The sequence below is a fragment of the Rugamonas rubra genome (genome assembly GCF_900114705.1).
Lineage (GTDB): Bacteria > Pseudomonadota > Gammaproteobacteria > Burkholderiales > Burkholderiaceae_D > Rugamonas > Rugamonas rubra.
The window spans coordinates 340874-395306 of the sequence record NZ_FOTW01000005.1 but is presented as its reverse complement, the minus strand read 5'-3'; the positions used below and the strand labels follow the sequence as shown (position 1 = coordinate 395306).

Genomic DNA, 54433 nt, shown 5'->3' with positions numbered 1-54433 from the left:
TGGCCGGGCGCAGGCCGCCGGACAGGGTGCGCATCAGCGCCGTGGCGACGATGGCGAACAGCGGCGCGGCGGTGGCCACCAGCGCCACCAGCAGGAACACGGCGGCGACCGGCCACTGCCAGGCGCCGAGCTGGCGCGGCGCGACCTCGGTCGGCTTGCCGGTCTGGGTTTCGAAGACCTGCTGGCCGAGCAGGCGGCGCTGCAGCCAGAACACCAGCATGGCCAGCAGCACCAGCACCACCGACAGGGTGGCGGCACCGGGCAGGTCGATCGGCCAGTCGGAGAAGCGCCGCTCGATGCCGGTCACCAGCACGAAGAAGCCGGCGTTGGCGGCCAGCGCGGCCGGCGTGCCGTATTCCTCGATGACCATGGCGAACACCAGCAGCAGGCTGGCGGCGATGCCCGGCGTGGCCAGCGGCAGGGTGATGCGCAGGAAGGCGCGCCACGGCGAGGCGCCGCAGACGCGGCCGACGTCGGCCAGCCGCGAGCCGCTGCTGGCGACGCCGCGCGAGACGGCGAAGTAGACCACCGGGAAGACGTTGAGGGTCATCACGAAGACCACGCCGCCGAACGAGAACAGGAAGGACGACAGGCGCGGGCCGGCGAGCTGCTCGAGGTAGCCGTTCGGCTGCAGCAGGGTGATCCAGCCGAGCGCGGCGATGTAGGGCGGGATCATGAAGGGCACCAGGAACAGTAGGTCCCACAGCGCCTTGAAGGGCAGCTTGAACAGGCCGCGCAGCATGCCCAGCGGGATGCCGACGGCGGCGCTGGCCAGCACCACGCAGGCGCCCAGGCGCAGCGTGTTGCCGGTCAGGGCGAACAGCGCCGGGTCGCCGAACACGCCGGCCAGGTGCGACAGCGGCGCCGCCAGCGAGCCGTTGGCCAGCTGCGGGAACAGCGCCTGCAGCAGGATGAAGGCGAGCGGCAGCGCCACCAGCAGCAGCAGGGCCGCCGTGGTGGCGCCGAACAACAGCGGCGTGCCCAGCGCGGCCAGGCGGGGAAGGGCGGCGCGCACGCTCTACTTGCGGCCGAACAGGGTGGCGAAGCGGTGCAGCGCGGTGGCGCGCGCGGCCAGGCTCTGGCCGGCGTCGAGCTCGGGCAGCAGCTTGATGTCCTTCAGCGCCTGGCGCTTGGCGGCGACGTCCTGGCGCGCCGGGATCAGGTAGGCCTCGGCCACCAGGGCCTGGCCGCGCGGCGAGAGGACGAAGTCGACGAACTTGCGGGCGTCGTCGGCGGCCTTGGACGATTTCAAAATCATCATCGGGCGCGGCGCCACCACGGTGCCGCTTTTCGGGAAGATCACCTCGATGCTCTCGCCGGCCGCCTGGTTGCCCAGCGCGACGTAGTCGACGGCGCCGAACACCACCGCCTTGGCGCCCTGCAGCACCGGGTTCATCGCCTGGGCGTTGGGGCCGGCGATGACCATGCCGTTGGCCTTGAGGGCGCCGAACAACTGCCAGGTCTGCTCGCTCTGGCGGCCCTGCAGGCCCGACAGCAGGTCGAGCGAGGCGCCCGACTGGGCCGGGTCGGGCATGGTGATCTTGTCCTTGTAGGCGGGCTGGGTCAGGTCGCTCCAGTCGCGCGGGCGCGGCGTGCCGCTCTTGCTGTTCCAGACGATCGACAGCACCGACAGGCCCTGCGCCACGTAGGCCGGCTGCTTGAAGCGGGCCGGCACCTGGGCGGCGTTGGGGCTGCTGTAGGCGAGCAGCCAGCCGCGCCGGTCAAGGTCGGCGGCGCTGTCCCAGGAGGCCGAGATGACGACGTCGGCGCGCGGGTTGCCGGCCTCGGCCTGCAGGCGCGCCATGACCTTGCCGGTGTCGGCCTGGAAGACGTCGACGCCGACCCCGCTGGCGCGCTTGAACTCGGCGGCCAGCGTGTCGATCAGCTTGCCGGGGCCGGCGCTGTAGATGGTCAGCGCCGAGGCGGCCGGGGCGGCCAGGGCCAGGGCCAGCGCGGCGGCCAGCGCCAGGCGGGATGGAGGGACGGGTTTCATGTGTTTCCTTTTCACGTGTTCTATGGTTGGGCGGGCAGGGGCCGCCAGCAAGCGGATTCAACAGTCGGGGTCAGTGCCGACAATCGGACAAATGTTGCCTGCCCGACCGGCGTTCCACTTGAGCTCGTGTCCGAATGTCGGCACTGACCCCGGGGTCGGGGGGCGGGGTGCTCAGGCGGCGTGCGGCAGCCAGCGCAGGCGCTGCCAGTCGAAGCCGAGCTCGATCGCCTGGCCCGGCCGCAGCGGCTGGTCGGTGAGCAGCGTCAGGCCGGCGGGGGCGCCGGCGGCGCGCACGGCGGTGTGGTAGCGGCCGTTGCGGTAGCGCTGGCCCAGCACCTCGCCGGGCAGGCCGCCGCCGCCGGCGTGCAGCGTCAGCGCGCTTTGCGGGATCAGCAGGCGCTGCGCCGTCTGGTCGCAGCGCGGCGCCAGCCCCCGGCCGTGCCAGGCGTGGGGGACGGCGTCGCCGGGCAGCAGGGTGCCGAGCTGGAGGAACTCGGCGATGCCGCTGTCGGCCGGCTCGCCCAGCAGCTCGGCCGGGGCGGCCAGCTGGCGTATCCGCCCGCCGCGCATGACGGCGACCCGGTCGGCCAGGGCGAAGGCCTCCTCCTGGTCGTGGGTGACGTAGACGGCGGTGGTGCCCATGGCGCGCAGCAGGGCGCCGATGTCGTGGCACAGGCTGTCGCGCAGGTCGCGGTCGAGGTTCGACAGCGGCTCGTCGAACAGCAGCACCTGCGGCCGCGCGGCGATGGCGCGCGCCAGGGCGACGCGCTGCTGCTGGCCGCCGGACAGGCTGGACGGGTTGCGTTGCTCGTAGCCCTGCAGGCCGACCACGGCCAGCGCCTCGGCCACCCGCGGCGCGCACTGCTTGCGCGGCAGGCCGCGCATCTCCAGCGCGAAGGCGACGTTGCCGCCCACCGTCATGTGCGGCCACAGCGCGTAGTCCTGGAACACCATGCCCAGGCCGCGCGCCTCGGGCGGCAGGAAGCGGCCGTCGCCGGCGACGCGGCGCGCGCCGAAGTCGATGCTGCCGTGGCCGGCGGCCAGCGGCAGCAGGCCGGCGAGCAGCTTGAGCAGGGTGGTCTTGCCGCAGCCGGAGGGGCCGAGCAGGGCCAGCACCTGGCCGGCCTCGAGGTGGAAGTCGATGCCGTCCAACACCAGCTGGTCGGCGTAGCGGTGGCGCAGGGCGGACACGGTGACGGCCGTGCCGGCCGCCGCCGGGCTGGAGTGCTCTGCCATGGCCTTAGAAGCTGTGGCGCAGGCCGGCCATGGTGCCGAACTGGTTCTGGCCGGCGGCGATGTCGACGCCGAAGCCGTTGACGCCCAGGTTGGAGCCGCCGCGGTTGCTGGCGTAGGAGTTGATCAGGTACAGGTCGGTGCGCTTGGACAGCGAGTACTTGACCATGGTGATCACCGACAGCGGGTCCTTGTCCGAGTGCTTGACGTCGGTGCGGTAGAGCGAGGCGCTCAGCTGCAGCGGCGCGCTGACCTGGTAGGCCAGGCCGATCCAGCCCAGGTCGGTGCGCACGCTTGCGGCGCCGACGCCGACGTTGTCCTGTTTGCGCCGCAGGTAGCCGCCCAGCACTTCGGCCGCGCCGACCTTGTAGCGGGCGCCGAAGGTCAGGTGCTCGTCGGTGTTGTTCTCCAGCGCGGCGGTCTGGCCGTGCTTGCGGTCGTAGACCAGGGCGGCGCGCCAGGCGGCGCCGTGGTACTGCAGGCCGGCGCCGAGCTGGCGGCCGGCCTTGCCGTGGCCGGCCAGCTCGCCGCCCTTGCTGCTGTCGTAGCCGGTGCTGTAGTAGACCGACAGGTCGACGGCGTCGAACTTGCCGCTGTACTTGACGGCGTTGTCGATGCGGTCGGAGAAGGCGGCGTCGTGCACCTTGGACGACCAGGTGGCGTTGTCCATGGTGTTGTACTTGCTCATCCAGTCGAGCATCAGGCTGTTCTGCCGGCCCAGCGTCAGCGCGCCCCAGCCGCCCTGCAGGCCGACGTAGGCCTGGCGGCCGAACAGGCGGCCGCCCTGCAGCGCGGCGCCGGTGTCGACGCCGATGCCCGATTCGAGGGCGAAGACGGTCTTCAGGCCGCCGCCCAGGTCCTCCGTGCCGCGCAAGCCCAGGCGCGAGCCGGACAGGTTGCCCGAGCTGAGCCGGGTCAGGTTGGCCTTCGAGCCGGCGATGCTGGCGGAGTGGTTGATGGCTTCGACGCCGCTGTCGATGATGCCGTAGACGGCGACGTTCGACTGGGCGCCGGCGTGGCCGGCGAGGGCCAGCGCGACGGCGGCGGCGGCGGTGCTAACAACGACTCTTGACTGCATTCAATTCCCCTAGATGAAAAAAATCGCCCCGGCTGGCCAGGGCGATCAAACGAGTTGGTCCGGCGACGGGGCGCGCCGCCACAGCGGCGGCGCGCCCAAAACAGCTGGCAGGATAAGGGCGGCATATGTCGCCTTGATGACAGGACGGCGCGATTCGCCACCGCCTTCTGGCGCGAACGGCGCCGTCCTGGCATAATGGGTCTCTCAGCGGGAGTAGCTCAGTTGGTAGAGCGCAACCTTGCCAAGGTTGAGGTCGAGAGTTCGAGCCTCTTCTCCCGCTCCAAGAAATGGCTGATGTTGTAATGGCGTAGTAGAAATAGATGCTCCGATGCGGGAGTAGCTCAGTTGGTAGAGCGCAACCTTGCCAAGGTTGAGGTCGAGAGTTCGAGCCTCTTCTCCCGCTCCAAATTCCAAAGAACCCCGTCGGCCCCGACGCGCAACAGCGCGTGCGGTGTCGGCGGTTTTTTTTCGTCCGGCTTTTCATGTTTGGCGGGAAACTGTTGACAGTTCTTGCAATGTTTCAGGCGCGCGCGGCGGGGAGCGTTGTATATCGCCGCCAAAAGGGGATTGATTCAGGCCAAAACTGGCGTTCCCATAGGCAAAATCGTTATACTGGAAAGGCAATGGAATTATTTCCCGAACAGGGTTTTTCCTATGAGCCGCGCGACGCGCGCGGCCGCCAACCGGTCAATAGTCGTGCCCCAGACGGAGATGAAGCATATGAAATCAGTTCAACAGGAAGTGGACGAACGCAGCAACCTGACCAACTCCAACAAATTCGAGCTGCTGCTGTTCCGCCTCGGCGGCGACGCCAACGGCGAACATTCGGAACTGTTCGGCATCAACGTCTTCAAGATCCGCGAGATCGTCGCCATGCCCGAGGTGACGGCGGTGGCCGGCTCCTCGCCGCACATGCTCGGCGTGGTCAACCTGCGCGGCCAGATCATCACCGTGCTGGACCTGCCGGCCATCGTCGGGGTGATCCCCAAGACGGGCCTGAACATCATGCTGGTGACCGAGTTCGCCCGCACCACCCAGGCCTTCGCCGTCGAGTCGGTCGACGAGATCGTGCGGCTCGACTGGAGCCAGGTGCTGACGGCCGAGGGCACGGCGGGCGGCAAGGTGACCAGCATCGCCCGCCTCGACGGCGACGTCAACAACACCCGCCTGGCCCAGGTGCTCGACGTCGAGACCATCCTGCGCGAGATGGTGCCCAACGAGGGCAAGGACGTCGACCCGGAGACCATCGGCCCGCAGCTGCTGCTCAAGCCGGGCGCGGTGATCCTGGCGGCCGACGACTCGGTGGTGGCGCGCAGCCTGATCGAGAAGGGCCTGACGGCGATGGGCGCCCACTTCATCATGACCAAGTCGGGCAAGGAGGCCTGGGACCGGCTGCAGCACATCGCCGACGGCGCCAAGGCCGAGGGCGTGCCGGTCGAGAACAAGGTGGCGCTGGTGCTGACCGACCTGGAGATGCCGGAGATGGACGGCTTCACGCTGACCCGCCTGATCAAGCAGGACGCCCGCTTCAGCAAGATCCCGGTGGTGATCCACTCCTCGCTGTCGGGCAAGACCAACGAGGACCATGTCAAGGGCGTCGGCGCCGACGCCTACGTCGCCAAGTTCGTCGCCGAGGACCTGGCGGCGACCATCCGCCAGGTGCTCGCCAAGTAGGCCGGCGCGCAGGCGGGCCGGCCGCCCGCGAGGGGGCCGGGGAACGGCGCCGCGAGCGATCGCGGCGCCGTTGTCACGTGCGTGGCGTGCGCGGCGTGGACGCCGGCGCGCACGTGTGGAAACGGCAAAGTTGCCTGCGCGGCCAGCCCGGGGCGGTTTTTGGGTTATGATGGAACGGTCGTACCGCGAACGAAATTCCGTCCCGGCCGGGGCGGAACAACTTTTCTGTAGGAGATGACCGTGGCAGCGAAGAAAATTCTGTTGTTGACCGGCGATTTCGCCGAGGACTACGAGACCATGGTGCCGTTCCAGGCGCTGACGATGGTCGGCCACACGGTGCACGCCGTGTGCCCCGGCAAGAAGGCCGGCGACACCGTCAAGACCGCCATCCACGACTTCGAGGGCGACCAGACCTACACCGAAAAACCGGGCCACCTGTTCGCCCTGAACGCCGCCTTCGACGAGGTCGGCGTGGGCGACTACGACGCCCTGGTGGTGGCCGGCGGCCGCGCCCCCGAGTACCTGCGGCTGAACCCGCGCGTCATCGAGCTGGTGCAACAGTTCGCCGCCGCCAACAAGCCGATCGCCGCCGTCTGCCACGGCGCCCAGTTGCTGGCCGCCGCCGACGTGATCCGCGGCAAGCGGATCGCCGCCTATCCGGCCTGCGCGCCCGAGGTGCGGATGGCCGGCGCCGAGTACGCCGAGATCCCGGTCGACCAGGCGGTGACCGACGGCATCTTCGTCACCGCGCCGGCCTGGCCGGCCCACCCGCAGTGGCTGGCCCAGTTCCTGCAACGATTGGGGACCGAAATCAAGCTGTGACGGCGTGGGCCGCCGGCCGCGCCCCCTTTGCATGGGGCGCGGCCGCCGCCGCGCTAGGCCGCGCCGAGGTTGCGGGCGTGGAAGCGCAGGTGCTCCTCGATGAAGCTGGCGACGAAGTAGTAGCCGTGGTCGTAGCCGGCGTGGCGGCGCAGTTGCAGCGGCTGGCCGGCGCTGCGGCAGGCCGCCTCGAACACCTCGGGGTAGAGCTGCTCGGCGAGGAACTTGTCGGCCAGGCCCTGGTCGACCAGGATGCCGGCCGGGAAGGGCGCTTTCATGCCGGCCATCAGCAGGCTGGCGTCGTAGCGGCCCCAGGCGGCCTGGTCGGCGCCGAGGTAACCGGTGAAGGCCTTTTGTCCCCACGGGCACAGCGAGGGCGCGGCGATCGGCGCGAGGGCCGACAGCGAGCGGAACAGCGTCGGGTTGCGCAGCGCCAGCACCAGCGCGCCGTGGCCGCCCATCGAGTGGCCGCAGATGCCGACCCGGGCCGGGTCCAGCGCCAGCTCGGCCACCAGCAGCTCGCGCAGCTCGAGGATGTAGCTGTACATGCGGTAGTGGCGGGCCCACGGCGCCTCGCTGGCGTCGAGGTAGAAGCCGGCGGCCAGGCCGAAGTCCCAGGCGGCGTCCTCGCCGGCGACGGCGGCGCCGCGCGGGCTGGTGTCGGGCGCGACCAGCATCAGGCCCAGTTCGGCGGCGACGCGCTGGGCGCCGGCCTTGGCGGCGAAGGTCTCCTCGTTGCAGGTCAGGCCGGCCAGGTAGAACAGGCCGGGCCGCGACAGGCCGGGCCACGCTTGGCCGGGCCGCGACAGGCCGGGCCGCGCTTGGCCGGGCTGGGCGTCGGCGGCGGCCGGCGGCAGGAAGACGGAGAAGCGCATCGGCAGGCCGATGGCCGCCGAGGCGTGGCGGTAGAAGCGCTGCACGCCGCCGAAGCAGGCGTGTTCGCTGAGCAGTTCAAGCATGTTGGTCCCTTGGTCGATGGCGGCGCGGCGGGGCGCCGGCCTGGCCGAATTGTACTGCGCGGCGGGCGCGGCCGTCTGGCGTGCGACGCGATGTCGCCGTTTGCAATAAACTGGCAGCCTTGTTGTCCTTTTTTGTGTGCTCTTTTGTCGTGCCCCCACCGGTCCCGGGGCAGTCCCCCGCGAACCACCCTTGCAGCATTCCCGGCCCGCCCCGCGCCGCCCGGGAAACGCGGCCGGCGCGCCCCCAGCGGCCCCGGCCACCACTGAACGTTGCGCCGGCGCCCCCGCCGGCAACCCACTACGGGAGATACTCTATGCCAGAAACCCTGGTCATTCCGGCCGAACTCGCCTGGCCCTTCGCCATCGCCCTGTCCTGGTTGTCGGGCGAACTGATCCACCGCTGGAGCGGCCTGCCGCGCATCAGCGTCTACGGCTTGGTCGGCTTCCTGCTGGCGCAAGCCTTTCCCGCGGCGCTCGCCAGCGACGGCTCGAGCGCGGTGACGATGCTGGCCAACCTGGCCTTCGGCCTGATCCTGTTCGAGTTCGGCTACCGCATCAACCTGCACTGGCTGCGGGTCAACCCGTGGATCGCCGCCAGCGGCCTGGCCGAGTCGGCCGCCACCTTCGGCCTGGTGTACTGGATCTCGCAGTCGACCGGCATGCCGTCGATGACCTCGCTGCTGCTGGCCTCGCTGGCGATGTCGACCTCGCCGGCCGGCGTGCTGCGCGTGATCAACGAGAAGAACAGCGCCGGCCAGGTCACCGAGCGGCTGCTGCACCTGGTCGCCATCAACTGCGTGCTGGCGGTGTTCGTGTTCAAGGTGATCGTCGGCTTCTGGGTGTTCCAGACCTCGGGCAGCCTGTCGCAGGCCGTCTCGCTCAGCCTGATCGAGCTGCTCGCCTCGGCCGCGCTGGGCGCGCTGTTCGGCATGCTGGTGCCGGCCGCGCTGCGCCGGCTGGGCAAGCTGTCGCAGGACGGCACGGTGGCCTTCGCGCTGGGCGTGGTGCTGCTGGTGGCGCTGGCCCACGCCAGCGACTTGTCGCCGGTGCTGGCGACGCTGACCTTCGGCCTGACGGCGCGCCACCGCCGCGTCGCCTTCAGCCGCACCGAGCGCAACTTCGGCGGCCTGGGCGAGCTGCTGACGGTGCTGTTGTTCGTCTTCGCCGTCTCGACGCTGGAGTGGGACCGGGTGGTCGCCGGCGCCACGCTCGGCGCCGTGCTGCTGCTGGCGCGCTTCGTCGTCAAGACGGCCGCCGTGGCGCTGTTCGCCCACGTCTCCGGCATCTCCTGGCGCAAGGGCGCGCTGACCGGCATCGCGCTGTCGCCGATGTCGGTGTTCGTCGTGCTGATGCTCGAGCAGACCAAGTACATGGGCATCGTGCTGGTCGACGAGCTGGCCGCGCTGGCGGCGATGACGCTGTTCATGGAAGTGCTGGGACCGATCATCACGCAACGCGCGCTGGTCTGGGCCAAGGAAACCCCGTCCAACAAGGAGAGCTGAGATGCCATTGGAACCCTTCACCACGTCCACCCCGCTGACCATGGGCGTCGAGCTCGAGCTGCAACTGGTCAGCCTGTCCGACTACGACCTGACCGCCTCCAGCCCCGACCTGCTGCACCTGCTCAGGCGCAAACCCTTCCCCGGCAACGTCACGCCGGAGATCACCGAGAGCATGATCGAGATCAACAGCGACGTGCACACCAAGCACGCCGAGCTGCTGGCCCAGCTGCAGCTGACGCGCGACACCCTGGTGCAGGCCGGCGAGACGCTCAACATCGGCATCTGCGGCGGCGGCACCCATCCGTTCCAGAAGTGGTCGGAGCGGCGCATTTTTTCCAAGCCGCGCTTCAAGGAGGTCTCCGAGCTGTACGGCTACCTGGCCAAGCAGTTCACCATCTTCGGCCAGCACGTGCACATCGGCTGCGCCTCCGGCGACGACGCGCTGTTCCTGCTGCATTCGCTGAGCCGCTACGTGCCGCACTTCATCGCGCTGTCGTCGTCGTCGCCCTTCGTGCAGGGCAACGACACGCTGTTCAACTCGGCCCGGCTGAACTCCGTGTTCGCCTTCCCGATGAGCGGACGGGCGCCCTTCCTGTTGAACTGGAGCGCCTTCGAGCACGAGTACTTCTCGAAGATGGAGCACACCGGTGTGATCAAGAGCATGAAAGACTTTTATTGGGACATCCGGCCCAAGCCGGAGTTCGGCACCATCGAGTTGCGCGTCTGCGACACGCCGCTGACCGTCGAGCGGGCCGCCGGGCTGGCCTGCTACCTGCAGGCGCTGTGCCGCTATCTGCTCGAGCGGCGCGAGGAGGCGCCGGTGGAGGACGATTATTTGGTCTACAACTACAACCGCTTCCAGGCCTGCCGCTTCGGCCTGGACGGCACGCTGGTGCATCCGAAGACCTACGAGAGCCTGTCGCTGCGCGAGGATATCCTGACCACGCTGCGCAAGATGGAGCCGCACGGCGCCGCGCTGGGCGGCGGCGCCGGCCTGGAGCATCTGGTGCGGGTGGTCCACGAGGGTAGCGACGCGCACTATCTGCGCGAGCAGTTCGCCGACAGCGGCAGCGTCGAGGGCATGGTGGACGCGGCGATCCAGCGTTTTCGCGGCAGTTGAGCGGGCCAGCCGGCGCCGCTGTGCGCCGACCCGCTTCCGTCGGCTGCGGTGGGCGCGGCGCGCCCTAGTCTTCCATGCAGGCGTCGATCATCTGGTCGTCGTGGCGCCGATGCTTGGGCTGGCGCCGGTTGAACAGCTGCGCGGTTTGGTGGTTGGCCTGCTCGACCAGCAGCAGCGCGCTTTTCAAGGTGTCGCTCATGCATCGCGCGGCGGCCGTCATCGCCTCCATCGGCGAATTGGGCTTGGCCGCCAGACGGCGCCGCTGCTCGTTACGCAGTTCGGTGGCCGTCCGCCAGTGCTGGTCGGCGGGGCGCTGCACCCATAAATCGCGCCAGGCGTTGCGACCTTTGCCGCCGATCTCCAAAGCCATTTGGTGGGGCGACACGCTGTAGCCCCGATAGATCAGCTCGTCGTCGCGCACGCTGGCGTATTCCCAGGCATCCTGGTAGAACATGCGCACTTGGCTGCCGTGCGGCAAGAACAGGCATTTCCATTGATAGCCGCGCGGCGGTTCGCTGGCCTTTTTCTGCGTGTCCATCCACAGTTTGAGCGCGTGCACCACCGCCTCGGTCGGCGACAGCGTGCTGCCACACTGGCGCAAAAAATTGCCCAGCTCCGCGAGTGCGGCGTTGGGGATGGCCGCACAGACCTCTCGCTCTTCCATGCTCTTTCTCCTGTCGGATTTGTCTCTTTTTGTCTCTTCCTGTCTGTTAGACCGGGCGGTTCCCGATGAGTTCAAAAGAGACGAAAAGAGACAGGAAGAGTAGGGCGAAAGAGTACGAAGGAGCGAGAGGTCCGGGAGGGGCACCGGTAGCATCTATTCGGCGCTGGTGGCGAACATTGTCGGTACAAGCACATCGCTGTTGTTAAAAAAGTCATTTCAATGTACAATTCTGCAACTTTCACGACGCAACTATATGTTGTCGCTCCTCGGCGCCCTGGCGCCGGCCCCACGCCTCCCACTGGACTATCCATGCACACTATCGCCAAGCCGCTCGCCCTCGTTGCCACTTTCGCCCTGAGCATGGGCATGTCCAGCGCCCACGCCGCGCCCTACACGGCCAGCAGCATCGCCAACAATGTGCGCGACATGGGCGGCGTTGTCGCCCTGACCAGCGGCGACGACAAGAGTGTGGCGGTGACGCTGCCGTTCGCCTTCAATTTCTACGGCACCGATTACCGCACGGCCTACATCAGCACCAACGGCTTCCTCTCCTTCACCATATCCGACGCGGCTTGTTGCAACGGCCAGAGCTTCCCCGGTGCGCGCATTGGCGCCGCCGTCGCGCCGGCCTGGACCGATTGGGTCGCTGCCGTCAGCAGCAAGACCACGGGCGCGGTCGGCACACAGGAATACGTGGTGAGCTGGACCGGCGCCGAATTCGGCAACGGTGCCAACCCGGCGAATTTCCAGGCCATCTTGCACGAAGGCAGCAACAACATCGAGTTCCAGTACGGAAAAACCTTCGCCAGCGGACACGTGCTGGGCAGCGGCATCCAGAGCGCCAACGGCGCCGGCGCCGTCGGCCTGAACCTGAGCACCAGCAACTTCAGCGGTCGCGGCGTGCTGATTTCGGCCGTGCCGGAAGCGGACACCTACGCGATGCTGCTGGCCGGTCTCGGCCTGATCGGCGTGGTCGGTCGCCGCCGCCGCGCAGCCGTCTAAGCGGCCATCGGCCAGCCGGCCTGCGCCGCGCGGCGCAGGTCGGAGCGCACCACCATGCGGTGAAAGGGCGCGATCAAGCGGATGTAGTTGCGACCCAGCAGGTTGTGGCAATGCACGACGGTTGATACCACCACCTGCGGCGCGCCGTCAACTTCCCTGCATAACACCGAGAGGCGGAAGTCGAGGTGTTTGTCGTTCTCGCCGAGGATGATTTCATGCGCGCGCCTTTCGTAGATCTTGAAAAAGGCGATGCGGGCGTCGTCGGCATTGACCAACTCGCTGGTGGTTTTGAGACCGAACAAGCTGACTACAACGTCGCGCAGGCGCATCAGCCGGTTGACCCATGGCGCCTGCTGCGAAAACATGAGGCGGGCCAGTTGTTCCGGATCGTCGCTGGTGCCGGCCGGCAGGCGCAGCGTGTAGGCGTCGGCGAGGAAGGGCTGCCGGTAGATGGTGCTCACGCGCGAATCGGCGGGCAGGGCGACCGGAATAATCGGCCATTCAGTGTCTGGCATATCAAACTCCTCAATGCGATGCCGTGAGGGTACAGCAAATCGCCACACCGCGTGCGGCAACGGGGCCTGAGTGTGTGAAACCGGCTGGCGTCGGATTTGCGCGGAAGTTACGCTAGAATTCCACACCATGACCATGACCACCACCACCACCACCACCACCACCACCGCCGCCACCACTCCAGCCGCAGCCGCAGCCGCAGCCATCGTCGTCGGCCTGGCCGGCGCCGACGATCTGGCCTGGGCCAACGCCCGCTACGCCGACATCGATTTCCTGCCCTCCAAGGCGGCGGACCTGATCGCCATCGCCCGAGTTGACGGCGTGGCGGCGGGACTCGGCCGCGTGGTTGCCGTCGCCGACGGCGAGGGCGAGCTGGGTGGCATGTACGTGCTGGACGGCTTCAAGGGGCTCGGTCTGGCGCGGCGTATCATCGCCTTCTTGCGGGACAATAGCGGCTGCCACACGCTGTATTGCCTGCCCTTCGCCGAACTGGCCGCGCTGTACCAGTCGATGGGCTTCGCGCCCGTCGCCAACGACACCGCCGTGCCCGCAGCGGTGGCGGCCAAGCACCGTTGGTGCAACAGCCATTACGGCAAGCCGGTGCTGTTGCTGCGCCGTGGCAAGCCGACGCATCCCCATCATTCCCATCATTCCCATCCCCCCCATTTGCCGCAGCCAGGCTAGCGCCCGCCGAGCGGGCCGGCTCAGAAGCGCGTCTCGCGCGCCACGCGCAGGAAGTTGTCGAGGATGGGCGTGCAGTCGAGCAGCTCGACGCCGCCGGCGCGGTGGAACTCCGGATGCCACTGCAGGCCCATGACGAAGGGCGCCTTGCGGTAGCGGATCGCCTCGATCACCTGGTCGGGCACCGACAGGGCCTCGACCTGCATGTCGCGCCCCAGCGTCTTGACGGCCTGGTGGTGGATCGAGTTGACCAGGCCGCGCGGCCGGTCGCGGAACAGCCGCTCGAGCGAGGAGCCGGGCGGGAAGGCGACGGCGTGGCGGTTGCGGTCGTACTCGTCGTTGACGTGGCGCAGCGCCTCGGGCAGGTCGGAGGCGATGTCCTGGAACAGCGTGCCGCCGAAGGCGACGTTGATCAGCTGGCAGCCGCGGCAGATGCCCAGCACCGGCTTGCCCGCCTCGACGAACTCGTGCAGCAGCTCGAGCTCGTACATGTCGCGCGCCCGGTCGCCGCCCCACTCGGGCCGGGTCGGCGCTTCGGCGTAGCTCTGCGGCGAGACGTCGGCGCCGCCCTGCAGCACCAGGCCGTCGAGGTGGCGGGCGTAGTCGCGCAGGCGGATGTTGCTGGGGTGCAGCAGGCCCTCGGTGTTGACGGTGGGCACCATGAAGACCAGCACGTCGCGCGACATCACCCACTGCGCGACCGACTCCTCGAGGTATTGCAGGTTGCGGCTGCGCAGGCCGGTGGCGCCCGGTTCGGGGTGGAAGATGCGCGCCGAGATGCCGATGTGCAGCGGACGCTGGATGATGTGGCGGGTGGCGGCGGCGGCCAGGCGGCGGTAGCGCGCCAGCAGCACCCGGCGCCACAGGCTGAACACGGTGTCGCCCGGGTCGAGGTAGCGCGGCTTGGCCTCGTCGCGGTCCGACTTGCGCCGCTGCGGCGGCGCGTCGGCAGGGGGGGCGCCGGGCGCGGGCGCGCCGAGGGGAGGATCGTTGTCGCCGCCGCCGTTGTCGCCGCCGTTGTCGTCTTTGGCCATGCCCGCGCTCCCGTTGCTGTACAGGTTGACAGTGTGCCACAGCGCGCGCGCGGCGGTCGCGCGCCTAGTCCGCGCGGCTAGCCGGTGCGGCCGAAGTAGCGCGCGTGCAGCCGCTCCAGCTCGACCTCGGCGGCCGGCTGCGACAGCACCAGGCGGCCGCCGGCCAGCAGGTGGACGTGGTCGGCCAGCGCCACCGCGCGCGCCGTGTTCTGCTCGACCAGCAGGATGGCGCGGCCGTCGGCCTTCAGCCCGGCGAGCAGCTCGAACAGCTCGTCGACCAGGCGCGGCGCCAGGCCCAGCGAGGGCTCGTCGACGATCAGCAGGCGCGGCTCGGCCATCAGGCCGCGCGCCAGCGCCAGCATCTGCGCCTCGCCGCCGGACAGCGCGCCGGCGGCCTGGCGGCGGCGCTCGCGCAGGCGCGGGAAGCGGGCGTAGGCGCGCTCGAGCGCCTGCGCCAGCCCGGCGCGGCGCGCCGGCGGGTAGGCGCCCATGGCCAGGTTGTCCTCCACGCTCATGTCGCGGAACAGCATGCGGCCCTCCGGCACCATGGCCAGGCTGAGGCCGGCGCGGCGCCAGGTCGGCGTGCCGGCCAGGTCGGCGCCGTCCAGCCGCACGCCGCCGGCGGCCAGCGGCAGCAGGCCCATGACGGCGCGCAGCAGGGTGGTCTTGCCGGCGCCGTTGGGGCCGATGATGGCGGTCACCTGGCCGGCGCGCGCCGCCAGCGTGACGTCCCACAGCACGTTGACGGCGCCGTAGCCGGCCCGCACGCCGTCGAGTTCAAGCATCGCGCCACCCCGCGCCCGGATCCGGGTCCACGTCCGCCGCCGCCGCGTCCGCCGCCGCCGCGCGGGCCGCCGCCGCGCGCGCGCCCGCCGCCATCGCCGCGTCCGCGTCGGCGCCCGTTCCCGTGTAGCTGCGCACCACCGCCGGGTCGCGGAACACGTCCGCCGGCGCGCCGTCGGCGATCAGCCGGCCGAAGTCGAGCACGGCGACGCGCGGGCACAGCGCGTGGATGGTTTCGATGTCGTGCTCGATGAGCAGCACGGCGCTGCCGAAGCGCGCCGGCAGCTCGGCCAGCATGGCCATGAAGCGGCGCTTGCCGTGGCTCTCCAGCCCGGCCAGCACCTCGTCGAGCAGCAGCAGGCGCGGCGCCGTGGCCAGCGCCTTGGCCAGCTCGAGCGCCTTGAGCTCGCTCAGCGCCAGGCCGCCGGCGGCGTCGTGGCCGGCCTTGCCGGCCAGGCCGGTGAAGTCGAGGATCTCGGCCAGGCGGGCCGGGTCGACCCGGCCGGCGCCGAAGCGCTGCGCCACCAGCAGGTTCTCGGCCACCGTCAGGCGCGCCAGCGGCTGCGGGATCTGGAAGGTGCGGCCGACGCCGAGCCTGGCGCGGCGGTGCGGCGCCAGGCCGGCCAGGTCGCGCCCGTCGAACAGCACGCGGCCGGCGCCGGGCCGCACCAGGCCGGAGACGGCGTTGAACAGCGTGGTCTTGCCGGCGCCGTTGGGGCCGACCAGGCCGAGCACCTGGCCGGCGCCCAGCGCCAGGTCGACGCCGTCGAGCGCGGCCAGGCCGCCGAAGCGCACCGACAGGTTTTTCAGCTCAAGCATGCTCGTCCCCCGCCGGCCGGCGCCGCCGGCGCCACCAGCCGGCCAGCGGCGGCAGCAGGCCGGCCGGGCTGCGCAGGATGGTGGCCACCAGCAGCGCGCCCAGCACCAGCTGGTGGCCGCTCGGCAGCAGCGCCTTGAACAGCAGCTGGTCGAGCAGGTAGACGGCCAGCGCGCCGAGCACCGGCCCGGCCACGCCGCGGTAGCCGCCCAGGATGGCGGCCACCACCGGCAGCGTCACCCAGGCGGCGGCGAAGGCGTAGTCCGGCTCGAGGAAGCCGATGTAGTGGGCGTTGAAGGCGCCGGCCAGGCCGCACATGGCGCCCGACAGCAGCAGCATCAGGCCCTTGAGCAGGGTGGTGTCGACGCCGAGCACGCCGGTGGCGTCCTCGCCGTCGTGCATGGCGCGCAGCGCCAGGCCGTAGTGGCTGGCGCGCAGGCGCGCGTAGCCGAGCGCGAACAGCAGCACGATGCTGGCGATCAGCAGGTAGGCGGCCAGCTTGCCGCCGGCCGCCTGGCCGAGCAGCGCCGGCAGCGGCGCGATGTTGGCCAGGCCGCCGGCGCCGCCGGTCAGGCCGCGCCACTCGGTGGCGAGGATGCGCAGGATCTGCGCGCAGGCCAGCACGGCCAGCGCGAAGTAGGGCCCGCGCAGGCGCAGCAGCGGCAGCATCAGCGCCGCCGCCAGCAGGGCGGCGCCGGCGCCGATGGCCAGGCCGGCCGCCACCGGCACGCCCAGCCTGGCCGTCGCCAGCGCCGAGGCGTAGGCGCCGACGCCGAAGAAGGCCGAGTGGCCGAAGCTGACCATGCCGCCCAGGTTGCCCAGCAGGGCCCAGGACTGCGCCACGGCGGCCACCACCAGGGCCGCCACCAACAAGCTCATCACGTAGTGGTCGGCGCCCAGCAGCAGCGGCACGGCGCCGTACACGGCGGCCAGGCCGGCGGCCCAGGCCAGGGCGGGGCGGGCGCGCCTCATCCGCGCCGCCGCGTCGCGCCGAGCAGGCCGTTGGGCAGCAACAGCAGCACCAGCAGGAACAGCGCCATGCCGGCCAGCTCCTGCAGCGCCGAGCTGGCCAGGGTGACGGTGAGCGCCTCGGCCACGCCGAGCAGCATGGCGCCGAGCAGCACGCCGGGGATCGAGCCGACCCCGGCCAGCACGGTGATGACGAAGGCCTTGACGGTGAGCGCGCCGCCCAGCGCCGGCTGGACCACGCCGTAGCTGTACAGGGCGACGCCGGCCACGGCGGCCAGCGCGCCGGCGACCAGGAAGGCGGCCAGCTCGGCGCGGCCGGGGTCGACCCCCATCAGCGCGGCGGCGTCGCGGTCGGCGGCGACGGCGCGCAGCGCCCGGCCGTACCAGCTGCGCGCCAGCCAGCACCACAGGGCGCCCAGCAGCAGCAGGCTGGCGGCGCCGAACAGCAGCTCGCCGCGCATGCTGTAGAGCGGGCCGAGCACCACCGCCTCCTGCAGCCAGCTCGAGCCGGTCGAGCGGGCGTCGGCGTGCCACAGCAGCAGCATCAGGTTGGTCAGCACCACGCCGAGGCCGAAGGTGGCGATCAGCGAGTTGATCTCGCGGTCGGCGCCGATGCGGCTGACCACGGCGTGCACGCCGGCCGCCGCCGGGCACACCACCAGCAGCGCCAGCGGGATGGACAGCGGCGGCGCCAGCCCCAGCGCCGTCTCGGCCGTGTGGGCGACGTAGGCGGCCAGCAGCACCAGCTCGCCGTGCGCCAGGTTGATCACCCGCGTGGTGCCGAACACCAGCGCCAGGCCCAGCGCGAGCAGGGCGTAGCTGCCGCCCTGCAGCAGGCCGGAGTACAGCGCCTGGGCCAGCAGCTCGCTCACGCCGGCCGCCCGCCGGCCGCCGCCACGGCCGCCACGGCCGCCACTGTCGCCACTGTCGCCACGGCTACCACGGCAGCGCCGGATAGGCCGCCTTGCCGGTGGCGTGCTGCGGCGGCCAGACGATGACGATCCTCTTGCCCTGGTGCTGGCCCATGCGGTGGACGAAGTTGGGGTTGTCGCCGTTGGCGCCGAAGCGCACCCGGCCGATCAAGGTGTCGCGCTCGGTGCGGCGCAGCTCCTCGGCCACGCCGCCCTGCTTGACGCTGCCCTTGTCGGCGGCGCGGGCGATCGCCTCGAACAGCAGGCTCGCCTGGACGTAGCCGAACTGGCCCAGGTAGTCCGGCTCCTTCTTGTAGAGCCGGCGGTAGGTGTCGGCGAAGGCGCGCCCGTCGGCCGTCTCGAAGCTGGCCGGGTAGGGCAGCAGGGCGGTGCCGAACACGTTGGGCATCAGCTCGGGGAACTCGGCCGCCATCTTCGGCGTGGCCAGCGACCACACCCCGACCAGCGCCTTGAGCTGCGGCTTGAGCACGCGCGCCGCGCGCAGGATGCCGACGTAGTCGTTCTCGTAGCCGACCATCAGCAGCACCTCGGACTTGTCCTGCAGGCGCACCTTGTTGACGATCGGCTTGAAGTCGCCGATGGCCGGGTCGAAGGGGTGGCCGACGGCCTTCACGCCGCGCCCCTCGAGCGCCTTTTGCACGTTGCCGGCCAGGTCGGAGGTGGCGTCCTTGGTCGAGTAGAGGATGGAGACGGAGCGGGCGCCGACCTCGGCCAGCAGGCCCAGCACGGCCTTCTCGTAGCCGGCCGTGTTGTTGATGCGGAAGAAGTTGCGCCGGCCGCTGGCGACCAGGCTGTCGTCGACGCCGCCGGAGGTGATGTAGACCAGCTTGAGCTTGTCGGCGGCGTCGGCCGCCGGCGCGATGTTGTTCGAGCCGTAGCCGCCGGTGATCGCCACCGCGCCCTGGCTGGCCAGCTTCTCGACGGCGGCGATGGCCTTGGCCGGCGAGGACTCGTCGTCGATGGTGCTCAGCCTGACCTTGTGGCGGCCGTTGGCCTGGTTGAACACCTCGGCCGCCACCGCCACGCCCTCCTGCATGCCGGCGCCGACGCGCGCCAGCGCGCCCGTCAGCGGCAGCTCGACGCCGACCAGGAACTCCTCGCCGCGGGCCGGCGCGCCGGCGCTCCAGGCGGCCGCCGCCAGCGCGGCCAGGGCGATCCGTTTGATGGGGGTGTGCATGTTGTTCTCCTCGGGGGCGGGCCGTGGCGGCCCTGGTTCTGGTTGTGTTTGGTCCGCTGGCGGCTTATTGGCCGGCCGGGCGCAGCTCGCGCGCCAGCTCGCGCAGCCGGCCCTTGAGCACCTTGCCGCTGGCCGCCGCCGGCAGCGCCGCCATGACGACGATGCGCGCCGGCCGCTTGTAGGGCGCCAGCCCGGCCGCCAGGTGGGCGTGCAGCGCGTCTTCGCTTATTGTATGGCGCGGATCGATTTCGACAAAGGCCACCACCTCCTCGTCGCCGTCGGCGCCGTCGCGCCCGACCACCGCCGACTGGCCCACCGCCGGGTGGGCGTTGAGCACCGTCTCGACCTCCAGCGGGTAGACGCTGAAGCCGCGGCGGATGATCAGCTCCTTGCTGCGGCCGGCGATGAACAGGGCGCCGTCGGCGCCGCGCCGGGCCAGGTCGCCGGTGGCCAGCCAGCCGCCGGGGCGCAGCGCCGCCGCCGTCTGGGCCGGCTCGCGGTAGTAGCCGAGCATGACGTTGGGGCCGCGCACCCACAGCTCGCCGACCGCGCCGGGCGCCGCCTCGGCGCCGTCGGCGCCGACCAGGCGCGTCTGCACGCCGGGGATCGCCATGCCGACCGAGGTGTCGACGCGCGGTTGCCGCAGGTCGGTCTGGCTGATGGTCGGCGCGCTCTCGGTCATGCCGTAGCCGTTGTGCAGCGGCAGGCCGAACAGGCGTTCGACGTCGGCCTTCAGGCCCGGCGTCAGCGGCGAGCCGCCGGCGTAGATGAAGCGCAGCCGCGCCGGCAGCGCCGCCGTGGCGGCGGCCGGCGCCGCCAGCAGGCGGGCGTACATCGCCGGCACGCCCTGGACGATGGTCAGGCCGTCGTCGCGCACGGCGGCCAGCAGCGCCTCCGGGCTGAAGCGGGCGGCCAGCTGCAGGCAGGCGCCGGCGTACAGCGTGCCCAGCATCACCGAGGCCAGGCCGTAGACGTGCGAGATCGGCAGCACGCCGTAGGCGCGGTCCTGCGGGCGCAGGCCGCGCAGCGTGCTCGAGACGGCGGCGATGAACAGCAGGCTGCGGTGGCTCAGCATCACCCCCTTGGGCTGTCCGGTGGTGCCGGTGGTGTAGACCAGCGCGGCGGCCTGGGCGGCGCCGTCGGCGTGCACCGGCGCCGGGGCGCAGGCCTCGTCGAGCGGGCCGACCAGGCAGCGCGCCAGCGCGTCGAAGGCGCCGCCGCCAAGGCTTGCGCCACCGTCCGGCGCGGCGCCGGCGTGGCCGCTTGGTGCGTCGTCGCCGCCATTGCCGCCGGCACCGTTAGTGTCGAGGCCGCGCGCCGGCGCGGCGCCGTGGCGCGCCGCGTGGCCGGCCGCCTCGGCCGAAGCGGCCGTGTAGAGCACGCGGCGGGCGCCGCTGTGGGCGCGGATCTGGTCCAGTTCGGGCGCCGACAGGCGGCTGTTGACCAGCACGATCCAGGCGTCGACGGCGGCGGCGGCGAAGCACAGCACCACCTGTTCGAGGCAGTTCTCGCCGACCACCATCAGCCGGTCGCCCGGCCGCAGGCCCAGCGCGCGCAGCCGCGCGGCGGCGCCGTCGACGGCCGCCGCCAGGGCGGCGTAGCCCAGTTGGCGCGCGCCGTCGCGCAGCGCCGGCGCGTCCGGCGTGCGCGCCGCCCAGTGGGCCGGAATGGCGCTCAGGCGCGCCGGCAGGGCGGCCAGCAGGGCCGCCGTGTCCTCGATGTCGTTGATGGGTTCCATGCGCCATTGTAACGGCGCGGGCCGCCCCGGCGCCAATCGGCGCGGCCGTGGCCGGCCCGGACGGCGGCGCGGCGCCGCCCCCGGGGGCTCAGGCCTTGGTGTCGATCAGCGTGCCGAGCCGCTCGTCGGCCGCCTGCACCACTTTGGCCGACAGCGCCGCCTGCGCCTTGTAGACCAGCGAGTTGCCCAGTTCCTTGGCCAGGTCGGTGCCGCTGGGCCGCTCGCCGGCCTGGGCCTGCTGCAGCGCCTGGGTCTGCGCCGCGCCGGACAGAGCCTGGCCCTGCACCGACAGGGTCACGCCGGCGCCGGCCGGGCCGGCCTCCTGGAAGCTGGCCCGCTGCGGCGCGAAGCCGGCGGTGTTGGCGTTGGCGACGTTGTGCGCCGCCACGTCCAGCGCGCGCTGGTTGGCGGTCAGGCCGGAGACCCCGGCGGAGAGGGCGCTGATTCCCATGATGTTTCCCTTCGGCAATAAGCGCCAGTGTACACCGATTCGGCCGTCCGCGCGCGTGTTCCGCCACATTGTCTTGCCACATTCCTGCCACGTTTCTGCCACATTTTTCGGCAGCGCCGCGCCGCCTTGCTACAATCGTCCCATGTGTGGACGCTTCGACCAAAACGACATCTCCAGGGGCACCCTGGCCGCCTTCGGCTGGGCCGACGCGGCCTGGCACGGCGCCGCCGCGCCCACCCGCAACGCCGCGCCCGGCAGCCGCCGCGCCGTGCTGCACCGCCACGGCGGCGCGCCCCGGCTCGACGAGCTGTACTGGGGCTACCGGCCCGACTGGGCGGCCGGCCGGGTGCCGCTGGCCTACCAGGCGCGGCTCGAGAAGGTGCACGGCGGCTACTGGTGCCGCCTGCTCGAGCACGGCCGTGCGCTGGTGCCCGTCAACGGCTGGTACGAGTGGACCGGCGCCAAGGGCGCGCGCCAGCCCTGGCACATCCACCGCCGCGACGGCCAGCCCTTCCTGCTGCTGGCGCTGGCCAGCTTCGAGGCCGTCCAACACCACCCGGCCGAGGCCGGCTTCGTGCTGCTGACCGCCGAGGCGGGCGCCGGCCTGGTCGACCTGCACGACCGCCGCCCGCTGGTGCTGGCCGCCGCAGACGCCGCCGCCTGGCTCGACCCGGCCCTGTCGGGGCGGCAGGCGGCGCGGCTGGCCGCCGTGCTGGCGCTCGGCGCCGAGCACTTCGCCTGGCATCCGGTCAGTGCCGATTTGCAACACGAGGTCGCGCCGCCGCCCGTCCAGCTCGGCCTGCCCCTGTAGCTGCCGGCCCGGCCGCCGCCACAAGCGGGGCGCGGCCTTGTCCAAGCGGGGCGCTCGTAGTAAGGTGCTATTCCATGGGCCGGCGCCGCGCGCGGCCCGGGCGCCGGGCCGGCCCCCACGACAACTAGGACAGAGCATGAATCAGACGGTCATTCCGATTGTGGTTCAAGGCAAGGGGCAGGGCGCCGCCCGCCAGCGCAAGCGCGAGCGCCCACGCGGCCGCCGCGCCGAGCCGGCGGCGCTGGCCGAGATCCACGCCCTGCTGGCCGGCCTGGCGCTGCGGCCCGAGCTGTTGATCGAGCACCTGCACGCCATCCAGGACCGCTACGGCGCCCTGTCGGCCTCCCACCTGGCCGCGCTGGCCCAGCTGATGCGCCTGCCGCAGGCACAAGTCTACGAGGTGGCCAGCTTCTACCACCATTTCGACATCGTCAAGGAGGGCCAGGCCGCGCCGCCGGCGCTCACCGTGCGCGTTTGCGACGGCCTGTCCTGCGAAATGGCCGGCGCCGGCGCACTGCTGGCGCGCCTGCCGGTCCTGCTCGGCGCCGAGGTGCGCGTGCTGGCCGCGCCCTGCGTCGGCCGCTGCGAGCAGGCCCCGGCCGCGCTGGTCGGACAGCTGGCGCAGGGCCGCGCCAGCGCGGCGTCGCTGGCCGCCGCCGTCGCCGACGCCTTCGCCGCCGCCGCCGAGATAGCGGCCGCCAGCGCGCCCGCGTCCGTAGCAGCGCCTACGCCTACGCCGGCACCTGCACCGGCCGCCGCCGCTCCGCCGGCCGTTCCCGCCGGCGCCGCCATGCGCGCCGCCGTCAGTGCCGTGCCGCCGGCCGGCTACATCGACTACCCGGCCTACCAGGCGCAGGGCGGCTACGCGCTGCTGCGCGACTGCGTCGACGGCGTGCGCACGTCCGACCAGCTGCTCGCCACCATGGAGGACTCCGGTCTGCGCGGCCTGGGCGGCGCCGGCTTCCCGGCCGGCCGCAAATGGCGCATCGTGCGCGCCGAGGCCGGGCCGCGCCTGCTGGCGGTCAACCTCGACGAGGGCGAGCCCGGCACCTTCAAGGACCGCCACTACCTCGAGCGCGACCCGCACCGCTTCCTCGAGGGCATGTTGGTGGCCGCCTGGGCGGTCGGCGCCGCCACCGTCTACATCTACCTGCGCGACGAATACCACGCCTGCCGCGCCATGCTGGCGATGGAGCTGGCCCGCCTGCGCGCGGAGCCGCCGGCCGGCCCGCTGCCCGAGATCGTGTTGCGGCGCGGCGCCGGCGCCTACATCTGCGGCGAGGAGTCGGCCATGCTCGAATCGATCGAGGGCAGGCGCGGCATGCCGCGCCTGCGCCCGCCCTACGTCGCCCAGCGCGGCCTGTTCGGCCGGCCCACGCTGGTGCACAACTTCGAAACCCTGTACTGGGTGCGCGCCATCGTCGAGCGCGGCCCCGCCTGGTTCGCCGGCCAGGGCCGCAACGGCCGCCACGGCCTGCGCTCGTTCAGCGTGTCGGGCCGGGTGCGCCTGCCTGGCGTCAAGCTGGCGCCGGCCGGCATCAGCGTGCAGCAGCTGATCGACGAGCACTGCGGCGGCATGGCCGACGGCCACGCGCTGTACGCCTACCTGCCGGGCGGCGCCTCGGGCGGCATCCTGCCGGCGGCGCTGAACCAGCTGCCGCTCGACTTCGACACGCTGCAACCGTACGGCTGCTTCATCGGTTCGGCGGCGGTGGTGGTGCTGTCGCAGCACGACTCGGCGCTGGCGGCGGCGCGCAACGCCATGCGCTTCTTCCAGCACGAGTCCTGCGGCCAGTGCACGCCGTGCCGGGTCGGCACGGCCAAGGCGGCCGCGCTGATCGAACAGCCCGAGTGGGACACGGCGCTGCTGGCCGAGCTGGGCCAACTGATGCGCGACGCCTCCATCTGCGGCCTGGGCCAGGCCGCGCCCAATCCGGTCGACTGCGTAGTGCGCTACTTCGCGCAGGAGCTGGCGCCATGAGCCCGCGCGCGAGCCGCCCGGCCGGCGCGCCGCTGAGCTTCGAGCTGAACGGCCGCCAGGTCGCCGCCGACGCCGGCGAGACCCTGCTCGAGGTGGCCGACCGCGAGGGCGTGGCGATCCCGCGCCTGTGCCACCGCGACGGCATGGCGGACGTCGGCAATTGCCGCGCCTGCATGGTGGAGATCGCCGGCGAGCGCGTGCTGGCGCCGTCCTGCTGCCGCCATCCGGCCGAGGGCATGCGGGTGAGCACCGACAGCGCGCGCGCCGTGGCGGCGCAGAAGCTGGTGCTCGAACTGCTGCTGGCGGACATGCCGGCCACCGCCCACGGCCGCCGCAACGAGCTCGACGAGTGGGCCGCCGCGCTCGGCGTCGGCCGGCCCCGTTTCGCCCCCCGCGTCCAGCCGCCGCGCGACCTGTCGCACGCCGCCATCGCCGTCAACCTGGACGCCTGCATCCAATGCACCCGCTGCGTGCGCGCCTGCCGCGACGAGCAGGTCAACGACGTCATCGGCCTGGCCTTCCGTGGCGACCGCGCCGCCATCGTCTTCGACATGGCCGACGCCATGGGCGAGTCGAGCTGCGTGGCCTGCGGCGAATGCGTGCAGGCCTGCCCGACCGGCGCGCTGGCGCCGGCGCGCGGCGCCGCGCTGGCCGAGGCGGACCAGCAGGTGGCGTCGGTCTGCCCCTACTGCGGCGTCGGCTGCCAGCTGACCTACCACGTCAGCGACAACCGCATCGCCCACGTCGAGGGGCGCGACGGCCCGGCCAACCACGGCCGCCTCTGCGTCAAGGGCCGCTACGGTTTCGACTACGCCAACCATCCGCAGCGCCTGACGGTGCCGCTGGTGCGCCGCGCCGACGCGCCGCCCAAGCGCGGCGACGCCGAGATGGACCCGTCGCGCGTGATGGAGCTGTTCCGCGAGGCCAGCTGGGACGAGGCGCTGGCGCTGGCCGGCGGCGGCCTGGCGCGGCTGCGCGACAGCCACGGCAAGGGCGCGCTGGCCGGCTTCGGCTCGGCCAAGGGCAGCAACGAGGAGGCCTACCTGTTCCAGAAGCTGGTGCGCACCGGCTTCGGCAGCAACAACGTCGACCACTGCACGCGGCTGTGCCACGCCTCGTCGGTGGCGGCGCTGCTCGAGGGCATCGGCTCGGCCGCCGTCTCCAACCCGGTGCGCGACGTGGCCAAGGCCGAGGTGGTGATCGTCATCGGCGCCAACCCCAGCGTCAACCACCCGGTGGCGGCGACCTGGATCAAGAACGCCGTGCGCGGCGGCACCAGGCTGATCGTCTGCGATCCGCGCCGCTCAGAGCTGTCGCGCCTGGCCCACCGCTACCTGCAGTTCACGCCCGACACCGACGTCGCCCTGCTCAACGCGATGATGCACGTGATCGTCGCCGAGGACCTGGTCGACCGCGACTTCATCGCCGCCCGCACCGTCGGCTACGCCGAGCTGGAACGCAACGTGGCCGCCTACAGCCCCGAGCTGATGGCGCCCATCTGCGGCGTGCCGGCCGAGACCATCCGCTACGTGGCGCGGCTGTACGCCAGCTCGAAGGCCTCGATGATCCTGTGGGGCATGGGCATCTCGCAGCACGTCCACGGCACCGACAACGCCCGCTGCCTGATCGCGCTGGCGCTGATGACCGGGCAGATCGGCCGGCCCGGCACCGGCCTGCATCCGCTGCGCGGCCAGAACAACGTGCAGGGCGCCTCCGACGCCGGCCTGATCCCGATGATGTACCCCGACTACCAGCGGGTCGACAACCCGGCCGCGCGCGCCCGCTTCGAGCGCGCCTGGGGCGTGGCGCTGGACCCGCGCCCCGGCCTGACGGTGGTCGAGGTGATGCACGCGATCACACGCGGCGAGGTGCGCGGCATGTACATCATGGGCGAGAACCCGGCCATGTCCGACCCGGACGCCAACCACGCCCGCGCCTCGCTCGCCGCGTTGCAACACCTGGTGGTGCAGGACATCTTCCTCACCGAGACGGCCTACCTGGCCGACGTCATCCTGCCGGCCAGCGCCTTCCCCGAAAAGACCGGCAGCTTCACCAACACCGACCGGCTGGTGCAGATGGGCCGCCAGGCGCTGCAACCGCCCGGCCAGGCGCGCCAGGACCTGTGGATCATCGTCGAAATGGCCAAGCGGCTCGGCCTGGACTGGCGCTACAGCGGGCCGGCCGAGGTGTTCGAGGAGATGCGCCGCACCATGCCCAGCATCGCCGGCATCAGCTGGGAGCGGCTCGAGCGCGAGCACGCCGTCACCTATCCCTGCCTGCACGAGGGCGACCCCGGCGAGGCGGTGGTGTTCACCGCCAGCTTCCCGCGCGAGACGGGGCGGGCGCGCTTCGTCCCGGCCGACATCATCCCGGCCGACGAGCGGCCTGACGCCGACTACCCGCTGGTGCTGATCACCGGCCGCCAGCTTGAGCACTGGCACACCGGCAGCATGACGCGGCGCAGCGCCGTGCTAGACGCGCTGGAACCGGACCCGGTGGCGCTGGTCCACCCGCTCGACCTGGCCGCGCTGGGCGGCCGCCCGGGCGACGTGCTGACCCTGGAGTCGCGCCGGGGCAGGGTGGCGCTGTACGCGCGTGCCGACGACAGCTCGCCGCGCGGCGCCGTCTTCGTGCCGTTCTGCTACTACGAGGCGGCTATCAACAAGCTCACCAACGCCGCGCTGGACCCGTTCGGCAAGATCCCCGAGTTCAAATACTGCGCCGTCCGCGCCACGCTGGGCGGCACGCTGGCGGCGCAGGGCAGCTTCGGCGGCGGCCAGGTGCTCGACGCCCTGGGCGAGGGGCCGACGGCGGAGCCGCAGCCATGAGCGGCCCGCAGCTGTCGAACGCCAGCGCCGCGCTGACCCACGAGGTGGAGGTGCTCGACGAGCGCGGCCGCCGCTCGACCATCTCCATCCCGGCCGAACGGCCGCTCACCGTCTACCTCGACAAGCGCGAGCTGGTCACCCTGATGACGCTGGGCGGCGCGCCCGAGGCGCTGGTGCTGGGCTACCTGCGCAACCAGCGCCTGGTGGCCGCGCTCGACGAGGTGCTGTCGGTGCAGGTCGACTGGTCGGTCGACGCCGCCGCCGTGGTCACCCGCCACGGCATCGCGGACCTCGAACAGCGCACCGCCCAGCGCGTGGTGACCACCGGCTGCGGCCAGGGTTCCGTGTTCGGCGGCCTGATGGACGACGTCGATCAACTGTCCCTGCCGGCCGATGCGCGGCTGCGCCAGTCCACCGTCTACCGCATCGTCGAAACGATACGCGGCCAGCAGTCGATCTACAAAAAAGCCGGCTCGGTGCACGGCTGCGCGCTGTTCTCGGCCGGCGGCGAGCTGCTCTACTTCGTCGAGGACGTCGGCCGCCACAACGCGGTCGACGCCATCGCCGGCCGCATGTGGCTCGACGGCGTGGCCGGCAGTGACAAGGTCTTCTACACCACCGGCCGGCTCACCTCGGAGATGGTGATCAAGGGCGCGCAGATGGGCATCCCCTTCCTGCTGTCGCGCTCCGGCACCACGCAGATGGGCCACATGGTGGCCGAGCGGGTCGGCATGGCGCTGCTGGCGCGCTGCACCGGCACCCATTTCCTGCTGCTCACCGGCCAGCAGCGCCTGCTGTTCGAGCCGCAACTGCTGGCCGCGCCGGCACTGGCCGTGGGACAGGCCATGGGACAGGCCACGGGGCAGGCCACGTTGCCGGCCACGGCGGCGGCCGACTGATGCCGCTGTTCGAGGCCGCCCGCGCCGCCTTCGCGCTGCTGCTGTCGGGCGACGCGGCGCTGTGGCTGATCGTCTGGACCTCGCTCAAGACCTGCCTGCTGGCGCTGCTGCTGGCGGCGCCGCCCGCCGTGCTGGCCAGCTACGCGCTGGCCAGCCGGCGCTTCCCCGGCCGGCGCCTGCTGATCTGGCTGGCCCAGGCCGCGCAGGCGCTGCCGACGGTGCTGATCGGACTGCTGCTGTACCTGCTGCTGACGCGCCACGGCCCGCTGGGCGGCCTGCACTGGCTGTTCGCCCAGCCCGGCATGGTCGCCGGCCAGGTCTTGATCGCGCTGCCGGTGCTGCTGGCCTTCACCTTGGCGGCGGTGCAGGCGGCCGACCCGCGCTACGCCGAGACGGCGGTCGCCCACGGCGCCTCCGCCTGGCGGGTGATGCTGACGGTGCTGCACGAGGTGCGCTTCGGCGTCGTCGCGGCGCTGGTCAGCGGCTTCGGCCGGGTGATCTCCGAGGTCGGCTGCGCGCTCATGGTGGGCGGCAACATCGCCGGCGCCACGCGCACCATCACCACCGCCATCGCGCTGGAGACCAGCAAGGGCGAGTTCGCCCAGGGCATCGCGCTCGGCCTGGTGCTGGTCGCGCTGGCGCTGGCGATGAACGGCGCCTTATTGCTGCTGCAGGGCGACGCCCACGGCGCGCGGGGCCGGCGGTGACGGCGCTGCTCAGCATCGGCCGGCTGCGCCTGCGCCACGGCGCCCGCGAGCTGTTCGACCTGGCCGACTTCCGCCTCGACGCCGCCCGCGCCTACGTGCTCACCGGCGCCAACGGCGCCGGCAAGAGCGGCCTGCTGCGCGCCCTGGCCGGGCTGGAGCGGGCCGACGCCGAGCAACTGGTGTTCGCCGGCCGCGCGCTGGCGCTGGCGCCGTATCCGCGCGCCATGCGCGAGGCGGTGGTCTATGTCCACCAGGAGCCGGTGATGTTCTCCACCAGCGTGGCGGCCAACATCGGCTACGGCCTGCGGGCGCGCGGCGTGGCGCCGGCGCGGGCGGCGCCGCTGGTGGCGGCGGCCATGGCCTGGGCCGGCGTCGAGCACCTGCGCGACTTCGATCCGGCCACACTGTCCGGCGGCGAGCGCCAGCGCGTCGCGCTGGCCCGCGGCAAGGTGCTGGCGCCGCGCCTGCTGCTGCTCGACGAGCCGACCGCCAACCTGGACGGCACCGCCCGCGAGCAGGTCATCGCGCTGATCCCGCAACTGCTGGCCGGCGGCGCCAGCGTGGTGATGGCCTGCCACGACCGCGACCTGATCGGCCTGCCCGGGGTGAGCCGCCTCAAGCTGCGCGACGGCCGCATCGAGTACCGTTGAGACCCCATCCACCCCGACCACAAGGAAGCAGCCATGCGACTCCTCCATCCCATCCTGCGCGGCGCCCTGGCCGCCTGCCTGGCGCTGTGCTGCCAGCCGCCGGCCCTGGCGCAGCAGACGCTGCGCCTGTCCACCACCACCAGCACCGAGAATTCCGGCCTGCTGGCCTACCTGCTGCCGCAGTTCGAGGCCGACAGCGGCCTGCGCGTGCAGGTGATCGCGGTCGGCAGCGGCAAGGCGCTGGAGCTGGCCAAGAACGGCGACGTCGACGTGGCGCTGGTGCACGCCCGCGCCGCCGAGGACAAATTTGTCGCCGACGGCCACGGCGTCGAGCGGCGCGACGTGATGTACAACGACTTCGTCGTGGTCGGCCCGGCCGCCGACCCGAGCGGCGCGCGCGGCCGCGACGTGCTGGCCGCCTTCCGCCGCATCGCCGCCGGGCCGGCCCGCTTCGTCTCGCGCGGCGACAACTCCGGCACCGAGCAAATGGAGCAGAGCTACTGGCGGCTGGCCGGCGCGCGCCCGCCGGCGGCGCGCTACGTGGCGGCCGGGCAGGGCATGGGCGAGGTGCTCAACATGGCCGCCGAGCTGCAGGCCTACACGCTGGCCGACCGCGCCACCTTCAGCACCTACAAGGCGCGCACCGGACTGGAAATATTGGTCGAGGGCGACGCGCGCATGTTCAACCCCTACGGCATCATCGCGGTCAATCCGGCGCGCCACCCGGGCGTCAACATCCAGGGCGCGCGCCGGTTGAGCGAGTGGCTCACCTCGGCGGCGGGACGGCGCGGCATCGCCGCCTTCCGGCCCGCCGGCCAGCAGCTGTTCTTCCCCTCGACGCGCTAGCGGGCGGCGGTGCGCGCCGCGCCCGCGCCTGGGGCCGGGGGTGCGCACGTTTGATTCAGATCATGCCTCGAAGGTGCTGCTCACGTAGCCTTGTGTCTCGCGCTGCAGACGCGAAGTCCGGTCCGGCGCCGTCCGCAGCGGCGTCCGGTCCGGCGCATGAGGCCATACCGGCGACACGTAAGCGGCCCGGATACACCGGCCGTCTTGCTTTCTTCAAACAAATTTCTATCATTCGAGGCATGTATGTATCCATTCACCCAAGCAGTCACCCCAGCCGCCAAAGACCACATGGAGGCGCATTTGTCGTTCTTTAACGACATGTCCAAATCGCTGTTCCGCACCATCCAGCAGTACAGCGACCTGAACATTCAGCTGGCCCAGACCATGCTGGAGGAGGGCACGATGGCGGGGCAGCAGGCGATCATCGCCCACCGCCCGACGGAGGCCATCGCCGCCGCCGCCGCCCACGCCCAGCCGGCCGCCGAGAAGCTGCGCGCCTACCAGCAGCACGTCTCGCGCATCGCCGCCGACACCCATGTCGACCTGGCCAAGGTGGCCGAGGTGCATGTCGCCGAGACGGCCCGCACCGCCAAGGCGCTGGCCGACGAGGTGGCGCGCCTGGCGTCCGAGGAGACCGAGAAGACCGTGCGCAACCAGCAGGACGCCATGCGCAACTTCACCGACCCGTTCGAACGCTTCGCCGACGGCGGCATGCGCCACCAGCAGTCGCGCGGCAACGAGATGCGCGGCAGCTCGACGCTGCAGAGCGCCGGCCAGAACGGCGAGGGCCGCGAACGCGAGATGCAGGGCGGCAGCATGCAGGGTGGCAGCCACACCGGCACCCAGGGCTCCAGCACGGCGGCCAGCCAGGCGGGCAAGCAGCCCCCGTCGCGCAAGGAAACCTGATCCGGCGGCGCCGCTCGGCCAGCGGCGAACAGCGGGGGGCGGACCCTCGGGGTCTGACCCTGGCGCTCCGCGCCTGGGCGGCGGGGGGCGCCGCCGACGCCCACGGCGCGGCTCAGGGCGTCTCGCGCAGCCAGGCGGCGATGGCCTCGGCCACCGTCGCGGCCTGTTCCCGTTGCGGAGCTGGTGCGGCCTGACTGACGCGGCGGCGCAAACTCTGCTAATCTTGTGTCCGTTCTTCGCCGCGTAGACACAGGATCAGCCATGCCCGCCACCACCACCACCGCCCAAGCCGAATCGCTGCACATCGTTTGCCCCCACTGCGACGCCGTCAACCGCGTGCCGGCCGCCCGGCTGGCCCAGCAACCTACCTGCGGCAAGTGCCAGCGCGCGCTGTTCGACGGCCATCCTGCGGAGTTGTCGAGCGCACGTTTCCTGAAACACATCGAACGCAGCGACATCCCCGTGCTGGTCGACTTTTGGGCGCCGTGGTGCGGCCCCTGCCGCAGCATGGCGCCGTTCTACGCCCAGGCGGCCGCGCAGTTGGAGCCGCAGTTCCGCGTCGTCAAGGTCGACACCGAGGCGGCGCAGGACCTGGCGGCGCGCTACGCGATCCGCAGCATTCCCACGCTGGCCCTGTTCCACCACGGCCGCGAGTTGGCGCGCCAGCCGGGCGCCACGGACACGGCCGGCATCCTGGCCTGGGCCAGGGCGAACAGCCGGCGCTAGCGCCGTCCGGCCGCCCGACCGCTCGGTCGCCACGCGGCCCGGTCGTGCAGCCTGCCGGCCGCTCAAGCGCACTCGCGCTCGATCCAGCCGGCCACGCCGGCGATGCTGCGGAAGTCGGCCACCGAGCGGCAGGCGATGTGCGGATGGCGCGCCCGCAGCATGCGCGACAGCGCCGCGCCCGGCCCCAGCTCCAGCGCCACGGTCACACCGGCCTCGGCGCAGGCGTCCATGCAACCCATCCACAGGATCTTCTCGGCCAACTGGCGCGACAAGTGCTCGACCGCCTGCGCCTTGCCGCTGCCGGCCAGCGCGCTGATGCCGGCCACCACCGGCGCGCGCATGGCGGCGAAGTCGGCGCCGCGCAGCAGCTCGGCGAACGGCGCCACCGCCGCCGCCATGTAGGGCGTGTGCGAGGCGACCGCCACCGGCAGGCGTTGGCAGCGTCCGCCCGCCGCGACGACCTGCGCTTCGAGGGCGGCCAGCCCGGCGGCCGGCCCGCCGGCGATGCAGCCGTCCTCGCCGGTCTCGATGGCGACGTGGCAGGAATGCGCGGCGCACAGCGCGGCGGCCTGGCGCAGCGGCAGGCCGGACAAGGCCGCCAGCGCCTGCTCGGCTTGCGCCGCCAGGCAGGCGTCCATCAAACCGGCGCGCGCCTCGGCCAGCGCCAAGGTCTGGGCGGGCGTGAAGGCGCCGGCCACGCCGTAGGCCGCCAGCTCGCCGATGCTGTAGCCGGCCACCAGCGCCGGCTGCGGCAGCTTGTCGCGCAGCGCCTCCCAGGTGGCCAGCGTGCTGGCGACGATCAACTGCTGGGCGCCGCGGTTGTCGAACATCTGCTCCAGCGGCGGCAGGGCCAGCGAGTCGAGCAGGGCGGCGGCGCGCGGCTCGCCGCGCGCCAGATCGAACATCTGCGCGTCTTGGCCGCCCTGGCCGGGGCAGAGTATCAGCAGCCGGCTTCTCATGGCGGCGGCAGCGCGGACATGGCGTGCACCAGGCAGCTGGCGGCCAGCAGGTCGGCAGCGCCGCCCGGCGACAGGCGCCGCCGCACGAACAGGCGGTGGCAGTCCAACGCCGCCTCGCGCCATTGCGGATGGCCGGTGCCGCCGAGGGCGATGAAGCGTTCGGCCTCGGCGCGCACCGTGCGCGCGCCCTCGGCTCCGCCGCGATGGTAGACGTTGGTGTCGCTGACGTGGGCCATCAACGCGAACAGCGCGTCGACGCGGGCCTGCTGCATCGCCGCGCCGCGCGCCAGGCTGGCCCGCAGCGCCGGCAGGCCGATGTCGAACACCGACGGCAGACCCAGCGCGCCTTCCTCGCGCGCGCCGCTGGCCGCGTGCAGCGCGGCGGCGCGCAGGCCGTGGCTGAGCGCGGTCGGCTGTTCGATGGCGCTGCAGTGGGCCGCCAACTCGTCGCCCCAGCGTATCAACAGCACGGCGCGCAAGGCCGCCGGCGTCAAGGGCATGTTCTGCGCCGCGCCGCGTCCGGCCGCCGCGCACAACAGGCCCAGGCTGAAGATGGCGCCGCGATGGGTGTTGACGCCGCCGGTGGCATGCAGCATCCGCGTCTCGGCCTCGATGCCCAGTTGCTTGAGCCGGACGAAGGGCGCGCCCTGTATGCCGGCCAGGCAGATGTGGCGGAAGTAGTGGCGCAGCGCGAACAGGCTGCGCAAGAAGGTGGCCGCGTTCATGTCGTCGTGGCTGCCATTGTCGACCAGCGAGACCAGCCCCGGCTTGGGGTAGAGGCTCAACTCGGCGTACAGGCTGCGCACGGCGAGGCGGGCGACGGCTGCGGCGAAGGCGCGCTGGCGCCGCAGCTCCGCGCGGCGTAGTGGTGCCGGCAGCGACGCCGCAAAGCCCGCAACGTGCAAGCCAACGGGCCGGCCGAGGTTGGCGGTTCGGCCTGCTCGGCCGGTTTGGCCGGTTTGGCCGCCCTGGTCGAGCGGGCCGCGTTGGAGCGCGGAGCGACTCACGACGCCTCCAGCGCCGCGCACAGCTCGTCGCGCGTGGCCAGGCGCACGCTGTCGGCCAGCTTGGCCAGCACGCGGGCCTGGCTGGCGCCGGCGGCGTGCCACTCCTTCCACGCCACCGCCTGCGCCGACGGGAAGACGATCTCGCCGTCCAGCGGCAGCTGGGCGGCGTGCCGCGCCAGCAGCGCCACGCCGTCGCGCAACTGCGCCGTGCTGGCCGGCTGGAACAGGATGTCGATGTCGGAGCCGTCGCGCAGGTAGGCCAGCCCGGTCAGCACCTGCAGCGCGACCGAGCCGTAGACGCGCAGCTCGATGCCGGCGTCCTGCGCGTCGTCCAGCAGGGCCGCCAACGGCGCCTGCCAGGCGGCGGGCAGCGCCGGCATGTCGAGCACGGCGGCCAGCGGCAGCGGGGGCCAGGTGCGTGCCACATCTGCCGCGTTCAGCCGCAGGGCGATGCGCGGCTTGCGGCCGTCTGCCTCGGGCGGCAGCGCCACGCCTAGGCAGACCTGCCCGGCGCCGGTGTCGGCGTCGCGCCGGCGCACAATGCACGGATGGCCGGCGCGCTGCCATTCGCGCAGCGCGCCGGCGTGCTCCGGCGCGGCCGCCGCGATGGCGTCCCGCCAGCCTTGCGCCGCCAGCCAGACCAGGCTATGCCGTGCGTACATGGCCACCCGCCACGATGGCGTCGATCACCGGCTGGGCGCTCAGCCGTCCACCGCGCGCCAGACCGAGCGCGCTGCGCCGGTCGCCGCTTGGTTCGGCGGCGCGGTCGGCCTCGACCAGCGCCAGCGCCTCGGCCAGCCGCCGCGCCAGATCGTCGTGCCAGATCTCCTGCAGGCCGCCCATGCGCAGATAGTTCTCCGGCCCCGGCGCGAACACCGGATTGCTCTTGGCCAGTTCGACCAGCGTCTCCAGCGGCACCTTGGTGATGCGCGCCATCGCCGGCAGGCCCATCACGCGGATGGTGGCGCCGGGCAGGGCGTAGCAAGCGTCGGCCATCAAGCCGCTGGTGATGAATCCGCCCGACAGCGCCTGGTCGTACACCAGGCCGAGCACCGCATGGCCACGGCGCCGCGCCAGGTCGACGCACTTGCCCAAATGGGCCATGTAGCTGTTGATACCCAACATCTCGTCGCGGTGGCGCAGGCGCTGGCCCTGCGTGTCGACCAGGATCAGGATCGGCCGGCCGGGCGCCTCGCGCACCGTTTGCAGCACCGCCTTGGCCTGCGCCAGCGCGATCTCCACGCCGATCGGCGCGTGGCCGGTGGTGCCGATCACGGCGATGGTGCGCTCGCCCACCTGCGCCGTGCCGGACAAGAAATCGTCCTGCTCGGCGATGGCGTGGCCGAGCGGGAACAGCGTCGCCGCCAGTGTTTTCCAATCCATTAGTTCACTCCCAGACGGTGTGGCGCGGCCGCGCTGACGAAGGCCTCGGCCTCCAGCATCGGCAGTTTGTTCGGTTCCGCCATGCCCAGCGCGGCCCAGATGGCGAGCGGATCGGCCATGTCGCCGAAGCGCTCCAGCCGTTCGCTGAGCAGCAGCTGCTCGCGCTCCATCGCCTCCAGCGTCAACTCGACCGGCGCGGCGGCGCAGCTGGCGATGGCGTCGATGGCGGCCAGGCGGAAGGCCGCCACGTCGTCGGCCACGATCATCTGGCAGTCGCCCAGCAGGTAGCGGTGCTTGCCGCCGGTGGTGCGCCAGACCAGCGCGCGGTCGCGCGAGTCGAACTCCTCGACGCCGCTGGCCGTCTCGATCACCTCGGGGCCGGACATGGCCAGCCGGCCCTCCTCGGACATCACCACCACGTTGGCGCAGCGCGAAACGATGCCCATGCCGCCGAAGGCGCCGTTCGAGCCGCCGATCAGCACCACCACCGGAATGCCGGCGGCGCGCGTGTCGAGCACGGCGCGCATCACCTCGGAGACGGCGATCAGGCCGGCGTTGGCCTCGTGCAGGCGCACGCCGCCGGTCTCCAGCAGCAGCACCACGGCGCCGACGCGCTCGCGCACGGCGCGGCGCAGCAGGCCGACCAGCTTGGCGCCGTGCACCTCGCCGACCGCGCCGCCCATGAAGCCGCCCTCCTGCGCCGCCGTGTAGACCGCTTGGCCGTCCAATGTGGCGCTGCCGACGGCGACGCCGTCGTCGAAGGCCGCCGGCGCGTTCAGCTGCGCCAGGTGGGGACTGACGACGCGCTCGGCCGGCGCGACGAATTCCTTGAAACTGCCGGCGTCGAACAGGGCGCGCAGGCGTTCGCGCGCGTTGGCTTCCAAATAGCTGTTCATGCGCCGCCTCCCAGCATGGTTTCCACTGCCTGGTCCAGGCGCAGGCTGACCACGGCCGGCGTGGCGCCCATGTCGTTGATCGAGATGCTGACGTCGGCCAGCTGCCAGCGCTGCTGGAAGTCTCGCATCACGGCCTGCCAGATGGCGCCGAAGCCGACGGCGGCGGTCTTGATCTCGATGGCGCAGGCGCCGTCCAGCGCGGCCGGCTCGATCAGCACCTCCAGGTTGCCGGAGCTGACCACGCCGACCAGCTGCGCCCGCTCGGCCAGGCGCCGGCTGCCTTGTTCAAATCGGTAGTTCAGGGTTTCCATCCTTGGTCCTTCGTCTCGTTCAGAGTGCAATGCCGCCCAGTTGAACGTACCCAGCGGCGGAATTCGAGGGTCAGACCCTAGGGTCTGACCCTGGTTCGGCGCCTTTAGGGATAACTCCCAGCGCCGTTCAGATCACCAGTTGCGGAAGCGCTTGGGCGGGTTGTACAGGCCGCCCGACGCGCGCACCAGGTCCTTCATGTTCTTCGCCGCCAGCAGGTCGCGCGTGGCCAGGCGCTTGTCGATGCCCAGGTCCTCGGCGCGGCGGATGATGCCGCGCCGGCGCAGATCCGCCACCATCGCCTGGTCGCGCCCCAGGCCGACCGGGGTGTAGCCGGCCACGCCACGGATGGCCTGTTCGCGCTCCGCGTCGCCGCGGCACAGCAGCAGGTTGGCGATGCCTTCCTCGGTCAGGATGTGGGTCACGTCGTCGCCGTAGATCATCACCGGCGGGATCGCCATGCCGGCCTGCTCGGCCAGCTCCCAGGCGTCGAGCCGCTCGACGAAGGCCGGCTGCATATGCTCGCGGAAGGTCTCGACGATCTGCACCACCAGCTTCTGGCCGCGCGGGATGGTGTTGCGGCCGCTGCGCGCCTCGGCGCCGGCCTTCAGCCAGGCCGGGCTGGCGTGGCGCCGGCCGCGCGCGTCGGCGCCCATGTTGGGCGCGCCGCCGAAGCCGGAGATGCGCCCGAGCGTGGCCGTCGACGAGTTGCCCTGCAAGTCGATCTGCAGGGTCGAGCCGATGAACATGTCGCAGGCGTAGTGGCCGGCCGCCTGGCAGAAGGCGCGGTTGCTGCGCATGCTGCCGTCCGGGCCGACGGCGAACACGTCGGGCCGGGCGCGGATGTAGTCCTCCATGCCCAGCTCGGAGCCGAAGGAGTAGACCGATTCGACGAAGCCGGACTCGATCGCCGGGATCAGCGCCGGGTGCGGATTGAGCGCCCAGTGGCGGCCGATCTTGCCCTGCAGGCCGAGCGAGGCGGCGTAGGTCGGCAGCAGCAGCTCGATGGCGGCGGTGTCGAAGCCGATGCCGTGGTTGAGCCGCTCGACCCGGTACTCGGCGTAGATGCCCTTGATGGCCATCATCGCCATCAGCACCTGGATCTCCGAGATCTGCGCCGGGTCGCGCGTGAACAGCGGCTCGATGTAGTAGGGCGCGGGCGACTGCACGACGAAGTCGACCCAGTCGCCGGGGATGTCGACGCGCGGCAGCGTGTCCATGATCCGGTTCACCTGGACGATGACGATGCCGTTCTTGAAGGCGGTGGCCTCGACGATGGCCGGCGTGTCCTCGGTGTTGGGGCCGGTGTAGAGGTTGCCGTCGCGGTCGGCCGCCTCGGCGGCGATCAGCGCCACGCGCGGCGGCAGGTCGACGAAGTAGCGGCTGAACAGCTCCAGGTAGGTGTGGATAGCGCCGATGTTGAGTTTGCCGGCGGCCAGCAGCTTGGCCACCCGGCCGGCCTGCGGGCCGGAGAAGGAGAAGTCCAGCTTGGCGGCGACGCCGCGCTCGAACACGTCGAGGTGCTCGGGCAGGGCCAGCACCGACTGCAGCATGTGCAGGCCGTTGACGCGGGCCGGGTCCAGCCCGGCCAGCGCCTGGCCGAGGAAGTCGGCCTGCTTCTGGTTGTTCCCCTCCAGGCAGACGCGGTCGCCGCATTCGAGCACGGCGTGCAGCAGGTCGGCGATGCGGCCGGCCGGCAGGCTCTTGCCGGCCAGCTCGTTGCCGAGCGTGGCGCGGCCCCGTTCCAGCCGCGCGGCGCGGTTGCGCTGCAGCGTGTCCCACTGGCGCGGCTGGTTCGACGTCTGGTTCATCATTTCACTCCCATGATCAGGTTCGGCAGACCGGTGGCGATGCCGGGGAAGACGCACAACAGCAGCACGGCGACGAACATCAGCACCAGGAAGGGGAACACGCCCCAGACTACGTCCTTGAGCGGAATGTCCGGCGCGATGTTCTTGATGACGAAGATGTTCAGCCCCACCGGCGGATGGATCAGCCCCATCTCCATCACCACCGTCATGACGATGCCGAACCAGATCAGGTCGAAGCCGGCGGCCTTCAGCGGCGGCAGGATGATGGGCGCGGTCATCAGGATAATCGAAACCGGCGGCAGGAAGAAGCCGAACACGATCACCATCAGCAGAATCACCGCCAGCAGCAGCCATTTTGACAGATGCATGCCGACCACCCAGTTGGCGGCCGACTGGCTGATGTGCAGGTAGCTCATCACGTAGGAGTAGAACAGCGACATGCCGATGATCAGCAGCAGCATGGTCGACTCCTTGATGGTCGAGCTCAGGATCGGCGCCAGGTCCATCGGCCGCCAGACGCGGTAGACCACGGCGATCAGCACCAGCGCCAGCAGCGCGCCCAGGCCGGCCGTTTCGGACGGCGTGGCGAAGCCGCCGTACAGCGCCACCATCACGCCGATCAGCAGGACCAGGAAGGGCAGCACGCGCGGCAGCATCTCGACCTTTTGCGCCAGCGTGAAGTGCTCGTCCTCCAGATAGGCCGACTTGGCGCCGCCCTGTTCGTAGATCTTCAGCGCCAGGCTGTACTCCTTGCGGGCGCGTTGCACGGCGTAGCCGGCGAACAGCAGCACCAGCAGAATGCCGGGGCCTATGCCGGCCAGGAACAGGCGGCCCAGCGACTGCTCGGCGGCCACCGCGTACAGGATCATGGTGATCGACGGCGGCAGCAGGATGCCCAGCGTGCCGCCGGCGGCGATGATGCCGGCGGCGAAGCCGGGCGAGTAGCCGCGCTTGCGCATCTCCGGAATGCCGGCCGAACCGATCGCCGAGCAGGTGGCCGGCGAGGAGCCGGCCATGGCGGCGAACAGCGCGCAGGCGAACACGTTGGCGATGCCCAGGCCGCCCGGCACCTTGTGCAGCCAGGTGTGGATGGCCGAGTACAGGTCCTTGCCGGCGGGCGACTTGCCGATCGCCGCGCCCTTGAGGATGAACAGCGGGATCGACAGCAGCGTGATCGAGGCCATCTCCTCGTAGACGTTCTGGGTGATGGTGTCGAGCGAGGAGGCCGGCATGCAGAAGTACATGAAGCCGGTGGCCACCACGCCCAGCGCGAAGGCGATCGGCATGCCGGAGAACATGACCACCAGGGTGACGGCGCCGTACAGGGCGCCCAGCGTCAGTTCGCTCATGGCGCCTCCCCTTGGCGAGGTTGATTAGTCATGTGGGCCAGGGTTTGCAGCAGGATCTGCAGCGTCAGGATGGTCATCCCGGTCGCCATCATCGCGTAGGGTATCCACAGCGGCGGCGCGAAGGTGGACGAGGTGGTTTGGCCGTCGCGCCAGGCCTCGTGGAACAGCGTCCACGATTTCCACGAGAAGAAGGCGCAGAACAAGCAGGACAGCAGGTCGACCAAGAACAGGCGAAACAGGTTGACCCGGCGCGGCAGCAGCGCGGCCAGCGCCTCGATGCCGATGTGGCCGCGATACGACTGCACGTAGGCGGTGCAGAAGAAGGTCACGCCGACCAGCATGAAGACCGAGGCCTCGTCCTGCCAGTCGGTGGGCGCCTGGAAGAAGTAGCGCGACACCACCGAGTAGGTCAGCACCAGCGCGGTCAGCACCAGCGCCGCCATCGACAGCTTGAGCAGCGCGCTGTTGAGCAGGTTCAGCAGCTTGGCGACGGCGGCCAGCGCCGGCTGGTCCGGCAGCGCCGGCCCCGGCGGCGGCTTCAGTTCGAAGCCGTGGCTCATAGCGTCTTCTGGGCCAGCATCAGCAGCTTGGCGCAATTCTCGTTGCGTTCGCCGTAGTCCTTCCAGGCGGTGGCGCGGGCGATGGCCTGCCACTTCTTGACGGTGGCGGGGCTCAAGTCGACCACCTTGGCGCCGGCCTTCTGGTAGACGGCGGCCACCAGCGAGTCGTCGGTCTGCGCCGATTTGCGGGCGAAGGTCTCCAGCTCGCCGCCGACCGCCATGATGGCGGCCTGCTGCTCCTTGCTGAGGCGGTCGAACACCGCCTTCGACATCATCAAGGGCTCGAACATGAACCAGTAGGCGGCGCCACGGCCCGAGGTCAGCGCCTTCGACACCTCCTCCAGGCGGAACGAGATCAGCGAGGTCGACGAGGTCAGCGCCGCGTCCATCGCGCCGGTCTGCATGGCGGCGTAGATCTCGTTGGACGGCAGCGAGACCACGGCGGCGCCGGCCGCCTTCAGGATCAGGTCCATTTCGCGCGAGCCGCCGCGTATCTTCAGGCCCTTGGCGTCCTCCGGCTCGACGATCGGCTTGCCGCGCGAGGCGACGCCGCCGGCCTGCCAGATCCAGCTGACCACCACGATGCCCTTGTCCAGCAGGATGCGGTTCAACTCCTTGCCCACCTCGGCGTTCTTCCAGCTGTAGCCCTGCTCGTAGGAGGTGACCAGGCCGGGCATCAGGCCGATGTTCACCTCCGGCACCTCGCCGCCGGCGTAGGACAGCGGCACCAGCGACAGGTCCAGCGCGCCCTTGCGCATCGAGGAGAACTGGGCGTTGGTCTTCATCAGCGAGGAGCCGGGATAGACCTCGAACTTCAGCGTGCCCTTGCTGCGCTTTTCCACCTCGGCGGCGAACATGCGGCTTAGGCGGTCGCGGAAGTCGCCCTCGCTGATGGTGCCGCCGGGGAACTGGTGGGAGATCTTCAAGCTCGTCGCCGACTGGGCCCAGGCCGACTGCAGCCAGAGTGGGGTGGAGAGGCCGGTGGCGAGCGCGCCCAGCATTGCCCTGCGTTTGAGTAAGGTCATACGTCCTCCAAGGATTTAATTAGAACAACATTATGGATCACGCAAGATAATATGCAATGTCCGTTTTTATGTATACAAGAATATGTTGACTGAATACATTCTCAAGCCAGACTTAGGTTTTATAATGAAGGTTCATATACACGGCAGCCAGAACCATGAGCAACCATTCCGCCACCTTGCGCGAAGCCATAGAAGAACTGATCGCCGTCGGCAGCCTGTCGCCGGGCCAGCATTTGGACGAGACCGAATTGGCGCAACGCTTCGGCGTGTCGCGCACGCCGATCCGCGAAACGCTGATCCAGCTCGCCTCGATGGGGCTGGTGGTGATCCGGCCACGGCGCGGCGCCATCGTCGCCGAGCTGGGGCCGCAGCAGCTGGTCGAGATGTTCGAAGTGATGTCGGAGATGGAGGCGACCTGCGGCCGCCTGGCGGCGCGGCGCATGACGCCGGAGGAACAGCAGGCCTTGCTGGCGGCGCACCAGGCCTGCAAGGAGGCGCGCGACGCCGAGGAGCCGGACGCCTATTACTACAAGAACGAAGTGTTCCACGAGACGATCTACGCCGGCAGCCACAACCAGTTCCTGATCGAGCAGACGCGCAATCTATACCGCCGCCTGCGGCCCTACCGCCGCCTGCAACTGCGCGTGCGCAACCGGCTGGCCAACTCCTACGACGAGCACGACGGCGTGGTGCAAGCCATTGTGCGCGGCGACGGCGACCTGGCGGCCCAGCTGCTGCGCGACCACGTGATGATCCAGGGCCAGCGCTTCGCCGACTTGATGGCCTCGCTGCCGCAGCTGACGCAAAAACACGCCGCGTAAGCAAGGGCAGTGGCGCGGAATGCGTGCTATTGACCCGGAACGGCAGGGGTCTGACCCCGTACGGGGTCAGACCCCGGGCACACGCTTCGGGGTTGCAGGCGCGCTCGCGACTGCGCGCGCGTTCAGGCGCGCGGCATGAAGGTGATGGGCACGGCGCCGTCGGCCGGCGCGTCCTTGGGCAACAGGTCGCGCAGGGTCAGCTTGTCGAGTACCGCCAGATAGGCCTGCGTGGCTTCGCCCAGACTGGACTTGAGCTTGCAGTCCGGCGTCAGCGGGCAGGAGTTGTTGGCGCGGTCGAAGCACTCGGCCATGTAGAAGTCGGTTTCCGTCTCGCGCACCAGCGCGCCGATGTTGATCTGCTCCGGCTCGCGCTTGAGGCGTAGCCCGCCGTTGCGGCCGCGCACCGTCTCGACGACGCCCGACAAGCCCAACTGGTAGACCACCTTCATCAAATGGTTCTTGGAGATCGCGTGCAGGTCGGCGATGTCCTGGATGGTGACCAGGCGGTCGCGGTTGACACCGAGGTAGAGCAGGGTGCGCAGCGTGTAGTCGGTGAAGGAAGTCAGTCGCATCGTTTCGGTCCATGGGAGGGCTGCCAGGCTGGTTACTCATGCCTTGCATGGCGCTATTCTACTTGCAGGGCCGCCGCCGTGGCCGGCTTTTCATGCAAGTTCGGCCAGTATTTATACCATTCTCTCGAGCGAGTCGGTGGGCCGGCCCCGTAGCGGAAGGCGCTGTCGTGGTCGTCCTCGACGACGATGGCGCCGATGTCGCGGGCGCCTGCCCGCAGGGCGCGGCGGCGCCATGTGCGCTGCCGCACCATGCGGCGCCGCGCGCCTGGCATATACTGGGGGCTAAACACTCAGGAGGAAGCATGGAAAACAGTGATCAACGCCGGCAGTTCGTCGGCGAATTGTGGCGCCGCTTCGAGGCGTTGCAGGAATGGGCCATCCACAACTGGCCGGACCAGCAGCATCCGCTGTCGAGCGCCAACTTCGTCGAAGCGCGCAAGGAGATCCTGGCGTTGGGCCATGACGACATGTTCAAGCAGGCGGAGCCAAGCGTCGCCGAGCCGGCCGACGGCGGCCCGCAGTACATCGAGGTGACGCCGGCGCCCTGGCCCTAGGCCACCTCGGCCACCTCGGCCACTTCGGCCGATTTGCCGCCCTGCGCCAGCAGCCAGGCCAGCAGACTCAGGACCAGGCCGGCCATGACGCCGTAGGCCAGCTTGAGCGCGCTGTCGAACAGCAGCGGCGCCACCAATCCCGACACCAGCGCGAACAACAGCATTTGGATGAACGACTGCATCGACGAGGCCAGCCCGCTGTTGTTGGGGAAGTGGTTCAAGGCCAGCAGCGTCATCGGCGGCATGGCCAGCGCCAGCGCGAACGAGTAGACGAACAGCGGCAGCACGGCCCACGGCACCTCGGCGGCGAAGTAGTAGTTGTAGGCGATGTTGACGGCGGCGGCGACGGTCATCAGTGCGTAGCTGGTCCAGATCAGCGCGGCCTGCGAGTAGCGGTGGGCGAACTTGGCGGCCAGCGCCGAGCCGACCACCATGCCGCTGATGAGCGGGATGAACAGCCAGGCGAAGGCGGTCTCCGGCAGGTGCAGTATGTTCATGACGAAGTAGGCGGCCGAGCCGATGTACAGGGCGAAGCCGGCGAAGCTCATGCCGACGGCCACCGACACCAGCAGGAACTGGCGGTGGCACAGCACCTTCCAGTAGTTGGCGGCGATCACGCCGAGGTGGAAGGGGTGGCGCTCGCGCGGCGGCAGGCTTTCCGGCAGGGCGCGCTGCACGGCGACGAACATCAGCACGCCGAAGGCGGCGAGGAACCAGAAGATCGAGCGCCAGCCGAACGACACCTGCAGCCAGCCGCCCAGCACCGGGGCGATGGCCGGCGCCAGGCCGAACACCATCATGATGTGCGACAGGATCTTCTGCGCCTCGCCGCCGGAGAAGCGGTCCTGCACGATGGCGCGGCCGACCACCGAGCCGGCGCCGGCGGCCAGGCCCTGCAGCACGCGGCAGGCCAGCAGCACACCGTAGGACGGCGCCAGCGCGGCGCCCAGCGAGGCGGCGATGTACAACACCAGCGAGCCGAGGATGACGGGGCGGCGGCCGAAGGAGTCCGACAGGGTGCCGTAGAACAGCATCATGAAGGCGAAGCAGAACAGGAAGGCGCTCAGCGTCTGCTGGATCAGCATCGGGCTGGCGTCGAAGGTCTGCGCGATGGCGGGGAAGGAGGGCAGGTAGGTGTCGATGGCCAGCGGCCCGACCATGGTCAGGCCCGCCAGCAGCAGGGTCAGCAAAATGTTCATGAAGGGGCTTATTGTTCGTTAGGACGGTATTTTACGTCAGGCGGCGCGGCGGCGTCGGCGCCAGCGCGTTTTCGCGGGGGATGACATAATCATATGCCGATGCAGCATATCGAACGACGAATTGATTCCTTCGGTTTCGTCGCCCGCCTGCGCATCATGCGGTGTGCAGCAAGCGGCACATCCCGACCCCAAGCGAAGCGGAACCACGATGACTATCGATACCTTTGACAAGCACGGCGTCAAACCGACGCACTGGAACCTGGCGCCGGTGATTGCGCAGCTGCGCGTGTCGCGCGAGGCCACCCACAACATCCGCCACCAGGGCCGGGTGCGCGAGCTGCCCTCGCGCGAGGCCTTGACCACCATCGTCAACGGCCTGCAGGCGGTGCTGTTCCCGACCCATTACGGGCGGCCCAACCTGACCGACGAGAGCATCGACTACTTCGTCGGCGACACCCTCAACACCACCTTGAACCGGCTCACCGAGCAGGTGCGGCGCGGCCTGCAGTTCTCCGCCGGCGGCGGCGTGTGCGACGAGGAGGCGCTCAGCGAGCAGGCCAACTGCGTCACCCGCGAGTTCGCCGCCGGTCTGCCGGAGATTCGCGCGCTGCTGGTGTCGGACGTGCAGGCGGCCTTCTCGGGCGACCCGGCGGCCACCTCGGTGGCCGAGATCATGCTGTGCTACCCGGGCACCATCGCCATCCTGTACTACCGCTTGGCGCACCGGCTGCACCAACTCGGTTCGCCCTTCCTGGCGCGGCTGATCTGCGACATCAGCCACACCCTGACCGGCATCGACATCCATCCCGGCGCGCGCATCGGCGCCAGCTTCTTCATCGACCACGGCACCGGCGTGGTGATCGGCGAGACCGCCATCATCGGCCAGCGCGTGCGGCTGTACCAGCACGTCACGCTGGGCGCCAAGCGCTTCCCGGCCGACGAGCAGGGCGCCTTGATCAAGGGCGTGCCGCGCCACCCGATCGTCGAGGACGACGTGGTGATCTACGCCGGCGCAACCATTTTGGGGCGCATCACCATCGGCGCCGGCTCCACCATCGGTGGCAACGTGTGGTTGACGCAGAGCGTGCCGGCCGGCAGCAACGTGTCGCAGGCGCAGATGCGCAACGACTGAGCGCGCCGCCGCCGCCCGGCGGGCCGGCCCGCATCGGTCAGCAGACCGCCAGTCCTTGCAAGGATGGAACGATGTCGCCCAGGCTGGCGACCTCGTAGGTGGGAAGCGCCGTCGATTCGTTGGCGGCGCGGGAGGGGTTGAACCAGCAGCTTTCAATGCCGTATCGGTTGGCGCCGAGAATGTCGGCGTCCAAACGGTCGCCGACGATGACCGTTTCGTCCTTGGCGAAGGCGCCGGCCATCCTGGCGGCATAGTCGAAAAATCGACCATCCGGCTTGGCGAAGCCGCAAGCCTCGGACGTCGCCACGAAGGAAATGTGCTCGAGCAGCCCGGAACTGGCGATGCGGCGGTTCTGGATCGATTCGACGCCGTTGGTGATGACGCCCACCTTGCCGACGCCGGCCAAGGTGGCGCAGAGCGTCTTGGCGCCGTCGATCAGGACCACCGTATCCGACAGGGACTCCAGATAGGCGCGACTGGCCGCCTCGGGGTCGAGCTCGAGGCCGTGGCTCAGGAAGGTGGCGCGGAAGCGCTCCACCTTGAGGAAATCCTTGGAAACGCTGCCTTCCTCGAATTTTTTCCAGAGTTCCAGGTTAACCGCCTGGTAATGCCGGAACAGCCCGTCGATGCCCTCGTGCAGGCCCAATTCCCGCATGGTGCGCACGAAGGAGAGGGTCTCGGATGCCTTGAAGTCGAGCAGCGTATCGTCTAAATCAAACAGGAACAATTTATATTTCATGGGAGCATGTTAGCACGGCCGTTGGCATGCCGCTGCCCAGCTCTGCGGGAGCGGCAAGTGGCGGGAATGCATGCTTGCCATGGATTCCCGCCAGCGGGCCGGCTGACTGGGCCGGCTTACTTGGCCGACTTACTTCTTCGCCGGTTTGGCCGCCGGCTTCGCGGCCGGTTTGGCCGCCGCCTCCAGCGCCAGCTGGTCGTCGGTCTTGGCGTAGTCGGCGAAGTGCTTGTTGGTCACGTCGAGGAAGGCCTGCGAGCGGTAGGCCGCCGCGATGTCCTTGGCGAACTGCTTGTCCTTGTCGGCGCTGCGGATGGCCACCAGGTTGACGTAGTTGGCCGAAATCTTCTCGGTCAGCAGCGCCTCCTTCAAGCGGATGCCCGAGGCCAGCGCGTAGTTGCCGTTGATGAAGGAGTAGTCGGTGTCCTGCAGCGAGCGGGGCAGCTGCGCCGCCTCCAGCGCCACCAGCTTGACCTTCTTGATGTTGTTGACGATGTCCTTCTCCGACGCGCGCAGCGGGTCGACCTTGTCGCGCAGCTTGATCCAGCCCAGTTGGTCGAGCATCACCAGCGCGCGCGCCTGGTTGGTCGGGTCGTTCGGCATGGCCACGGTCTGGCCCTCGCGCACCTCGGTCAGCGCCTTGTGCTTGCGGCTGTAGATGGCGATCGGCGCGGTGGGGATCTGCACCAGGTCGGTCAGCGCCAGCTTGTGCTCGGCGGCGAACTTGTTCAGGTAGACGGCGTGCTGGAACACGTTGGCGTCGAGCGAGCCCTCGGCCAGCGCGAAGTTGGGCTGCACATAGTCGTTGAACTCGACCAGTTTGACCTTGTAGCCCTGCTTTTCCAGGATGGGCTTGATGCCCAGCTTGATCTGGTCGGCGTAGGGGCCGGTGCTGGTGCCGATGACCAGTTCTTTCGGGTCCTTGGCGGCGGCGGAGCCGGCGGCCAGGGCCAGGGTCAGGGTGGAGAGCAGCAGGGCGCGGCGGGTGATGGTCATTTGCATATTCCTTATGGGATTAACGTTTGTCGATGCGTTTGGCGATGCGGTTGCCGGTGAATTGGATCACCTGAACGATGACGATCAGCATGGCCACGGTGGCGATCATGATGTCGGTCTCGAAGCGGTAGTAGCCGTAGCGGATGGCCAGGTCGCCGATGCCGCCGCCGCCGACCACGCCGGCCACGGCCGAGTAGGACAGGAAGCTGATCGACAGCACGGTGAGCGCCGTCACCAGGCCGGCGCGGGCTTCGACCAGCAGCACGCGGGTGACGATTTGCAGCTCGGTGGCGCCCATCGCGTGGGCCGCCTCGATGACGCCGCGCGGCACCTCGCGCAGGCTCTGTTCGACCATGCGGGCGAAGTAGGGGATGGCGGCGAAGGACAACGGCACGGCGGCGGCCAGCGGGCCGATCGAGGTGCCGGCGATGACGCGGGTGAGCGGCACCAGCGCCACCAGCAAGATGATGAAGGGGAAGGAGCGCACCGTGTTGACCAGCCAGCCGAGCACCAGCGCGGCGGGGCGGTTGTGCAGCGACTGGCCGTCGGCCACCAGGAACAGCAGCACGCCGAGCGGGCCGCCGAGCAGCACGGCGGCGCTCAGGCCGATGCCCAGCATGGTCAGGGTCTGGCCCAGCGCCACCCACATCTCGGGCAGCATCTCGACGACGGGGGCCAGGCGGGCCGGCAGGTCGGTGGTGAAGAACTCAAGCATGGGCCCGCTCCTTGCGCGCTTGCGCTTCGATGATGTCGGCGCTGTGTTGCGCCAGTTCGCGGCCGAGCACGGTCTTGCGCACGGCCGAGGTGTCGGCCAGGTCGAATTGTTCGGCGACGGCGCCGTCCTCGATCACGGCGACGCGGTTGCAGATCTCGCCCAGCACCGACAACTCGTGGCTGACGATGACGATGGTGACGTCGAGGCGCTGGTTGATGTCTTGCAGGGTGCCGAGCAGGGCGCGGGTGGTTTCGGCGTCGAGCGCCGAGGTGGGCTCGTCGCACAGCAGCACGGCCGGGCCGCTGGCCAGCGCGCGGGCGATGGCGACGCGCTGCTTTTGGCCGCCGGACAACTGGGCCGGGTAGCTGTCGGCCTTGTCGCCCAGCTCGACCAGCGCCAGGCAGTCGGCGACGCGGGCGGCGACCTGCTCGGCGTTCATGCCGCCGTGGATGCGCAGCGGGAAGGCGACGTTGTCGAACACGGTGGCGTTTTGCAGTAGGTTGAACTGCTGGAAGATCATGCCGATGTTGCGACGGGCGTCGCGCAGCTCGTTCTTGCGCAGCGCGGTCAGCTCGCGGCCGTCGACGGTGACTGTGCCGCTGTCGGGCCGCTCGAGCAGGTTGAACAGGCGCAGCAGGGTGGACTTGCCGGCGCCGCTCTTGCCGATCAGGCCGAAGATGTCGCCTTCGCGCACCTCCAGCGTGACGTCGCGCACGGCGTGGAAGTCGCCGCCCTTGGGCAGGGCGAAGGTCTTGTTGGCGCCGGCGATGCGGATCAGCGTGGGGCGCGGCGTGGCGGGTGGTGGTGTTGGTGGGGCGGGGAAACTGGTCAAATTGCGCATAAATCAGGAGTAGGGGTAATGGCCGGCGGGCCGGTGGGCGCGCGGCGGCGGGTTGTTGCGTGTACCTGGCTCGCGGATCGCACGAGGGCTGTAGGGCAGTCTGGACGACGTGGTGAGTCTGGCCGGATACTTCGATGCCGTGGAGTATGGCATCGACCCTATGTTCAGGTAAACGAAGATATAAAGCTTTCTATATGCTTAAAATGTATTAAGAGCTGCAGCCTTGCGAATTTTCTGTTACTAGCATGCGGCTATTATCGATTTTTTCGATGATAAAGCGGGAAATTTTTCGTTTTACTTCCCAATAGTGCGCGAGCATAATTTGGTTCATTCGATATCATAACAACCAGGCAAGATGTATCGCGTGCACGAAGCGCGCCGCCTGGTCGAATCTTGAATCCCCTGTCCATTTTTGGAGTCCTATATGAAAAAAATTGTTGCCCTGTTGATCGCCGCCGGTTTCTCGATGTCCGCCTTGGCCGCCGAGACCTACAATATCGACCCCAGCCACACCTTCTCGCGCTTCGAGTACAGCCACTTCGGCTACTCCACCCAACAGAGCCGCTTCAACAACACCACCGGCAAGATCACGCTGGACCGCGCCGCCAAGACCGGTTCGGTCGACGTGGTGATCGACACCAAGTCCGTCGACACCGGCAACAGCGTGTTCAACGGCCACATCCAGGCCGAGGACTTCTTCGACACCGCCAAGTTCCCGACCATCACCTACAAGTCGACCAAGTTCAACTTCGACGGCGACAAGCTGGCCTCGGTCGACGGCAACCTGACCATCAAGGGCGTCACCAAACCGCTGACGCTGACCGTGACCTCGTTCCAGTGCATGCCGCATCCGATGCTGAAGAAGGATGCCTGCGGCGCCAACGCGGTGGCCAAGATCAAGCGCACCGAGTTCAACGCCGGCAAATACGCTCCCTACGTCGGCGACGACGTCAGCCTGAGCTTCGCCATCGAGTCCGTCAAAGAGTAAAGGGTGGCCGGTGTGCCGCTAAGACCCAAGGGCGCAACCTAGGGTCGGACCCTCGGGTCCGACCCTGGCTCTTCGCCTGTAGGGTTTGCCGGCATCCCCGGCGCCTTGATTTTTCGTCATTCAACGGCCGCTCAGACCAGTTGCAGGCCGCCGATCAGGGCGCCGGCCGCCATCAGCCACAGCAGGTGGATCTTGGTGCGCCAGATCAGCAGGCAGGCGACGCTCGACAGCAGCCACAGCGGCCAGTCGGTCGACGCTTCACGGTGGGCGCTGCCGAGGATGATGCCGGCCGACACCAGCAGGCCGACCACCACCGGCGCCATGCCCTGTTTGAAGGCGCGCACGCCGCGCAGCTCGCGGTTCCGGTGGCCCCAACGCGCCGCCAGATAGGTCAGCGTGGTGCTCGGCAGCATGATGCCGACCATCGTCACGGCCACACCGAGCAGGGCGGCCGCCATGCTGCCGGCGTTCAAGCCCACATTCCAACCCATCAGGGCGACGAACAGCACGTTCGGTCCGGGCGCCGCCTGGGCGATGGCGATCGAGTCGTTGAACTGCGCCTGGGTCAACCAGTGCTGCTCGACGACGAGGAAGCGGTGCATTTCCGCCGTGGTGGAGATGGCGCCGCCGACCGACATCAGCGACAGCATCAAATAGTGGCCGAACAGATTGAGCCAGTCGGCCCAGTCCAGCACCAATTGCAACGGCGGCAACGGCGGCAACGGCGGCAACGGCGGCAACGGCGGCGCGCTCATGGCTTGAGCCGGCGCCAGGTCAGCACGCAGCCCAGGCCGCCCAGGCTGGCCAGGGTGTAGGGCAGGGGCCAGTGCAACACCACCATGAACAGCACCGCCAGCAGGGCCAGCGGCAGGCTCCAGGCCAGCGGCAATGGATGCTTCTTCAGCGCCGAGGCCAGCTTGACGCCGGTGGCGACGATCAGGCCGGCCGACACGGCCGCCATGCCGCGCAGCGCGCCGGCCACGGCGGCGTTGTCGGCGTAGTGCCCGTACAGCACGGCCAGCAGCACGACGATGACCAGCGGCACGGCCAGCATGCCGGACAGCGCCGCCATCGCGCCGGGCAGGCCGAAGTAGCGGCCGCCTATCATCAGCGCCAGGTTGGCCACGTTGGGGCCGGGCATGATCTGGGCGACCGCCCATTCTTCGATGAACTCCTCCTGCGTCAGCCAGCGTTTGCGCTCGACCAGCTCGCGCTGCACCACGGCCAGCACGCCGCCAAAGCCCTGCAGGGCCAGCACGGTGAAGGAGAGGAACAGGTCGCTGAGGGAGGACGGGCGGGGCCGGTCGGGGTCTGTCGCAGGAGTCATGGCGGCATTATCGCTGCCGCCGGGGCCGCTGTCCATGCGGGTTTCCACGTGCCGGGCATGGCGGCGTGGCACAAAAATATCGCCCGGCGATGGAAGGCTGACATTGACTTTGGCCGCCATTGTTCGATACTCTCCCTGCCACCCCGCTTTGGCATTGGCCTGGACCGATTTCCTCCATTGAAAAGAGACCGATCATGATCAACGCTTCCGCCATGGACGCTTCGCAGGCCAGCGCGCCGCCCGTCATCCATCAACTGCGTAGCAATATGCAGAGCAGCGAGGTGGTCGACCGGGGCATCTCGGTGCAGGCCAGCTTCAGCTCGATTTGCGCCATCGAATACCTCAAATCCCACAACATCGACCCCGAAGTCATCGAACGGGTGCTATTGCATCCAGAACAGCGGCGAAAACCCCGCCATTGACGGCGATCCGCCTCGCCTTGCCTGGCCTGCCGGGCTTTTTTTCCGGCAGGAAATTGGTGCGTCCGTGCTATTTATCGCTTTGCCGCCCGGCGGCTTAAGTTATGCACAAATAATATGGATAAGAAAAATCATGATATTTTTTCAGGCGGCAAACCAGGTTATCGTAAGCCATTGATTTATAAGGACTATGTTTTTGCCTTTTGGATAGGCAGTTTGTTGTAAGCCGCACCGTTACAGGGTCTCCGGGCTGTCAATAGGGGGTTGTCCACAAAGATATCCACAGCCATTGTGGATATCCGAAAAACCCCTTAACAATCCGCAACTTAGCCTCTTCCATCTACTTGCAGAAAGCAAGATGCCGGAGTTTACCGGGGAAGTTCGACGAAATTACCGGTAGATGACAACTGTATGCCTGTACAGTGCTTCTTGTCATAAGTTGTCGGGGATGCCACTAACAGGACGTGGCGAGGGCGATGTACTGACTGGGTTTGCCGTCGGCGTCCAACGTGGGCGTCACGCTCAGCCGCAGCTTCAGCAGCTCGCCGTCGCGGCGCCGCAGGGCGACCACCTCGCTCCAGGCTTCGCCACCGGTCAAGGCCGCCAAGGCCGCCGCCTGCTGCTCGGCCGGCCAGGCTTGCGGCGGCAGGGCCTCGCAGCCCTGGCCCAGCAGCTCCTCGCGCGCATATTGCAGCTCGGCGCAGAGCTTGTCGTTGACCTCGGTGATCTTGCCCTTGGGGTTCAGCGTCATCAGCATGGCGTGCTGGTCCAGCGCGGCCAACAGTTGCCGGCTCCTGGCCAGCGCCGCCGTCAGCGCGTCGCTGCGCTGGCGCGCCGTCAGCAGGTTGGCGTAGCTGCGCAGCGAGGAGATCACCGTGGTGAACAGCTTGCGCGTGGTCAGGTCGGTCTTGCACCAGAAGTCGTTGATGTCGTAGTCGAGGATGATGCCGTGTTCCAGCGCCTGGCCGGGCTGGCCGGTGCGCAGCACGATGCGCACCAACTGGTTGTCGAGTTCCTCGCGGATCTGCCGCGCCACGCGCAGGCCGGCGTCGCTGGTCTCCATGATGACGTCGAGCAGCACCAGCGCCACGTCGGCGCTGTGGCGCAGGATGGTCAGCGCCTCGTCGCCGCTGTAGGCGTGCAGAAAGCACAGGCGGCGCCCCATGAAGCAGGCGTTGCTCAATGAAAATTTCGTCACCACATGCACATCAACGTCGTCGTCGACGATCAGCACCTTCCACGGCGCCGGCGCGGCCTTGCTGGCGGCCGGGGCGGCGGGGTTCGATTCGTCATCGATCATCCATTGCGTGCTGTCGTCGTCGTTCAGGTTCATGCATCTTCCTGTGGCGAGTGAATTGACCTGTTCCGTAGAGTGACACTATTCCTAGGCGGATGTTTTGTCAAAGGATTCCCGGCCGGCCGTGGCAAGCTTATTTTAAGCACAAAATATATTTTTTGTACGGATGCGGAAGATCGTTGACGAGCCGAGTTGCATGTTTGTAAGTCATTGATTTTATTCATAAAAATTATTGCCTGTGGATTGGGCATTTTGTTGAAACCCGCATCAGTGCTGGCGTTCCGCGCTGTCAAGTGGCACTTACCCACAACCTTATCCACAGTTGGTGTGGATATCTATGAAAAGCGCTTTAAAAACGGTCGCTTAGCCGGACTTGGTGAGAAAGCGCCTGCGAAGTGGCGCTCCCGACCGGCCGCAAAGCCGCTGCCCATGCGGCTTGCGCACTGTTTTGGTGCTTGCTTAGAGGCGTGCTTTAAGCAGATTTAATTGCTCCAGGAAACGTTCGCAGGCCAGCGCCGGAGTCCATGGTTCCCACGGCGTGCCGCCATATAGTTGTTGCAAAGGGTCAACATCGAGTGGCGTGGCGCTGATTTTCAGGGTGCGGCGCACCTCGTGGCGCGACCAGCCGACCACGTGCACCGCCTCGCTGGCGGCGGCCAGGCGGTCGGCGCGCTTGTGCAGGACGTGTTCGCGGCTGGTCCAGTGCGGCAGGCCGTAGCGCAGGAACACCGCCTGCTCCAGCCGCTGGGTCAGCTCGCGGAAGGCCTCGCCGAGGAAGGGTTTGAGCACGGAGATGCAGTCGAAGCCGAGCAGGCCCTCCTCGGCGTCGTGCAGCAGCTCGCGCAGCTCGCGTACCGGGTCGGGCGGCTGGGCGCCGGCGGCGCGGCGGATCAGCATGACGGCGATCGAGTGCTGCGCCACCGACAGCGGCAGCGGCCAGGCCGAGTGGCCGCCCCAGCGGTAGGTGCGGGCCAGGCCCAGCGCCAGGTCGGCGTCCTCCCAGTCGAAGGGGGTGGGGGCGAGCAGGTCCAGCCGTTTGGCCGAGGGCATGCGCACCCAGGCCCTGATTTCGTTGCTCATGTCGCGCGACTCATGTGGATATTTTTCCTGGTGTTGGTGTGTGTATGCTACAGCGGATCGGTCCGCTCGCGGCCGGCGCCGTCGGCCAGCGTGGCGACGCAGTCGCTGCAGGGGCTGGCGCGCAACTCGGCGCAGGCCTGTTGCAGCGCTTGTTCCAGCTGTGGCAGGGCGGCGACCACCGGGGCCAGCGCGCCGGTGCCGGCCAGCGCCTCGAGCTCGTGGCACAGCTCGTGCAGCCGGGACGAGCTGAGGTAGCCGGCGCTGCCCTTGAGCGCGTGCAGCGCCGCCGCGGCCGCCGCCGCGTTGCCTTCGGCCAGCGCCTGGCTCACCAGCGCCAAGCGGCGCGGCGCCTCGTCGAGGAAGGCCTGGGTGATGCGTTGCAGGTGTTTGTGCGACAGGCCGGCCAGCGGCAGGATACGGATCGTCTCGGGCTGAAGCGGGCAGGCGGCGTCGCTCGGCGACTGCCGCGCCGACGTGCTGGCCGGTGCCGCCGGGCCGGTCTCCGGCTGGGCCGGATCGGCCAGCGCTTGCCCCTGCGCCGGTTCGGCAGCCAGGGGCACCACGCCGAACTGGGCGGCCAGCTCGGCATCGCCGGGCGGCGCCGGCTCGGCGCTGGCCGGGCGCAGCGTGCGGCCACGGGCCAGCAGGCGGGCGATGGTTTGCTCGAACTGGTCGAACAGCAGGCGTTCGTCGACCGGCTTGCTGAGGAAACCGTCCATGCCGGCGGCCAGGTAGCGGGCGCGGTCGAGGTCGCTGGCGTTGGCGGTCAGCGCGATCACCGGCACGGTCGGATCGAGCACGCGGTATTGCAGGTCGCCGCCGGCGCGGATCTGCCGCACCGCCTGCTCGCCGTCCATCAGCGGCATGCGGCCGTCCATCAGCACCAGGTCGTAGCTGGCGCTGGCCAGCGCCTGCAGCGCCTGCAGGCCGTTCTCGACCAGGTGGATGTCGTGGCCCATCTGTT

56 protein-coding genes and 2 tRNA genes (2 of these 58 cut by a window edge) are annotated in these 54433 nt (G+C 69.9%); 22 read left to right on the top strand and 36 right to left on the bottom strand.

Features of this window, described 5'->3' with window-relative positions; all coding sequences use genetic code 11:
- From BM252_RS04315 to BM252_RS04300, 4 genes are all read right to left on the bottom strand, one after another.
- Nucleotides 1-1015 carry the 5' portion of an ABC transporter permease gene (locus BM252_RS04315; RefSeq protein WP_245774077.1) on the bottom strand. It extends 680 nt beyond the left edge of the window, so 1015 of the gene's 1695 nt are visible here — the first part of the coding sequence; the start codon lies at nt 1013-1015; the stop codon falls past the left edge of the window.
- Between the two features lie 3 nt (nt 1016-1018).
- A complete protein-coding gene (locus BM252_RS04310) occupies nt 1019-1993 on the bottom strand; it encodes an ABC transporter substrate-binding protein (RefSeq protein WP_093384081.1) in 975 nt (324 codons plus the stop codon).
- Between the two features lie 171 nt (nt 1994-2164).
- The gene (locus tag BM252_RS04305) at nt 2165-3229 is read right to left on the bottom strand and encodes an ABC transporter ATP-binding protein (RefSeq protein WP_093384079.1); all 1065 of its coding nucleotides are present in this window, start codon (nt 3227-3229) and stop codon (nt 2165-2167) included.
- 4 nt (nt 3230-3233) lie between these two features.
- On the bottom strand, nt 3234-4304 hold the full coding sequence (locus BM252_RS04300) for a porin (protein ID WP_093384076.1): 1071 nt from the start codon (nt 4302-4304) through the stop codon (nt 3234-3236).
- Between the two features lie 207 nt (nt 4305-4511).
- Here BM252_RS04300 and BM252_RS04295 point away from each other — a divergent pair.
- The 4 genes from BM252_RS04295 (at nt 4512) to BM252_RS04280 (ending at nt 6800) form a co-directional block, all read left to right on the top strand.
- Nucleotides 4512-4587: transfer RNA gene (locus BM252_RS04295), tRNA-Gly, on the top strand.
- Nucleotides 4588-4634: 47 nt separating this feature from the next.
- Nucleotides 4635-4710: transfer RNA gene (locus tag BM252_RS04290), tRNA-Gly, on the top strand.
- Nucleotides 4711-5024: 314 nt separating this feature from the next.
- Nucleotides 5025-5978: a chemotaxis protein gene (locus tag BM252_RS04285; RefSeq protein ID WP_093384074.1), complete on the top strand. Its 954-nt coding sequence runs from the start codon at nt 5025-5027 to the stop codon at nt 5976-5978.
- 240 nt (nt 5979-6218) lie between these two features.
- The gene (locus BM252_RS04280) at nt 6219-6800 is read left to right on the top strand and encodes a DJ-1/PfpI family protein (protein ID WP_093384266.1); all 582 of its coding nucleotides are present in this window, start codon (nt 6219-6221) and stop codon (nt 6798-6800) included.
- Nucleotides 6801-6853: 53 nt separating this feature from the next.
- Here BM252_RS04280 and fghA read toward each other — a convergent pair whose 3' ends face one another.
- Entirely contained in the window at nt 6854-7756 is a 903-nt protein-coding gene (gene fghA / locus BM252_RS04275; RefSeq protein WP_093384071.1) for an S-formylglutathione hydrolase, read from the bottom strand.
- Between the two features lie 314 nt (nt 7757-8070).
- Between fghA and BM252_RS04270 the strand changes: the two genes are divergently transcribed.
- Together BM252_RS04270 and BM252_RS04265 are read left to right on the top strand one after the other, a co-directional pair.
- Nucleotides 8071-9258: a cation:proton antiporter gene (locus BM252_RS04270; protein ID WP_093384069.1), complete on the top strand. Its 1188-nt coding sequence runs from the start codon at nt 8071-8073 to the stop codon at nt 9256-9258.
- A gap of 1 nt (nt 9259) precedes the next feature.
- A complete protein-coding gene (locus tag BM252_RS04265; RefSeq protein ID WP_093384066.1) occupies nt 9260-10378 on the top strand; it encodes a YbdK family carboxylate-amine ligase in 1119 nt (372 codons plus the stop codon).
- Between the two features lie 64 nt (nt 10379-10442).
- Here the strand turns inward: BM252_RS04265 and BM252_RS04260 are convergent, their stop codons facing one another.
- Nucleotides 10443-11042, bottom strand: coding sequence for a hypothetical protein (locus BM252_RS04260; RefSeq protein ID WP_093384064.1), 600 nt, complete (start codon nt 11040-11042; stop codon nt 10443-10445).
- A gap of 309 nt (nt 11043-11351) precedes the next feature.
- Between BM252_RS04260 and BM252_RS04255 the strand changes: the two genes are divergently transcribed.
- Complete coding sequence (locus tag BM252_RS04255) at nt 11352-12044, top strand: PEP-CTERM sorting domain-containing protein (protein ID WP_245774076.1); 693 nt, start codon at nt 11352-11354, stop codon at nt 12042-12044.
- On the opposite strand, the gene BM252_RS04250 is transcribed toward BM252_RS04255, so the two are convergent.
- Complete coding sequence (locus tag BM252_RS04250) at nt 12041-12505, bottom strand: DUF2867 domain-containing protein (protein WP_245774075.1); 465 nt, start codon at nt 12503-12505, stop codon at nt 12041-12043. The two genes, BM252_RS04255 and BM252_RS04250, sit on opposite strands and share 4 nt — an antisense overlap.
- A gap of 181 nt (nt 12506-12686) precedes the next feature.
- Between BM252_RS04250 and BM252_RS04245 the strand changes: the two genes are divergently transcribed.
- The gene (locus tag BM252_RS04245) at nt 12687-13241 is read left to right on the top strand and encodes a GNAT family N-acetyltransferase (protein WP_217429871.1); all 555 of its coding nucleotides are present in this window, start codon (nt 12687-12689) and stop codon (nt 13239-13241) included.
- 20 nt (nt 13242-13261) lie between these two features.
- On the opposite strand, the gene BM252_RS04240 is transcribed toward BM252_RS04245, so the two are convergent.
- The 8 genes from BM252_RS04240 to BM252_RS04205 all read right to left on the bottom strand — a co-directional run bounded on the left by BM252_RS04240 (nt 13262) and on the right by BM252_RS04205 (nt 21139).
- On the bottom strand, nt 13262-14272 hold the full coding sequence (locus tag BM252_RS04240; RefSeq protein WP_093384059.1) for a gamma-glutamyl-gamma-aminobutyrate hydrolase family protein: 1011 nt from the start codon (nt 14270-14272) through the stop codon (nt 13262-13264).
- A 77-nt stretch (nt 14273-14349) separates the two neighbouring features.
- Nucleotides 14350-15057: an ABC transporter ATP-binding protein gene (locus tag BM252_RS04235; RefSeq protein WP_093384056.1), complete on the bottom strand. Its 708-nt coding sequence runs from the start codon at nt 15055-15057 to the stop codon at nt 14350-14352.
- Nucleotides 15050-15874 (bottom strand): ABC transporter ATP-binding protein, encoded by an 825-nt coding sequence (locus tag BM252_RS04230; protein ID WP_093384054.1) that lies wholly within the window; start codon nt 15872-15874, stop codon nt 15050-15052. The genes BM252_RS04235 and BM252_RS04230 overlap by 8 nt, the downstream gene beginning before the upstream one ends.
- Nucleotides 15867-16844 (bottom strand): branched-chain amino acid ABC transporter permease, encoded by a 978-nt coding sequence (locus tag BM252_RS04225; protein ID WP_093384051.1) that lies wholly within the window; start codon nt 16842-16844, stop codon nt 15867-15869. The genes BM252_RS04230 and BM252_RS04225 overlap by 8 nt, the downstream gene beginning before the upstream one ends.
- Nucleotides 16841-17713 (bottom strand): branched-chain amino acid ABC transporter permease, encoded by an 873-nt coding sequence (locus BM252_RS04220; RefSeq protein WP_093384049.1) that lies wholly within the window; start codon nt 17711-17713, stop codon nt 16841-16843. The genes BM252_RS04225 and BM252_RS04220 overlap by 4 nt, the downstream gene beginning before the upstream one ends.
- 64 nt (nt 17714-17777) lie before the next feature.
- On the bottom strand, nt 17778-18950 hold the full coding sequence (locus tag BM252_RS04215; RefSeq protein WP_093384046.1) for an ABC transporter substrate-binding protein: 1173 nt from the start codon (nt 18948-18950) through the stop codon (nt 17778-17780).
- 64 nt (nt 18951-19014) lie between these two features.
- Nucleotides 19015-20688 (bottom strand): class I adenylate-forming enzyme family protein, encoded by a 1674-nt coding sequence (locus BM252_RS04210; RefSeq protein WP_093384044.1) that lies wholly within the window; start codon nt 20686-20688, stop codon nt 19015-19017.
- A gap of 88 nt (nt 20689-20776) precedes the next feature.
- A complete protein-coding gene (locus tag BM252_RS04205) occupies nt 20777-21139 on the bottom strand; it encodes a flagellar basal body protein (protein ID WP_093384041.1) in 363 nt (120 codons plus the stop codon).
- Nucleotides 21140-21281: 142 nt separating this feature from the next.
- Here BM252_RS04205 and BM252_RS04200 point away from each other — a divergent pair, with 142 nt between their 5' ends.
- From BM252_RS04200 to trxC, 9 genes are all read left to right on the top strand, one after another.
- On the top strand, nt 21282-21950 hold the full coding sequence (locus BM252_RS04200; protein ID WP_174900409.1) for an SOS response-associated peptidase family protein: 669 nt from the start codon (nt 21282-21284) through the stop codon (nt 21948-21950).
- 136 nt (nt 21951-22086) lie between these two features.
- Nucleotides 22087-23931 carry an NADH-ubiquinone oxidoreductase-F iron-sulfur binding region domain-containing protein gene (locus BM252_RS04195; protein ID WP_093384036.1) on the top strand — a complete coding sequence of 615 codons (1845 nt, stop codon included), beginning with the start codon at nt 22087-22089 and terminating at the stop codon, nt 23929-23931.
- Nucleotides 23928-26759: a formate dehydrogenase subunit alpha gene (gene fdhF / locus BM252_RS04190; RefSeq protein ID WP_093384034.1), complete on the top strand. Its 2832-nt coding sequence runs from the start codon at nt 23928-23930 to the stop codon at nt 26757-26759. The genes BM252_RS04195 and fdhF overlap by 4 nt, the downstream gene beginning before the upstream one ends.
- Entirely contained in the window at nt 26756-27658 is a 903-nt protein-coding gene (locus tag BM252_RS04185) for a formate dehydrogenase accessory sulfurtransferase FdhD (RefSeq protein ID WP_093384031.1), read from the top strand. The genes fdhF and BM252_RS04185 overlap by 4 nt, the downstream gene beginning before the upstream one ends.
- Nucleotides 27658-28365: an ABC transporter permease gene (locus tag BM252_RS04180; RefSeq protein ID WP_093384028.1), complete on the top strand. Its 708-nt coding sequence runs from the start codon at nt 27658-27660 to the stop codon at nt 28363-28365. Before BM252_RS04185 ends, BM252_RS04180 begins: the two co-directional genes overlap by 1 nt.
- Nucleotides 28362-29015 (top strand): ABC transporter ATP-binding protein, encoded by a 654-nt coding sequence (locus BM252_RS04175; protein WP_093384025.1) that lies wholly within the window; start codon nt 28362-28364, stop codon nt 29013-29015. Before BM252_RS04180 ends, BM252_RS04175 begins: the two co-directional genes overlap by 4 nt.
- Before the next feature lie 33 nt (nt 29016-29048).
- Complete coding sequence (locus tag BM252_RS04170; protein ID WP_093384023.1) at nt 29049-29861, top strand: ABC transporter substrate-binding protein; 813 nt, start codon at nt 29049-29051, stop codon at nt 29859-29861.
- A gap of 243 nt (nt 29862-30104) precedes the next feature.
- Complete coding sequence (locus BM252_RS04165) at nt 30105-30767, top strand: phasin family protein (RefSeq protein WP_093384020.1); 663 nt, start codon at nt 30105-30107, stop codon at nt 30765-30767.
- Between the two features lie 261 nt (nt 30768-31028).
- Nucleotides 31029-31493: a thioredoxin TrxC gene (gene trxC, locus BM252_RS04160; RefSeq protein WP_093384018.1), complete on the top strand. Its 465-nt coding sequence runs from the start codon at nt 31029-31031 to the stop codon at nt 31491-31493.
- 62 nt (nt 31494-31555) lie between these two features.
- On the opposite strand, the gene BM252_RS04155 is transcribed toward trxC, so the two are convergent.
- The 10 genes from BM252_RS04155 to BM252_RS04110 form a co-directional block, all read right to left on the bottom strand.
- Nucleotides 31556-32452, bottom strand: a complete 897-nt coding sequence (locus BM252_RS04155) for an ACP S-malonyltransferase (protein WP_093384016.1) — start codon at nt 32450-32452, stop codon at nt 31556-31558.
- Nucleotides 32449-33357, bottom strand: coding sequence for a triphosphoribosyl-dephospho-CoA synthase MdcB (gene mdcB / locus BM252_RS04150; protein WP_093384014.1), 909 nt, complete (start codon nt 33355-33357; stop codon nt 32449-32451). Before mdcB ends, BM252_RS04155 begins: the two co-directional genes overlap by 4 nt.
- A 98-nt stretch (nt 33358-33455) precedes the next feature.
- Nucleotides 33456-34121, bottom strand: a complete 666-nt coding sequence (gene mdcG, locus BM252_RS04145; RefSeq protein WP_093384011.1) for a malonate decarboxylase holo-[acyl-carrier-protein] synthase — start codon at nt 34119-34121, stop codon at nt 33456-33458.
- On the bottom strand, nt 34105-34842 hold the full coding sequence (gene mdcE / locus BM252_RS04140) for a biotin-independent malonate decarboxylase subunit gamma (RefSeq protein ID WP_093384009.1): 738 nt from the start codon (nt 34840-34842) through the stop codon (nt 34105-34107). The genes mdcG and mdcE overlap by 17 nt, the downstream gene beginning before the upstream one ends.
- Nucleotides 34842-35738 (bottom strand): biotin-independent malonate decarboxylase subunit beta, encoded by an 897-nt coding sequence (locus BM252_RS04135; protein WP_093384006.1) that lies wholly within the window; start codon nt 35736-35738, stop codon nt 34842-34844. The genes mdcE and BM252_RS04135 overlap by 1 nt, the downstream gene beginning before the upstream one ends.
- On the bottom strand, nt 35735-36049 hold the full coding sequence (mdcC, locus tag BM252_RS04130) for a malonate decarboxylase acyl carrier protein (protein WP_093384003.1): 315 nt from the start codon (nt 36047-36049) through the stop codon (nt 35735-35737). Before mdcC ends, BM252_RS04135 begins: the two co-directional genes overlap by 4 nt.
- A 132-nt stretch (nt 36050-36181) precedes the next feature.
- Complete coding sequence (gene mdcA, locus BM252_RS04125; RefSeq protein ID WP_093384001.1) at nt 36182-37858, bottom strand: malonate decarboxylase subunit alpha; 1677 nt, start codon at nt 37856-37858, stop codon at nt 36182-36184.
- Nucleotides 37858-39207: a TRAP transporter large permease gene (locus BM252_RS04120; protein ID WP_093383998.1), complete on the bottom strand. Its 1350-nt coding sequence runs from the start codon at nt 39205-39207 to the stop codon at nt 37858-37860. Before BM252_RS04120 ends, mdcA begins: the two co-directional genes overlap by 1 nt.
- Nucleotides 39204-39767 (bottom strand): TRAP transporter small permease, encoded by a 564-nt coding sequence (locus tag BM252_RS04115; RefSeq protein ID WP_093383996.1) that lies wholly within the window; start codon nt 39765-39767, stop codon nt 39204-39206. The genes BM252_RS04120 and BM252_RS04115 overlap by 4 nt, the downstream gene beginning before the upstream one ends.
- Nucleotides 39764-40792, bottom strand: coding sequence for a TRAP transporter substrate-binding protein (locus BM252_RS04110; protein WP_093383993.1), 1029 nt, complete (start codon nt 40790-40792; stop codon nt 39764-39766). Before BM252_RS04110 ends, BM252_RS04115 begins: the two co-directional genes overlap by 4 nt.
- A 155-nt stretch (nt 40793-40947) precedes the next feature.
- Here BM252_RS04110 and BM252_RS04105 point away from each other — a divergent pair, with 155 nt between their 5' ends.
- Nucleotides 40948-41613 (top strand): GntR family transcriptional regulator, encoded by a 666-nt coding sequence (locus BM252_RS04105; RefSeq protein ID WP_093383991.1) that lies wholly within the window; start codon nt 40948-40950, stop codon nt 41611-41613.
- Between the two features lie 122 nt (nt 41614-41735).
- Here BM252_RS04105 and BM252_RS04100 read toward each other — a convergent pair whose 3' ends face one another.
- Nucleotides 41736-42185 carry an RrF2 family transcriptional regulator gene (locus BM252_RS04100; RefSeq protein WP_093383988.1) on the bottom strand — a complete coding sequence of 150 codons (450 nt, stop codon included), beginning with the start codon at nt 42183-42185 and terminating at the stop codon, nt 41736-41738.
- A gap of 302 nt (nt 42186-42487) precedes the next feature.
- On the opposite strand from BM252_RS04100, the gene BM252_RS04090 reads away from it, so the two are divergent.
- Nucleotides 42488-42739, top strand: a complete 252-nt coding sequence (locus tag BM252_RS04090; RefSeq protein WP_093383983.1) for a hypothetical protein — start codon at nt 42488-42490, stop codon at nt 42737-42739.
- Here BM252_RS04090 and BM252_RS04085 read toward each other — a convergent pair.
- A complete protein-coding gene (locus BM252_RS04085) occupies nt 42736-43938 on the bottom strand; it encodes a multidrug effflux MFS transporter (protein WP_093383981.1) in 1203 nt (400 codons plus the stop codon). The genes BM252_RS04090 and BM252_RS04085 overlap by 4 nt on opposite strands.
- A gap of 208 nt (nt 43939-44146) precedes the next feature.
- On the opposite strand from BM252_RS04085, the gene epsC reads away from it, so the two are divergent.
- A complete protein-coding gene (gene epsC / locus BM252_RS04080) occupies nt 44147-45070 on the top strand; it encodes a serine O-acetyltransferase EpsC (protein WP_093383978.1) in 924 nt (307 codons plus the stop codon).
- A gap of 37 nt (nt 45071-45107) precedes the next feature.
- On the opposite strand, the gene BM252_RS04075 is transcribed toward epsC, so the two are convergent.
- The 4 genes from BM252_RS04075 to BM252_RS04060 all read right to left on the bottom strand — a co-directional run bounded on the left by BM252_RS04075 (nt 45108) and on the right by BM252_RS04060 (nt 48358).
- The gene (locus BM252_RS04075; protein ID WP_093383977.1) at nt 45108-45809 is read right to left on the bottom strand and encodes a YjjG family noncanonical pyrimidine nucleotidase; all 702 of its coding nucleotides are present in this window, start codon (nt 45807-45809) and stop codon (nt 45108-45110) included.
- Between the two features lie 129 nt (nt 45810-45938).
- Entirely contained in the window at nt 45939-46802 is an 864-nt protein-coding gene (locus BM252_RS04070; protein WP_093383974.1) for a MetQ/NlpA family ABC transporter substrate-binding protein, read from the bottom strand.
- A gap of 19 nt (nt 46803-46821) precedes the next feature.
- Entirely contained in the window at nt 46822-47517 is a 696-nt protein-coding gene (locus tag BM252_RS04065) for a methionine ABC transporter permease (RefSeq protein ID WP_174900408.1), read from the bottom strand.
- Nucleotides 47510-48358: a methionine ABC transporter ATP-binding protein gene (locus BM252_RS04060; RefSeq protein WP_093383972.1), complete on the bottom strand. Its 849-nt coding sequence runs from the start codon at nt 48356-48358 to the stop codon at nt 47510-47512. Before BM252_RS04060 ends, BM252_RS04065 begins: the two co-directional genes overlap by 8 nt.
- Nucleotides 48359-48782: 424 nt before the next feature.
- Here BM252_RS04060 and BM252_RS04055 point away from each other — a divergent pair, with 424 nt between their 5' ends.
- Nucleotides 48783-49346, top strand: coding sequence for a YceI family protein (locus BM252_RS04055; RefSeq protein WP_093383969.1), 564 nt, complete (start codon nt 48783-48785; stop codon nt 49344-49346).
- Between the two features lie 131 nt (nt 49347-49477).
- Here BM252_RS04055 and BM252_RS04050 read toward each other — a convergent pair whose 3' ends face one another.
- A complete protein-coding gene (locus BM252_RS04050; RefSeq protein ID WP_093383967.1) occupies nt 49478-50101 on the bottom strand; it encodes a chromate transporter in 624 nt (207 codons plus the stop codon).
- Nucleotides 50098-50673, bottom strand: a complete 576-nt coding sequence (locus tag BM252_RS04045; RefSeq protein ID WP_093384256.1) for a chromate transporter — start codon at nt 50671-50673, stop codon at nt 50098-50100. The genes BM252_RS04050 and BM252_RS04045 overlap by 4 nt, the downstream gene beginning before the upstream one ends.
- Nucleotides 50674-50867: 194 nt before the next feature.
- On the opposite strand from BM252_RS04045, the gene BM252_RS04040 reads away from it, so the two are divergent.
- The gene (locus BM252_RS04040) at nt 50868-51095 is read left to right on the top strand and encodes a hypothetical protein (protein WP_245774074.1); all 228 of its coding nucleotides are present in this window, start codon (nt 50868-50870) and stop codon (nt 51093-51095) included.
- A 451-nt stretch (nt 51096-51546) separates the two neighbouring features.
- Here BM252_RS04040 and BM252_RS04035 read toward each other — a convergent pair whose 3' ends face one another.
- From BM252_RS04035 to BM252_RS04025, 3 genes are all read right to left on the bottom strand, one after another.
- Nucleotides 51547-52425 carry a PAS domain-containing protein gene (locus BM252_RS04035; protein WP_093383964.1) on the bottom strand — a complete coding sequence of 293 codons (879 nt, stop codon included), beginning with the start codon at nt 52423-52425 and terminating at the stop codon, nt 51547-51549.
- Between the two features lie 423 nt (nt 52426-52848).
- Nucleotides 52849-53469 carry a phosphohydrolase gene (locus BM252_RS04030; protein WP_217429870.1) on the bottom strand — a complete coding sequence of 207 codons (621 nt, stop codon included), beginning with the start codon at nt 53467-53469 and terminating at the stop codon, nt 52849-52851.
- Between the two features lie 47 nt (nt 53470-53516).
- Nucleotides 53517-54433, bottom strand: the 3' end of a protein-coding gene (locus BM252_RS04025) for a hybrid sensor histidine kinase/response regulator (RefSeq protein WP_093383962.1). The gene runs 2113 nt beyond the window's last position; the window shows 917 of its 3030 coding nt (coding positions 2114-3030); its start codon lies beyond the right edge, outside the window — the gene reads right to left on this strand; the stop codon is at nt 53517-53519.

Coding starts and splice junctions, on each gene's coding strand:
- BM252_RS04310 (WP_093384081.1), bottom strand. CDS start 1,993: ATGAAACCCGTCCCTCCATCCCGCCTGGCGCTGGCCGCCGCGCTGGCC.
- BM252_RS04305 (WP_093384079.1), bottom strand. CDS start 3,229: ATGGCAGAGCACTCCAGCCCGGCGGCGGCCGGCACGGCCGTCACCGTG.
- BM252_RS04300 (WP_093384076.1), bottom strand. CDS start 4,304: ATGCAGTCAAGAGTCGTTGTTAGCACCGCCGCCGCCGCCGTCGCGCTG.
- BM252_RS04285 (WP_093384074.1), top strand. CDS start 5,025: ATGAAATCAGTTCAACAGGAAGTGGACGAACGCAGCAACCTGACCAAC.
- fghA (WP_093384071.1), bottom strand. CDS start 7,756: ATGCTTGAACTGCTCAGCGAACACGCCTGCTTCGGCGGCGTGCAGCGC.
- BM252_RS04270 (WP_093384069.1), top strand. CDS start 8,071: ATGCCAGAAACCCTGGTCATTCCGGCCGAACTCGCCTGGCCCTTCGCC.
- BM252_RS04265 (WP_093384066.1), top strand. CDS start 9,260: ATGCCATTGGAACCCTTCACCACGTCCACCCCGCTGACCATGGGCGTC.
- BM252_RS04260 (WP_093384064.1), bottom strand. CDS start 11,042: ATGGAAGAGCGAGAGGTCTGTGCGGCCATCCCCAACGCCGCACTCGCG.
- BM252_RS04255 (WP_245774076.1), top strand. CDS start 11,352: ATGCACACTATCGCCAAGCCGCTCGCCCTCGTTGCCACTTTCGCCCTG.
- BM252_RS04245 (WP_217429871.1), top strand. CDS start 12,687: ATGACCATGACCACCACCACCACCACCACCACCACCACCGCCGCCACC.
- BM252_RS04240 (WP_093384059.1), bottom strand. CDS start 14,272: ATGGCCAAAGACGACAACGGCGGCGACAACGGCGGCGGCGACAACGAT.
- BM252_RS04235 (WP_093384056.1), bottom strand. CDS start 15,057: ATGCTTGAACTCGACGGCGTGCGGGCCGGCTACGGCGCCGTCAACGTG.
- BM252_RS04230 (WP_093384054.1), bottom strand. CDS start 15,874: ATGCTTGAGCTGAAAAACCTGTCGGTGCGCTTCGGCGGCCTGGCCGCG.
- BM252_RS04225 (WP_093384051.1), bottom strand. CDS start 16,844: ATGAGGCGCGCCCGCCCCGCCCTGGCCTGGGCCGCCGGCCTGGCCGCC.
- BM252_RS04215 (WP_093384046.1), bottom strand. CDS start 18,950: ATGCACACCCCCATCAAACGGATCGCCCTGGCCGCGCTGGCGGCGGCC.
- BM252_RS04210 (WP_093384044.1), bottom strand. CDS start 20,688: ATGGAACCCATCAACGACATCGAGGACACGGCGGCCCTGCTGGCCGCC.
- BM252_RS04205 (WP_093384041.1), bottom strand. CDS start 21,139: ATGGGAATCAGCGCCCTCTCCGCCGGGGTCTCCGGCCTGACCGCCAAC.
- BM252_RS04200 (WP_174900409.1), top strand. CDS start 21,282: ATGTGTGGACGCTTCGACCAAAACGACATCTCCAGGGGCACCCTGGCC.
- BM252_RS04195 (WP_093384036.1), top strand. CDS start 22,087: ATGAATCAGACGGTCATTCCGATTGTGGTTCAAGGCAAGGGGCAGGGC.
- fdhF (WP_093384034.1), top strand. CDS start 23,928: ATGAGCCCGCGCGCGAGCCGCCCGGCCGGCGCGCCGCTGAGCTTCGAG.
- BM252_RS04185 (WP_093384031.1), top strand. CDS start 26,756: ATGAGCGGCCCGCAGCTGTCGAACGCCAGCGCCGCGCTGACCCACGAG.
- BM252_RS04180 (WP_093384028.1), top strand. CDS start 27,658: ATGCCGCTGTTCGAGGCCGCCCGCGCCGCCTTCGCGCTGCTGCTGTCG.
- BM252_RS04170 (WP_093384023.1), top strand. CDS start 29,049: ATGCGACTCCTCCATCCCATCCTGCGCGGCGCCCTGGCCGCCTGCCTG.
- BM252_RS04165 (WP_093384020.1), top strand. CDS start 30,105: ATGTATCCATTCACCCAAGCAGTCACCCCAGCCGCCAAAGACCACATG.
- trxC (WP_093384018.1), top strand. CDS start 31,029: ATGCCCGCCACCACCACCACCGCCCAAGCCGAATCGCTGCACATCGTT.
- BM252_RS04155 (WP_093384016.1), bottom strand. CDS start 32,452: ATGAGAAGCCGGCTGCTGATACTCTGCCCCGGCCAGGGCGGCCAAGAC.
- mdcG (WP_093384011.1), bottom strand. CDS start 34,121: ATGTACGCACGGCATAGCCTGGTCTGGCTGGCGGCGCAAGGCTGGCGG.
- mdcE (WP_093384009.1), bottom strand. CDS start 34,842: ATGGATTGGAAAACACTGGCGGCGACGCTGTTCCCGCTCGGCCACGCC.
- BM252_RS04135 (WP_093384006.1), bottom strand. CDS start 35,738: ATGAACAGCTATTTGGAAGCCAACGCGCGCGAACGCCTGCGCGCCCTG.
- mdcC (WP_093384003.1), bottom strand. CDS start 36,049: ATGGAAACCCTGAACTACCGATTTGAACAAGGCAGCCGGCGCCTGGCC.
- mdcA (WP_093384001.1), bottom strand. CDS start 37,858: ATGAACCAGACGTCGAACCAGCCGCGCCAGTGGGACACGCTGCAGCGC.
- BM252_RS04120 (WP_093383998.1), bottom strand. CDS start 39,207: ATGAGCGAACTGACGCTGGGCGCCCTGTACGGCGCCGTCACCCTGGTG.
- BM252_RS04115 (WP_093383996.1), bottom strand. CDS start 39,767: ATGAGCCACGGCTTCGAACTGAAGCCGCCGCCGGGGCCGGCGCTGCCG.
- BM252_RS04110 (WP_093383993.1), bottom strand. CDS start 40,792: ATGACCTTACTCAAACGCAGGGCAATGCTGGGCGCGCTCGCCACCGGC.
- BM252_RS04105 (WP_093383991.1), top strand. CDS start 40,948: ATGAGCAACCATTCCGCCACCTTGCGCGAAGCCATAGAAGAACTGATC.
- BM252_RS04100 (WP_093383988.1), bottom strand. CDS start 42,185: ATGCGACTGACTTCCTTCACCGACTACACGCTGCGCACCCTGCTCTAC.
- BM252_RS04090 (WP_093383983.1), top strand. CDS start 42,488: ATGGAAAACAGTGATCAACGCCGGCAGTTCGTCGGCGAATTGTGGCGC.
- BM252_RS04085 (WP_093383981.1), bottom strand. CDS start 43,938: ATGAACATTTTGCTGACCCTGCTGCTGGCGGGCCTGACCATGGTCGGG.
- epsC (WP_093383978.1), top strand. CDS start 44,147: ATGACTATCGATACCTTTGACAAGCACGGCGTCAAACCGACGCACTGG.
- BM252_RS04075 (WP_093383977.1), bottom strand. CDS start 45,809: ATGAAATATAAATTGTTCCTGTTTGATTTAGACGATACGCTGCTCGAC.
- BM252_RS04070 (WP_093383974.1), bottom strand. CDS start 46,802: ATGACCATCACCCGCCGCGCCCTGCTGCTCTCCACCCTGACCCTGGCC.
- BM252_RS04065 (WP_174900408.1), bottom strand. CDS start 47,517: ATGCTTGAGTTCTTCACCACCGACCTGCCGGCCCGCCTGGCCCCCGTC.
- BM252_RS04060 (WP_093383972.1), bottom strand. CDS start 48,358: ATGCGCAATTTGACCAGTTTCCCCGCCCCACCAACACCACCACCCGCC.
- BM252_RS04055 (WP_093383969.1), top strand. CDS start 48,783: ATGAAAAAAATTGTTGCCCTGTTGATCGCCGCCGGTTTCTCGATGTCC.
- BM252_RS04050 (WP_093383967.1), bottom strand. CDS start 50,101: ATGAGCGCGCCGCCGTTGCCGCCGTTGCCGCCGTTGCCGCCGTTGCCG.
- BM252_RS04045 (WP_093384256.1), bottom strand. CDS start 50,673: ATGACTCCTGCGACAGACCCCGACCGGCCCCGCCCGTCCTCCCTCAGC.
- BM252_RS04040 (WP_245774074.1), top strand. CDS start 50,868: ATGATCAACGCTTCCGCCATGGACGCTTCGCAGGCCAGCGCGCCGCCC.
- BM252_RS04035 (WP_093383964.1), bottom strand. CDS start 52,425: ATGAACCTGAACGACGACGACAGCACGCAATGGATGATCGATGACGAA.
- BM252_RS04030 (WP_217429870.1), bottom strand. CDS start 53,469: ATGAGCAACGAAATCAGGGCCTGGGTGCGCATGCCCTCGGCCAAACGG.